This window comes from Vibrio ichthyoenteri ATCC 700023 (assembly GCF_000222605.1).
GTDB lineage: Bacteria > Pseudomonadota > Gammaproteobacteria > Enterobacterales > Vibrionaceae > Vibrio > Vibrio ichthyoenteri.
In genome coordinates this window covers 1-48646 of sequence record NZ_AFWF01000193.1, presented here as the reverse complement: position 1 = coordinate 48646, position 48646 = coordinate 1, and the positions used below count along the sequence as shown (strand labels likewise).

The window sequence follows — 48646 nt, the reverse complement described above, 5'->3', positions numbered from 1 at the left end:
AAGCGAGAAGCGAGAAATTAAAAAGGCTTGGTCCATTTGGAACAAGCCTTTTTTGTCGCTGCTGTCTTTATTTTTGCGTCCTCGATTCAAATCAAAAACGCAGGGATAACGCTTCATTTCAAGAAGAAGACGCGCCGTTTTCGCAAGTAAATCAGCACATCAGACAACGACGTTATCCCATAACACATGCTCAGACTATGAGATTAGCCGCCTACAGCGATGTGCTTCATATCTGTCATATAACCACGTAGCTCTTCGCCAATGTACTCAACTGGGTGGTTACGAATCGCATCATTTACATCGATTAGCTGTTGGTTATCCACTTGGTTTGATGTTTCACCCAAGCCTTTACCAATCACATCGGTATTTACTGATGGCATAAACTTCTCACGCAGTAGCGGCGTTGCAACATTGGCAAATAGGTAGTTACCATATTCTGCCGTATCTGAGATTACTACGTTCATTTCGTATAGACGCTTACGAGCAATCGTATTCGCGATTAGCGGCAATTCGTGCAGTGATTCATAGTAAGCAGACTCATCAATAATCCCTGATGCTGTCATCGCTTCAAATGCTAGCTCAACCCCTGCGCGCACCATCGCAACCATTAGGATACCGTTGTCAAAGTACTCTTGCTCTGAGATTTGAATGTTTGATTCTGGGTAGTTTTCAAACGCTGTTTCACCGGTCTCTGCACGCCAACCTAGTAGGTTAACATCATCGTTTGCCCAGTCAGCCATCATAGTGCGAGAGAACTCACCTTCAATGATGTCATCCATGTGCTTGTTGTACAGTGGACGCATTAGATCTTTCAACTCTTCTGAAAGCTCAAACGCTTTAATTTTTGCTGGGTTTGATAGACGGTCCATCATGTGCGTGATGCCACCAAACTTCAGTGCTTCTGTTACCGTTTCCCAACCAAATTGCAGTAGTTTGCCGGCGTATGCTGGGTCGATACCTTCTGCAACCATCTTCTCGTAACAAACAATTGAGCCAGCTTGCAGCATGCCACATAGGATCGTTTGCTCACCCATTAGGTCCGACTTCACTTCCGCAACGAATGAAGATTCTAGACAACCAGCGCGGTGGCCACCTGTTGCTGCAGCCCAAGCTTTAGCGATGTCCCAACCTTCACCTTTTGGATCATTCTCTGGGTGTACAGCGATAAGCGTTGGAACACCAAAACCACGTTTGTATTCTTCACGAACTTCAGTACCTGGACACTTAGGCGCAACCATAACAACCGTCAGGTCAGAACGAATTTGCATGCCTTCTTCAACAATGTTGAAGCCATGTGAGTAACCTAGCGCTGCACCTTGCTTCATCAACGGCATTACCGTTTCTACAACGTTTGTGTGCTGCTTGTCTGGTGTTAGGTTAACCACTAGGTCTGCTTGTGGGATTAGCGCTTCGTAGCTTGCCACTTCAAAACCATTCTCTTTGGCATTTTTGTAAGACTGACGCTGCTCATCAATCGCTGCTTGGCGAAGTGCATATGCTACATCTAGGCCTGAGTCACGCATGTTAAGACCTTGGTTAAGACCTTGTGCGCCACAACCAACAATGACTACTTTTTTACCCTTCAGAAAATCTGCTTCTGTTGCAAACTCTGAACGGTCCATAAAACGACAACGACCTAATTGGTCTAGTTGCTCACGCAAGTTTAGGGTATTGAAATAGTTAGCCATTGTAGGGCTCTCCTTTAAGAATAATGTCCGTTTGGTCGGTAATTTTGCTTACCGAATAACCTGATACTAAAGCAGACATTAAATTGCTTAAAGTGATATATTCACAATTAGTAATTGCAATTTATGCAACATGGACGTAACTAAAATGAACATTAAGAGTCTGCAGCTTTTCATTCACCTATGTGAAAGTAAGAACTTTGCCAAGACCGCTTCAGCAATGCACATTAGCCCATCAGCTTTAAGCCGTCAGATCCAAAAGCTGGAAGCAGAATCTGGTCAAGCACTGTTCTTGCGCGACAATCGCAGTGTGGAACTGACCCCTTCGGGCAAAAAATTGTTGCCGGTGGCGCTGAACATCCTCGCCGAATGGCAAAACTATCAGGTGCAATTTGTTGACCAAAACCAAGAACTAAAAGGTGAAATACGTCTGTTTTGCTCGGTCACGGCCAGCTACAGTCATCTGCCAGAACTTCTCTCTGAGTTCCGCCTTCAGCACCCTTTTATTGAATTCAAACTCTCAACCGGTGACCCTGCGCAAGCGATCGATAAAGTGCTTAATGATGAAGCGGATATCGCAATTTCAGCCATGCCGAGCCAACTGCCTTCAAGAGTAGCATTTGAGATTATTAGTGAAATTCCTCTATCGGTAATTGCACCATCTGGGATAAGCCTCTTTGCCCAAGAGCTGCAACAACAAAGACCCAATTGGAGTGACATTCCATTTATCGTCCCTGAAGCGGGTACCGCTCGCGAGCGTGCCAATACGTGGTTTAAGGCGATGAAAATCAAACCTAATATTTACGCCCAAGTGTCGGGACATGAAGCGATTGTCAGTATGGTGGCACTAGGGTGTGGTGTGGGCATTGCACCAGATGTGGTGATCAACAATAGTCCAGTAAGAGATAAGATAGAACGCTTAAAAGTGGCTTCAATCGCTCCGTTTGAGCTGGGTGTATGCTGCAAACGTTCGCAATTAGACAACCCGCTCATCAAGGCGTTATGGAAGGTAGCACAAGAGAAATTCATTACGCCTTAAACGACAAAGCCACGCAAATGCGTGGCTTTCAAATCAAGCTAACTCACTAAGGCGATTAGATTACGCGAGAGAATTGTTGCTGACGCGCGCGATCACGTAAGTATTTATCGAAACACATACAGATATTACGAATCAATAAACGACCACGTAATGTAACGCGAATTTCGCTCTCATCCACTTCCACCAGCTCATCATTAATGAAGGTTTGTAGTAGCTCCAAGTCTTGAGCAAAGTAGCGGTTAAACTCGAGTTTGAATTCTTTTTCGATGAAGTCTTTATCGAGCTTAAAGTTACAAATCAACTGCTTAATCACTTCACGACGAATCAAATCGTCATTATCCAATGATACGCCTTTCCACAATGCGTGGCGCTGCTCGTTCACTTGTGCGTAGTACTTTTTCAATTCTTTCTGGTTTTGTGCGTATGCATCACCAATCATTGAAATCGCCGAAACACCAAAACCGACCAAGTCACACTCACCTTGGGTGGTGTAGCCTTGGAAGTTACGATGCAATATGCCTTCTCGCTGAGCCACTGCCAATTCATCTTCTGGCAAGGCAAAGTGATCCATACCAATAAATTGATAGCCTGCACCAGTCAGTGTTGCAATGGTGTCTTGCAGAATATGCATTTTTTCCGACGCTTGCGGCAGGTCTTCATCTTTAATTTTACGCTGGGCTGCAAACAATTGCGGCATGTGCGCGTAGTTAAACACCGATAGACGACCCGGTTGCATTTCCAACACTTGCTTTAAGGTTTCAGCAAAAGAATCTTTGGTCTGTTTTGGTAGCCCGTAGATCAAATCAAGATTAGTTGAGCGGAAGCCGAGCTCTTTGGCGCGCTTAACCATTGCAATAATAAAGTCTTCATCTTGCTCACGGTTAACCAACTTTTGCACTTCTTTATTGAAATCTTGCACGCCAATACTGAGGCGGTTAAAACCTTCACCACGTAAGTGGTCTAGTACATCAAGCTCAATTTCGCGCGGATCAACTTCGATGCTGATTTCTGCGGTAGGCTCGAAATCAAATTCGCCGCGTAAAATCGCCATCACACGACTGATTTGTGCTTTTGATAAAAAGGTTGGTGTACCACCACCAAAGTGCAATTGCGTCACTCGGCGACCTTGCAACAAGCTCGCACGCGTGCGAATTTCAGCCTCTAGTACATCTAAATATTCATCCGCTTTGTGCGCATGTCGCGTAATGACCTTGTTACAACCACAGTAGTAACAAAGCTTGTGACAAAAAGGAATATGGATATAAAGCGAGAGTGGTCGATCAGGGTATGCGGCACACGCCATGTCATAATCTGCCACCGTAAAAGCTTCATGAAACTCTAATGCGGTTGGGTAAGATGTGTAACGCGGCCCAGAGTAGTTGTACTTATCTAGAACGGTTTGATCCCACACAATTTGTTGGCTTGCGACTACTTGCTGCGACATGGTGATATTTCCACTTTGTGACTGAAAGGTCATGGTTATGTGAACGGCCTATTTTGCCATAGCCCTAAAAAGTAGAAACTAAAGCAAACCGTTTTTTGAGTAGCAAAACTCAGAACTGCTAACTCGATCACTCACTACTAAGTGTAAGCGATCGAGGCAATATCGTCTGGTTGAACTACCGTTGGGGCTTAAAGCATTTGAATATTGATTTGATTGTTGAGCGGCTGCACGGTTTCTTGCAGCAGTTTTAATTCATCAACAATCGCATCTTGCAGGCGAGATTCTGCTTTTTGACGGGCCAAATTCTGTTGCATACGCTGTTGTTTTGGCAGCGCTTGGCGATCTTCACCACGCGCCATGTCCTTCACGATATGGTAGAGCTCAGCGGTAGCCGGAAACTTCGTATCGAAATCCACGCGGTTATCACCTTGAACGTAATCCATAATGCAGTAAACGCGAATGCTGATTTCTGACAAATCACATTGTCCTTGAATCCCGGCCAAACAAAGTGTGTTGACGTTTTCAAAGATATTCGCGTTACGTTTTTCAATCGCTAGCTTTTGATGTTTAAGCTGCAATTCCTTTTGCTTCTTCAGTTGGAGAAGAAGGTAACCTGCGTAAGACGCTAAGCCAAGAATAATAATTCCACCGACAAAGGCTAATAAGGTTACGTTCATACTGACTGTTATCCTTTAAATTGATCGAAATCGAACGATTCAAATTCAGACAGTAGATCTTCGTCTGAGCTTGATTTTTTCGTCGCTTTCTTCGCTACTGGTGCTGGCATCTCTTCTTCTTCAACATCGTCAGCGATGTCTTCTTCGTAAAGACCCAATTGCTTCATCAGTACTTCGATGCGATTTAGCTTCTCATCGACATATTTCTGTAGACCCGAACCTAGGTTCTCACCATCTTCGATACGATCCAGTAATACTAGAAGTTGAGCGTCATTTTCCAACATTTCTAGCTCTTTCGCTGCACTAACGCGACGCTCTGCCTTAGTTGGTTTTTTCACTTCAGTGACAATAAGAGGAATTTTCTTCTTGCTGCCTAAGCGAGGATCACGCTGTTGCGCTGATTGCTGTTGCTTATTTTGTTTCGCTTCAGAGTTGCGCGTGCCAGTTTTTAAGCCTTTACGCTTTTTGTCTCTTTTACGTTCACGACCTTCAACATCTGATTGGGTACGGTTACGAACAACGATAACATCAGCAGCAGGGCCGCCTGATCTAGATTTTTTACTACGACTCATTACTGGGTTTTCCTCAGTAAAATTACATCATTTCCTACAAATTCAAGTTCGAGCTTATCCCGCTCTGCCAAGTATTCAAACGTTGCTTGGCTAAAAAAGATCACATGAGTGAGATCATTTTTATAATGCCAATGGGCAAACGCTTCTACATCGATAACCATCTTGGTCATAATACCAAGCCAGCCACCGGGCTTAACTAAATTCAACCATTGCTGCCACACTTGAGCTGGCTCATATAAGTGCTCAATCACTTCTGTAGCAGTCAAGAAGTCATACTGTTGCTCTAACACCGCGCGTTGTGGGTGGTAGTATATATCGTATAACTTCATGGTATGGCCCAGCTCTTCCAACATTATCGAAAGTGTTGGCCCTGGCCCACAACCAAAATCTAACCCGTGAGATTGAGATGCCACACGTTGGCAAATAGGATCAGCCATGCGTGATAAAAAGCGGCGATAACCCAAGTCACTGGGATTGTTTTCGTGCAGATCATAATGCGCTTTTTCAGCTTTAGCATCCAATCGCTGCTCTGGATTAACAAAGACCAGTGCACAGTTCGAACATTCGAGGTACTGGCGGTGTTTGTCTTCAAAGTAGTGATGAGTGTGATTGCTTTGACAAAGCGGACAATGGTGCATCTTTACATCCTCAAACGGGGATGCGAAACATACCAGAAAGTCAGCTTAGAGTGGAGTACTATTGTGCAATTTATCGTCAAATTGGTAAAAAATAGAGATAAAAAAAGCGATAGATGGCCTATCGCTTTCTAAATGCCACAAGGGCAAAACTGAGTCGTACAAAAAGTTGTACTCCAAAATTCCATTTGTTCTTAGTGCTTTCCCTGCCAAAAGGTGTTGTTTGCCATCATCCTGATGAGTTTTGGCTTTCCTTTTCAACATCCTGTTACTGGGCTAATCCTGCGCCTGATCCGTTTCCCTGTCTAAACCGTTAGACGAGTCAACCATCCTTATTTGAGCCGGTATCCTACCGCCCCAATATCCTTATTCATCACCAAGCATTCATTGCTTGCATCCGTGGAGGCCTTCCCAGCCTATCATCCTACTACACGTCCTGTACTGTAAGACTACTTTACGATAACGCTTATTCTGTACAACCCATAAAAGCAAAAAACAGTGCTCAAAAAAAGAGCTCAAATTTAAGCTATTGATTTTATTTTTATTAATTTAGATGGCGGCATTTTTTCTTGCAACGCTATGGTTAATCTCCTACACACCCCAAGGCAAGATCGTCCTTGAGCGAAATAAACGCACGTGATTGCGATCACATCTCTGCGCAGCACTTGCTGTTACCGACGATTCTCTTTTGCTCGGTGTAATAATAGAAATAGGTGACAATAAAAAAGCCGCAACATTGTGCGGCTTTTTTAAGTACTTACGTAGCGATAAGGCATGTGATGGGCTTAGTGTAAGCCACCCATGTAATTCGATAAGGTATCAATATCTTCATCGGTGAGTTTTTTAGCGATATCACGCATCATAGCGTTCATATCATTCTCACGCGTACCATCGCGAAACTTCATCAGCTGAGCTTTAATGTAGTCAGGTTGCTGACCCGAAATCTTTGGAAAACCAGACAACTCAGTACCATTACCACGTGGTCCATGACAAGCGATACAAGCTGTTAGGCCTCGCTCGGCGTCACCTGCGGTGTAAAGGACTTTACCCTGCGCGACCACATTTTCTGGCGTTGAACTATGCGCCAAAGGCAAAGAGGCATAATAAGCAGCCAGATCAGCCATGTCTTGTTCGTTTAAAGGAAGAGCCATACCACTCATCACGGGGTCGTAACGGCCTTGCTTACCACCACTTGTCATACCAAGTTTGAGATCTTTAAGCTGTTTCTCAAGGTACTTTTCATGCTGACCCGCAAGTGACGGATACATTCCAAGTAAACTGTTGCCATCTGCCCCATGGCATGCGACACAAGTTTGAGATTTTTCTTTACCAGCTTCAATACTGCCTTGGGCCCACACGGAGCAGCTGGCTAAAAGGCTCACAATTAGCGCTAATTTCTTCATGACATTCCATTATAATTATCAAGCTTCCAGTACCACTCTGCATTGCCACTCATGCTACAATAAGCGATCTTATGCCGAGTGCGGTTATTTTACACAATTTCACAAAAAAGTAATCAATTGACTACACAAAGTCGAGATGGAGTTAACAGTGAGCGTAAAAATTAATTACCAAAACACCCATTTCATCACAAGTGCACCTGATATTCGTCATTTGCCAGAGGATGAGGGAATCGAAATTGCGTTCGCCGGACGCTCCAACGCGGGTAAATCAAGCTCTTTGAACCGCCTAACCAACCAAAAGAGCTTGGCGAAAACCAGTAAAACACCTGGTCGTACCCAATTGATCAACCTTTTTAAGGTGACCGAAGGTTGTCACATTGTCGATCTACCGGGTTACGGTTTCGCGCAAGTTCCGTTGGAATTAAAGAAGAAATGGCAAAAATCTTTGGGTGAATACCTACAACAACGCCAATGCTTAAAAGGCTTGGTGGTGCTAATGGATATTCGTCACCCAATGAAAGATTTGGACCAGCAGTTGATCTTCTGGGCTGTTGATAGCGGTATTCCAGTACAAGTGCTATTAACCAAAGCGGACAAACTAAAAAGTGGCGCACGTAAAGCACAGCTTTTAAAGATCCAAGAAGAAGCAATTGGTTTTGGTGGCACAGTGAAAGTTGATGCTTTCTCGTCACTAAAAGGAATCGGTGTTGATGTGTTGCGTAACAAATTAGATGAGTGGTTTGCACCTGCATTTGCTCACCTTGTAGAGCAAGATATTGACCAAGACGATCATGCAGATTTCGATGGCGAATAAGCCGTTTGCTATTATTAAAAGCCTCGCCTAGTGCGAGGTTTTTTTATGCCTGGTTATTTATATTCCCACTCTTTTCGTCATCTTATCAGATAAAAAACACCAAAAAATGACCGCCAATTTGGGGGTTATTTCCACTGTAAAACAACGGTTTGAGAATATAAGCTTAATCTTTATTTTTTAACAGAAATAACAATAATGCCATGAAAAAATATTACAAAAATTTTCAACGTGAAAGATATTGTTTCAGAATAGTTTAATAATTGTAAGTTGTTCACGAATGACTGGGAAAATAAAAGAAATGAGCTAGATTTGCAGGTAAGTTATTCTTTATTAGATATTTTTGCTTGGCACAATAAAAAACGCCCCAGCCAAACACTGGCTGGGGCGGCTGAATCAGCCTAATCCAATAACGTGAAACAAAAGGTCTGAAAGATAGAACATCTTACCTCTGTACCCTACGTCGATTAATGTACAACAATTGGTCAGTGATGGAAACTATTTTTGTAAGTTTTTTTCACTTTTGTCTTATTCAGCAACAGAAAAGCATTGTTCTACTGGGCTTTTTTAACATCAAAAAAAAGCCAGCGTTTGTGCGCTGGCTCATGCTATTTAGCTCTAATTGTACAATTTTTGTCTAATGAGCCTGATCCCAGTTATCACCATGACCCGCTTCAGCAATCAACGGCACGGCGAGCGTTGCTGCTGATTCCATCAATTCTTGTACTTTTGTTTCAATTTCGCCTAACGCAGACTCTTGAACTTCAAAAACCAATTCATCGTGCACTTGCATTAACAATTTAACACGACCATCGCCTTCTTTTTCAATCCACTCATCAACCAATAACATCGCTTTTTTAATGATATCAGCCGCTGTGCCCTGCATCGGTGCGTTGATCGCAGCACGTTCAGCCGCTTTGCGACGCATGCCGTTGCGAGATTGAATTTCTGGTAGATGTAAACGACGACCAAAAATGGTTTCAACATAGCCTTGCTCAGAAGCCGCGCTGCGCGTGTCTTCCATATATTGCATCACGCCAGGATAACGCTCGAAATACTTGTTCATGTAATCTTGCGATTCGCCACGAGGAATGCCCAGCTGCTTCGCCAAACCAAACGCACTCATGCCGTAAATCAAGCCAAAGTTAACAGCTTTAGCACGGCGACGCTGCTCTGATGAAACCAGATCAATCGTGGTACCCATGATTTCCGCAGCGGTAGCTGCGTGGATATCTTTACCTTCACGGAATGCTTCAAGCAACGCTTTATCACCCGAAAGGTGCGCCATAATACGCAATTCAATTTGCGAATAGTCGACCGCGAGAATCTTATAACCGTGCGGAGCAATAAAGGCCTGACGAATACGACGTCCTTCTTCATTACGAATTGGGATATTTTGTAAGTTTGGATCGGTCGAAGATAAACGCCCCGTCGCAGTAACGGCTTGATGGTATGACGTATGCACGCGACCGGTTTCTGCATTGATCATTTTTGGCAGCTTATCAGTGTAAGTCGATTTGAGCTTAGCCAAGCCACGATATTCCAAAATCAGCTTTGGTAACGGATAATCCAACGCGAGCTCTTGCAGCACTTCTTCATTGGTTGAAGGCGTACCTGATGGCGTTTTCTTGATTACCGGCAGACCCATTTTTTCAAACAACAATACTTGCAGCTGCTTTGGTGAATTCATATTGAATTCTTGCTCAGCAAGCTCATACGCTTTTTGTTCCAACTCATCCAAACGAACCGCTATTTCTTGCGATTGCGCAGACAGCTTCATGTCATCAATCAATACGCCAGTGCGCTCAATTCGCGATAACACTGGCACCAATGGCATCTCAATTTCATGATAAATCGCGTTAAGCTTTTCGTCTTTTGCCAGGCTTGCATTTAAACGATGATGCAAACGTAACGTTACATCAGCATCTTCAGCGGCATATGGCGATGCTTGTTCAAGATCGATTTGGTCAAAGGTCAGCTGTTTCTTACCTTTACCAGCCACTTGCTCAAATGAGATGCAGCTATGTTGTAAGAAGCGCAACGCCAAGCTATCCATATCATGTTTGCCGCCAACGCTGTTATAAACATAAGATGCCAGCATGGTATCGAACTTAATGCCGCGCATTTCAATATCGTAACGCGCTAACACACTCGCATCATACTTTAGGTTTTGGCCTACTTTCGCTTGGTTATCATCTTCCAACAACGGCTTTAGTTGCTCTAATACCCAAGTACGGTCAAGTTGCTCTGGCGCATCTAAGTAGTCATGGGCCACAGGAACATAAGCAGCGACTCCTTCTTCAGTGGCAAAAGAGACACCGACAAGGTTTGCAACCATGTAATCAAGACTGTCTGTTTCTGTATCGAAGGCAAAAACATCAGCTGCTTTAAGTTTTTCAAGCCAATGATTAAAGCGCTCTTGATCAAGAATGGTCTCGTATTGGCTACGGTCAATACTGATCGCTGAACGGTCAATTTCCACTTGGTTTTCGCTTGCAGCAGGCGCTGATGAAGCCGCTGCGCCACTCTTCTCAATCGCTTCAACCACACCGGTGCCACCTTCAAGTAGCTCATTAAGCCACGACTTGAAAACGAGCTGTCCGTACAGTTTGATCAGTTCATCAGTATTTGGTTGCTCTTTTACTAGCTGTTCAGGTTTGAACTCCATTTCTACATCAAGCTTGATGGTCGCGAGCTGGTAAGAAAGCAATGCATTTTCTTTGTTGTCTTCCAGTTTCTTGGCCATAGTTTTTGAGCCACGGAAGCCCAGCGGCGCGATATCATCAAGATTCTGATACAGCGTTTCCATACTGCCAATACCTTGCAACAAAGCGGTCGCTGTTTTATCACCCACGCCCGGCACACCAGGAATGTTATCCACTTTATCGCCCATCAGCGCGAGGTAATCGATGATCAATTCAGGTGGAATACCAAATTTTTCAATCACACCTTCACGATCAAGCACGACGTTGGTCATGGTATTGATCAAGGTGACGTTTTCATCCACCAGCTGCGCCATATCTTTATCGCCAGTGCTGATAAGTACAGGGATACCCTGTTGTGATGCCTGGTGCGCTAACGTACCAATTACATCATCCGCTTCCACGCCCGAGATCGAGATCAATGGCAGACCCATCGCACGAATAACGTTGTGTAGGGGTTCGATCTGACAGCGAAGATCATCTGGCATCGGCGGGCGATTTGCCTTGTATTCCGGATACATATCGTCACGGAAGGTTTTTCCTTTCGCATCGAAGATCACCGCAATACGATCCGATGCAAACTGACGCATCATGCTACGCAGCATGTTTACCACGCCATAAACCGCATTGGTTGGGATATCACCATTACTCATGGTGCCAGGGTAAGCATGGAATGCACGGTATAGATAGGAAGAACCGTCGATCAGAATTAACGGGTTATCTGGGATACGGGCCATAGTCTTTTAGTTTCCAAAGAAAATGCAAAATAAGATCTGCTTAGAATGCCACGACTGTGGCAGCGATGCCATGCAAAGTCTGTGATGTCTCTTGCGACATTTGTTTAGAATCTCAACAACCTCAGCCACCTTCTGTGGATAACTCTGTTTATAATAATTATCCAATGCTATTTTGCCGACCGATTTTTGTGGTCCAACCAAATAGAAGGCTTTGTTTTTAAAGGTTATATTGTAGGATCGACCCTTTCAATTGAGATCTAAAAACGATCTTCAATTGTGGAAAAGACTGCTGGTGTCCTTTTGTGCAGGGACAAATTGCAGAGATAAAAAAAGCGACATCTTTCGATGTCGCCTAGCAAAAAAGTGTCAAAGCGTTTCATGTGGAACATGCGGCTTTGCCATATAGCTATAAATTACACTGGAAGCAATGTGAGCAATGTCGTGTCAAAAAGAACTTGTGCAAGTTCATTAAATTCTGTGTCGCCATCAAATTCAATTACTTAAAATTAATGACTCAACATCCTTGTGAACAGCCTCATTCCCTAAGACGAGATTGATAATAATGATTCTCATTTACATAGTCAACATCTAAATGAGAAAAAATCTCATTTCTTTTTAGCGTATTTACAATCACTCTATAACATCATTACAGCATTGCTCTTTTTCACTACACATAAAAAAGGCCGGCTTTCGCCGACCTCTTCTTGTTGCGTATCACACAGCAAGGTTATTTACCACGTAGATGCTGTGCCGCTTGTGCATTATCTTCTGCTAACCATTGCGCTACATCTTTAGCAAAGTAAGTCAGAATGCCGTCAGCACCTGCGCGCTTAAAGCATAGTAATGATTCCATAACAGTATCACGTTCACTTAACCAACCATTGAGAATCGCCGCCTTGTGCATCGCGTACTCGCCTGAGACTTGATAAGCAAAGGTTGGTACTTGCAACTCGCTCTTTACACGACGAACAATATCCAAATACGGCATACCCGGTTTAACCATCACCATATCCGCACCTTCATTGATGTCCATTGCCACTTCATACAAGGCTTCATCACTATTTGCCGGATCCATCTGGTAGTTTTTCTTATTACCACCTTTCAAGTTTGATGCAGAACCAACGGCATCACGGAATGGTCCATAGTAGCAAGATGCGTATTTCGCTGAGTACGCCATGATTTGGGTATTGATATGGCCCGCTTCTTCTAACGCTTGGCGAATCGCACCAATACGACCATCCATCATATCTGATGGCGCAACAACATCTGCCCCCGCTTCTGCGTGAGACAAAGCCTGCTTGATCAATACTTGAGTTGTTTCATCATTCAGTACATAACCTTCGTCATCAATGATGCCATCTTGACCATGAGTGGTGAATGGGTCCAAAGCGATATCGGTGATCACCCCCATTTCTGGCACATGCTCTTTTAACGCACGAACCGCACGTTGAACAAGACCTTCAGGATTATATGCCTCTGCAGCACACAAACTTTTCGCATCTTGATTAACGACAGGGAACAGAGCAATCGCTGGCACTCCTAGCTGCGCTAGGTATTGAGCTTCTTCCAATAGCAAATCAATCGATAGGCGTTCAATGCCTGGCATTGACTCGATCGCTTCACGGCGGTCTTTACCCATTAGAACAAACATCGGGTAGATCAGATCGCTCACCGTTAACTGATTTTCTGCCATTAAACGGCGGCTGAAGTCGTGTTTGCGCATACGGCGCATACGGCGACCAGGAAATTGACCTTGAATGGAAATTGACACTCTATTCTCCTTCATCTGGTGAAAGTGCTTACCAAGAATCATATCACTCTCGCCAGCGCGCGCTAGATCCAAGCATGAAAAATGCAAAAAATGACCTTGGCTTCACACTGCCGTATACTTTGCTCAGTTTAGACACAACGAGAAGCACTATGATCGATAGCCATGCCCATATCTATGCCAGCGAATTTGATAATGATCGCGATGAAGTCGTCCAACGAGCTCTTGCACAGGGTATCGATACAATTCTCTTACCTAATATCGATCTAGATTCCATTGAGCCTATGCTCAAAACCGAAGCGACCTATCCTAATGTTTGTCGTTCGATGATGGGGCTTCACCCTTGTTATGTTGATGGCAATGTCGATCAAACCCTCGCAACCATTTATAGCTGGTTCAGCAAACACAACTTTATTGCCGTTGGTGAAATTGGTATCGATCTTTATTGGGATAAAACCTACCGCGCAGAACAAGAGAAAGCCTTCATCACGCAATTAAACTGGGCCAAAGAGATGAGCCTACCGGTCGTGATTCATACCCGAGACTCCATAGAAGAAACTCTTGGCCTACTTAGCAAGCAACAAGATGGTTCGTTAAGTGGTGTATTCCACTGTTTTGGCGGCAGTGTGGAAGAAGCGAAAGCAATTAATGATCTCGGTTTCCACTTAGGTCTGGGTGGCGTATCAACCTTTAAAAATGGCGGGATGGATTTAGTGATCCCTACTTTAGATCTTAATTATGTCATTCTTGAAACCGACTGCCCTTACCTAGCACCGGTGCCACATCGCGGCAAACGTAACGAACCCGCTTACACCCAATTGGTCGCACAGCGTATTGCCGATCTGCGCGAGATAAGCTTGCAGCAAGTGGACGAACTTACTAGCCACAACGCAAAAACGCTGTTTAATCTATAAGGCTTTAGCAGCGAACAACATTTGATTTGCAAATTACAGGCATAAAAAAAGGTTGGCATCGCCAACCTTTTTCATATCGCTATCATTACTCTTCGACTTGCTCTTCTTCGTCATCATCCTTACGGACATAGAAACGCGCAAAGAACAATCCCACCTCAAACAGCAAACACATTGGGATAGCCAATAGCGTTTGTGAAATGATATCTGGCGGTGTCAGTAGCATACCGACTACGAAAGCAATCACGATAATGTAAGGACGCTTCGCTCTTAACTCATCTGGTGAGGTCGCCCCCGTCCAACACAATAAAATGATCGCTACAGGTATTTCAAACGCAATACCAAACGCCATAAACAGCGCAAGAACAAAATCGAGATAACTGGAAATATCGGTCGCAAATTCAACCCCTCCCAGCGATATCGCGGTAAAGAAGCCAAACACCAATGGGAACACCACAAAATACGCAAAGGAAACGCCTGCGTAGAACAGCAGTGAACTGGAAAACATCAACGGCATAATTAAACGACGTTCATGCTTATACAACCCTGGTGCGACAAAAGCCCATACCTGATAAAGGATCAATGGGACGGCAATAAACACCGATGCAATTAAGGTTAATTTTAGTGGAGTAAAGAAAGGGGATGCGACGTCAGTCGCGATCATCGTCGCCCCTTCCGGTAATTTGTCGACAAGTGGTTTTGAAACAAACTCGTAGATATCACCAGAAAAGTAGATTAAACCAAGAAACACCACTAATACCGCAACCAACGCTCGCAAAAGACGATTGCGCAGCTCCAGCAAGTGGCTAATTAAAGGTTGTGTCTGCTCAACAGAAGGCATATCAAACCTCATTCTAGAAGATCAAAAAGGAGCCGCACGTCACATGCAGCTCCTCACTTAAAGGCTACTCGGCTTTCTTATCTGCCGGCGCAATGGCTTGGCTAGTCTGTGGTTTTTCATCACTGACAGCCACTTCAGTCTCCGCGGCCTTTTGAGCGTAGGGACGTTGCACCTCTTGCGCTGCTTTCTTAAGTTCGTCTACTGAAGACTTCAACTCTGGCGATAGATCTTCCATCCCCATTTTTTCAGCTTTACGCAAATTCTCTTGCAGCTCTTGTACCTTAAGCTCGTGAGAGATTTCATCTTTCACACTGTTTGCCATGGTTTTCGCTTGTGAAACAAAACGCGAAACACTGCGAATTGCATGCGGCAAACGCTCTGGGCCCAAAACAACAAGAGCAACGACAGATATTAATACCAGTTCCCAAAAACCGATATCAAACACGTATTATGCCTGCTCTTTGTCTTTCTTAGTTTCAGCAGTCGCTTCAGTCTTCTGCTGCTCTAGATTCTTAGGTTCAAAGTCAGCATCTTTTTTATCTTGAGATGCATCTTCATCGCTCATTGCTTTTTTGAAGCCTTTAACCGCACTACCTAAGTCGCCACCAATGTTACGTAACTTCTTAGTACCAAACAGCAATACAACGATTACAGCAACAATTAGAAGTTGCCAAATACTAATACCACCCATTTCTTTTACCTCGGGTTCTATCAAAAAAATTATTGAGTGAGTCTAACGCCTATCGGCGATAAGCTCGCCAACTAAGCAACCAAAATGTGACCCCAGAGACTGCGCAAAGTGGTGACAATTGCTCATAAGTGCTGTTGACCATAATTGCCGAGCATACGACTAATGTGGCACCAACACCAAATAAAAATTTACCTGTCGCCTGCTGACGCTTCGACATACGGTAGCCTTGATAAAGCTGATCCATGCGCTCATTCAACGCTTTACCTTGGCGTAAGCTGTCATACAACAGCTCAGGCAACTCTGGTAGTTTTTCCGCCCAGAACGGTGCACGATCTTTAACTGCATTGATCAGCGCTTGCGGTCCAACTTGATTCATCATCCACGTTTCAAGGAAAGGCTTCGCGGTCGCCCAGAGATCCAACTGAGGATACAACTGACGCCCTAGCCCTTCTACATAGAGCAAGGTTTTCTGCAGCAATACTAACTGTGGCTGCACTTCCATTTCAAAACGGCGCGCGGTGTTAAACAGATTCAGTAGTACGTGACCAAAAGAAATCTCACACAACGGTTTGGCAAAAATCGGCTCACAAACAATACGAATCGCAAATTCAAATTCATCGATATTGGTTTCACGTGGAACCCAACCCGATTCAACATGTAATTCTGCTACACGACGGTAATCACGATTAAAAAAGGCCAAAAAGTTTTCTGCCAAGTAACGCTTATCATCGCTATTAAGCGTACCAACTATGCCACAATCCAAGCCAATCCAACGTGGATTTTCTGGATGTGCGGGCTCAACAAAAACGTTGCCCGGATGCATGTCTGCATGGAAAAAACTATCGCGAAACACCTGAGTAAAGAATACACTCACACCGCGTTCAGCCAGCAATTTCATATCAGTACCATTGGCGATTAAGCCCTCGATGTCTGATACTTGAATGCCATAAATTCGCTCAGAAACCATCAGTGATTCACTACTGAAATCCGGCATCACCTCGGGAACATAGAGTTCTTCGCTGCCTTCAAAGTTACGGCGCAATTGAATTGCGTTGGCCGCTTCTCTTCTTAAGTCTAGCTCATCAAGCAGAGTCTTCTCATACTCTCGCACAACCTCAACCGGTTTTAAACGACGTGCTTCAGGTTGCGCCTTGGCGACTATACGCGCCATGCGATACATCAGTTTTAGATCTGCATCAATCACAGGGCGAATATCTGGTCGAATGACCTTCAAAACAATCTCTTGCCCGCTCTCTTTTAAACGCGCGGTATGCACCTGTGCAATAGAAGCAGATGCCAATGGCTTGATATCAAACTCAGTAAACCAATTCTCAATCGGTCCACCGAGTGCTTTTTCCATCTGCTCTTTGGCTAATTGACCATCAAAGGGCGCTACTTGGTCTTGCAGCAAAGCCAGTGGGTCTGCGATGTGCGGTGGAAACAAGTCACGGCGCGTCGACATCATCTGGCCAAACTTGATCCATACCGGCCCAAGTTCTTGCAGTGCTAAACGTAAACGTTCGCCTAGGGGCTTTTCAGGATGTTGGTTTTTAATCCAAAACAGTGATTTACGCGCCAGCAGTGGCGCTTTAGTCAACTGATGCTTAGGCAGGAGTTCATCCAAGCCGTATTCAAGCTGAACTTTAACGATACGATAGAGACGACGGAGTTCCGAAGGTGTCATACACGCTCCAGTAACTGATTAAGTTTTGCTTCCACACGGGCAGCTTGGCTTTTTACATCGTCAACCTGATCACAGAAATACGCCACTTCTAACGGCGCAGGCGCCAAGCGCCACTCTTCAGTAATCACTTGTGCCACGTACTCTTGCTGTTTCGTCACCTGTGATCTCACCAATGAGCCAAAGTGACTAGCACCTTTCACCAGTGAATGAGCCGCAACATCACCCACCACGCGCGATAACCACTCTGCGATATCCGGCTTACAATCGGTCATCAGTTGCGAGAATTTTTGCGCCAACTGGATGTCCCCTTCCAGCACCAGCTTATCTTGTTTGATCAGCTTAGTAATATTGGCTTGCTCACGCAATTGAGGCAGAACAGACAAGTTGAGTGATAAATAACAATCAGGTTCACCTTCGTAGTTGGCCAACACATCAATTTGCTGACTAAAAATGAAGGTAATGGTTTTGTTCACTTCTTTAAGGTGAATTTGGATCACTTGTCCTTTTAGGCGCGACAAGCGACGACCCAATTCAGGATCGTCTTTAATCAAAGTATTGAGTGTGGTTTCAATAACGGCAGTAACCAAGGGTTCAAATGGCATAGTGACCTCTAGAACTTATAACCACGGTGTAGCGCAACAATACCACCAGTTAAATTGTAGTAATTGGTTTGCTCAAAGCCCGCTTCATCCATCATGCCCTGTAAGGTGTCTTGATCTGGGTGCATGCGAATTGATTCAGCAAGGTAACGATAGCTATCTGCATCGTTTGCCACCACTTCACCAATTTTTGGCAATAGGTGGAACGAGTAAGCATCATAAATTTTTGATAGTGGCTCAAGGATCGGTTTAGAAAATTCCAACACCAATAAACGGCCACCTGGCTTTAACACGCGGAACATTGAACGCAGTGCTTTATCTTTATCGGTTACGTTACGTAAACAGAAACTGATGGTGATAACATCAAAGTAATCGTCAGGGAATGGCAGTTCTTCTGCGTTAGCTTGTACATAATGAACATTACCAACGATGCCGCTATCACGCAGTTTATCGCGACCAACATTCAGCATTGAGTTGTTAATATCTGCCAATACCACATGACCTTTCTCACCAACAATGCGTGAGAACTTTGCAGTCAAATCACCCGTGCCGCCACCAAGGTCAAGCACACGTTGGCCTGGACGCGCACCACTACAATCAATGGTAAAGCGCTTCCACAAACGATGCACGCCACCGGACATTAAGTCATTCATAATGTCGTATTTCGCCGCTACTGAGTGAAATACTTGAGCAACTTTGGCCACTTTTTCTTCTTTGGCTACGGTGGTAAAACCAAAATGGGTGGTTTCTTGTGTTTCTAACGCTGTATTTGACTGCACGTTGGTATCCGTCATGATTAATCCTCTTCGAACAGCTCGGCATAACTATTTACACGCATTGCTTATACGCATTATGCCGCATCATGACCCAATATGGCTGGGTTTTACGTCGATGCGGCACAGACCTGAGCTGCGGCCGATTAGTTTACTTTATCCTCAGCCGGATGTCTTTCTAACTGCGGTGCATTTTCAGCCAAATATTCATTTTCTGTCACATCCTCAGTTTGTGATAATTGCGTAATATTACTTGAGATTGGACGTTTCACTTCAACCCCTAACTGTTTAAAGCTTTCCGCTTGGCGAATCACGTTTCCGCGCCCCGTCGCGAGCTTATTCATTGCGCCTTGGTAACTTTGATTGGCTTTATCAAGTGCTCCCCCCAACCCTTCCATATCCTCGACAAATAAACGCAATTTGTCATAAAGCTTACTGGCTCGTTCCGCGATGATTTGTGCATTTTGATTTTGACGGTCATTGCGCCATAAGTTATCAATCGTGCGCAGTGCCACCAGCAAGGTGGTTGGGCTGACCAAAATAATATTTTGCTCCATCGCATCTTTAACCAAGCTCGGGTCAGCTTGAATAGCCACCTGGAAAGCAGGCTCGACCGGAATAAACATCAATACATAATCGAGGCTACGAATGCCTTTTAATTGATGGTAATCCTTTTGACTCAACCCTTTAATATGACCACGCAAGGCAAGTAAGTGATCACTTAGTGCTTGAGCTCTATCTCGATCGGTTTCAGCATTGAAGTAACGCTCGTAGGCCACCAGCGCCATTTTCGAGTCAATCACCACTTGTTTTTCTTGGGGTAAGTGAACTATTACATCGGGTTGGTAGCGCTTGCCCGCCTCATTTTGCAGGCTCACCTGCGTTTGATATTCATGCCCCTCACGCAAGCCTGATTCCGCCAATACGCGCGCCAACACCACTTCACCCCAGTTACCTTGTTGTTTGTTATCCCCTTTCAACGCTTGCGTTAAGTTGACCGCTTCACGAGTCATATCCTCATTCAAACGCTGCAAGTTTTTCAGCTCATGCACCAAGGTGTGGCGCTCTTTAGCTTCAAGGTTAAAACTGTCATTCACTTGGCGCTTGAAGCCTTCAAGCTGCTCTTTCAGTGGGCTGAGTAACCCCTCTAAACTTTGTTTGTTTTGTTGATCAACTTTCGCCGTTTTTTCTTCAAATAACTGATTAGCAAGATGTTCAAATTGCTGTTTCAAACGTTCTTCGGCTTGCTCAAGTAGCTGCAGTTTCTCTTGGCTGGCGAGTTGCGCTTGCTGATGACGCGCCTCTTGCTCACGTAATTGTGCTTCGAGCTGTGATTTCTGCTCCCGAACCTGATTCAGATCTTCGGCGTATTGCTGGCGCTCCTGTTTCACCGCATCGAAATAGCGCAACTTCTCCATTACCGCCATCAATTTACCGTGTGATTGTTTTAACTCGTAAGCGGCTTTATCTCGATCTTGATCCAATTCATCCAACTCTTGTTGAGCCTCAACAAGCAATTGTTTCAACTGGGTGATTTGCGAGTTTGCCAACTGCTGATTGGATTGCAATTGCTGTTCAAGTAACTGGCTTTCAAGGCTAAATTTTTGTTTTACCCACCAACCGGCCGCGAGACCGCTCGCCACCGCGCCACCAAGGCCACTCAACAACACGCTTTGGTTCTCAATAATCCATTGCATAATAAGGCGTTAACTCTTTTCTATTACTTAAAAATAATGGTATTTCACCACTGGATAAATGTCCAGTTTGTCGGCTAGATAATCAGCAGATACACTAGGCACCCCGTACACTGTGCAGTTACTTTTCACGGTACGTTTTTACAGACTGTTTTGGCTAATTCGGCTAAATAAAAGGAATATTATGAACGAACGCCGCGCTCTAGGATTCGGCTTATCTGCGGTTTTACTGTGGTCAACGGTTGCGACCGCATTCAAACTTACTTTGGCAGAATTTACCCCAATTCAAATGCTCACCATCGCCAGTATTGTCTCGGCTTTGGTGTTGCTGGTCATTTGCGGCCTACAAGGCAAGCTTGCTTCACTGTCGACCACCTTTTTTTCCAATCCGGGTTATTACCTGTTGCTTGGCCTGATCAACCCATTGGCGTATTACATTATTTTATTTAAAGCCTACGATTTACTGCCCGCCTCTCAAGCCCAAGCGATCAACTACAGTTGGGCCATCACATTGACGTTAATGGCGGCGTTTTTCCTTGGTCAAAAAATCCGAAAACAAGATTGGTTTGCCTGTGTGCTGAGTTATTTGGGTGTGGTGGTTATTGCCACCAAAGGCGATATTTTAGGGCTAAATTTCGAAAGTCCGCTCGGCGTAGCATTGGCTCTCGCCTCGACGTTATTGTGGGCTGGCTATTGGATTCTGAATACCAAAAACAAAGCTGACCCTGTCGTTGGCGTCTTTCTTGGGTTCTTAGTCGCTATCCCATTTGCAATTGGCTTAAGTATTTGGGAGGGCGCCGATTGGAGCCAAATCACGCCGTCTGGTTGGTTGGCGGTGACTTATGTTGGCTTGTTTGAAATGGGGGTGACCTTTGTTTTGTGGCTCAGCGCCTTGAAACTGACACAAAACACCGCGCGCATCAGTAACCTAATTTTTGCTTCGCCGTTTATTTCTCTTATTTTACTCGCCACCATTATTGGCGAAAACATTCACCCAACGACCTTAATCGGCTTGGTGCTGATTATTGCTGGTTTGGTGATTCAGCAGCTGAAATTCAAAGCGAAAGATATTGCGGCAGACGTTCAGTAGATCCAAGGGAACGTCGCGAGCAGATTGAACCAATAAAAAAGGGCGCCTAAGCGCCCTTTTCTCTTTTAGGAAATTGCAAAATTCGGAACAGCTTGCAATAGATTAGTTAAGCGCGCGAACCAATGCTGCGATACCTTCCCAATCTCCTTTGTCCATCATGTCTGTTGGCACCATCCAAGTACCACCACAAGCAACAACCGCTTTAATCGCTAGGTACTCTTCAACGTTCGAAGGGCTCACGCCACCCGTTGGCATAAAGCTTACTGGGTAAACCGCCGTTAACGCTTTCAGCATACCAACGCCGCCTGATGGTTCTGCTGGGAAGAACTTCAGGGTACGCAGTCCCATTTCCATCGCTTGCTCAACCAAACTAGGGTTATTCACTCCTGGTACGATTTGAATGTTGCGTTGCTGACAGTATTTCACTGTCGTTGGGTTGAAACCTGGGCTTACGATGAAGTCCACACCCGCATCCATCGCGATATCAACTTGTTCTGTGGTTAGAACAGTACCTGCACCAATCAATAGCTCAGGGTAAGCATCACGCATAATACGGATAGACTCTGCAGCCGCTTCAGTACGGAAAGTCACTTCTGCACATGGTAGGCCGTTTTCTACCAACACTTTTGCAAGTGGTAGTGCGTGTACAACATCATTGATGGCAATAACAGGAACGATTTTGATTTCGCTCAATCGTTGTTCAAGAGTTTTCATGAATAACCTCTAAAGAATAAAGCTTAGTGTTGCCACGATAATAAACGCGATACCACCAAGTAAAGTTTCCATAACAGTCCAAGTCTTCAGCGTCGTCTTCTCATCCATATCAAGCAGACGAGAAACCAACCAGAAGCCTGAGTCATTGAAGTGAGACAGTACTGTTGCACCACCCGCGATAGCAATCACGATGAAACATAGATCCAGTTCACTTAGACCCGTTGTTGCTGCCACTACTGGCGCAATAAGAGCTGCTGTGGTTGTTAGTGCTACGGTCGCAGAACCTTGAGCAACACGTAAACAAGTAGAGATAACGAATGCTGCAACAATCACAGGCATACCTGTATCAGTCAGAACACCCGCAAGTGCATCACCAATACCGCTCGCACGTAGTACGCCGCCGAACATGCCGCCTGCACCCGTTACTAGAATCACACCACAGATAGGTGCTAATGAATCACCACATAGTTTTTCAAGTTTCGCCATGCCGTAGTCTTTGGCGAAAATAGCTAAACACGCAATCAATGTGATCAGCAGTGCAACTGGCGTCTTACCTAACATACGTAGGAATTCAACCAGCGCGGTTTTGCCATCAATTAGGCCAGCAACCGCCAACGTGTTTAATACCGTATCTAGACAGATAAGCAATACTGGCAGAACCAGAATCGTCATTACTGTGCCAAATTTTGGCAGTTTTGCTTCATCAATAACCGTATCGCTATTGAAAAATGCTTTTGATAGAGGGATATCGAATTTCTTACCTGCGTATAGACCGAACAAGTAAGCACCGAAATACCAAGTTGGGATCGCAACTAGAATACCAACAAACAGTAGCAGACCAATGTTTGCACCAAGGAATTCAGCGGCCGCAACAGGACCTGGGTGTGGCGGAACAAAGCCATGCATTACGGCAAAAGCACCCGCTGAAGGCAGTGCATATTTAATTGGTGAGCCACCAAAACGTGCTGCCACGCTCAGGATAATTGGCATCATGACCACTAGGCCAGCATCAAAGAAAATAGGGAAACCAAATAGAAGTGATGCAACACCCAATGCAAATGGTGCACGCTCTTTACCAAAACGGCCAATCAACGTATCTGCGAGCACTTTCGCGCCACCAGTCACTTCTAGGATTTTACCGATCATCGCACCAAGGCCAACCAGCAGCGCAACCGATGCCAATGTGCCACCGAAGCCGCTCATCATAGTTGGGACAACTTGCTCAGAAGCAACGCCAGTTGCGATTGCAGTCAGTAGGCTCACGATAGTCAGTGAAGCAAATGCATGCACTTTAAATTTAATAATCAGTACTAGTAACGCCGCAATCGCTAGGACTGCAATCGTTAATAAGTAGGTTGGGTCAGAGGCTTGGGTTAGCAGCTCCATAGGTTCACCTTTAAGAATTATAGTTTGTGTTGTGGTTCACATTTATTTACGTTACCGGTAACATGTTACCGATAACACGAATAAGATAAACCCATATTTAAAAGTGAATGCCAAAATTGGGATCACGCGCAAAATTTGTTATAGAGGATTAGTTATGGCTGGCAGCAGTGTCATCGTGATGGGCGTTTGCGCCTGTGGTAAAAGCACAATTGGTGAACAACTAGCGCAGAAGCTAGGTCGTAAATTCATTGATGGTGATGATCTTCATCCACGTGCAAACATTCAAAAAATGGCTTCAGGCCAACCACTGAACGATGACGACCGTAAGCCATGGCTAGAACGTATCCGCGATGCATCATACAGCCTTGAAAGCAAAAATGAGCACGGCATTATCGTTTGCTCAGCATTAAAGAAAAAATACCGCGACCAGATTCGCGAAGGTAACGAGAACGTAACCTTCCTATTCCTCGATGGCAGCAAAGATCTCATCATGGAACGTATGCGTCAGCGTCAAGGCCACTTCATGAAGGAAAATATGGTCAACAGCCAGTTTGAAACCCTTGAGCGTCCAGATAGCGAACCGCAAACCATCGTAGTGAGCATTGATTGCTCTATCGCAGAGATCGTCGATAACGCAGCACAACAACTGGTTGCTCAACAAGAGGCAGTACTATGACTCATTCCGTAATTCTCGAAGTTACCGCACGCTTAGTTGAACGCAGCCGCGAGACCCGCGCCGCTTTCCTTGCACGTACTCAACAACAAGCTGACGCGGGTAAAGGCCGTGTAGGCCTGACCTGCGGCAACCTTGCGCATGCCGTCGCAGCATCTTGCTCGGCTGAGAAAAAGAACATCCTCGACTTTACTCATTCGAACGTCGCGATGATCAGCGCTTACAACGACATGTTGAGCGCACACCAGCCTTACCAGTACTACCCAGAACAAATTAAGAAAGTGTTGGCAGAATACGGTCACACTTCACAAGTTGCCGGTTGCGTACCTGCAATGTGTGATGGCGTGACGCAAGGACAAGCTGGCATGGATATGTCACTGTTCTCACGTGATCTGATTGCCCAATCAACCGCGCTATCACTGAGCCATAATGTGTTTGATGCCACCTTACTATTGGGTATCTGCGACAAAATTGCACCGGGACAATTAATGGGCGCATTGGCTTATGCACATCTTCCGACTGCGTTTGTTCCTGCAGGCCTCATGGCGACCGGTATTAGTAACGAAGAGAAAGTCGACGTTCGCCAAAAATACGCAGCGGGCGAAGTAGGTAAAGATGCGCTACTGGATATGGAATGCCGCGCTTACCACTCACCGGGTACTTGTACATTCTACGGCACCGCAAACACCAACCAGTTGGTATTTGAAGCAATGGGCTTAATGCTGCCAGGTTCAGCGTTTATCCACCCACATTCAGAATTACGCCACGCACTAACCGATCACGCAGCAATCAAGATTGCTTCGATGACAGCAGGTTCATCAAACTTCCGTCCACTGTCTGAAGTGATGACAGAGAAGAGCTTAGTGAACGGCATTATCGCGCTCTTGGCTTCTGGTGGAAGCACCAACCACACCATCCATATGTTAGCGCTTGCTCGCGCGGCGGGTATCCTGCTGACTTGGCAAGACCTTAGCGACCTATCGGAAGTCGTGCCGCTGTTGGCACGTGTTTACCCGAACGGTCCTGCTGATATGAACGCTTTCCAACAAGCTGGCGGCGTACCAGCGCTAATGCGTCGCTTAGACGAATCTGACCTATTACACCGTGATGTGACCCCGGTCTTTGGCGACTTTGAAGGCCAAATGAGCCTACCAAGCCTGAAAGAAGGTAAGCTTGAGTGGACGCCATGTACAGCAAGCTCAGACGCTGAAGTCATTGCTGCGTCTGGTGAAGCATTCCAAAAAACCGGTGGTACTCGCGTACTAAAAGGCAACCTAGGCAACTCGGTTGTTAAAGTGTCAGCGGTAAAAGAAGACCAACGTATCGTTGAAGCACCTGCAATCGTATTCCAGTGCCAGCATGAAGTAGAAGCAGCCTACAAGCGTGGTGAGCTAAACAAAGATTGTATCGTTGTTGTGACTCACAATGGTCCTGCAGCAAACGGTATGCCTGAGCTGCACAAGCTAATGCCGATCTTGGGTAACATCCAAAAAGCGGGCTTTAAAGTGGCATTGGTGACCGATGGCCGTCTATCTGGCGCATCAGGTAAGATACCATCAGCCATTCACCTCTCGCCAGAAGCCCTGCGTGGTGGCGCGATTGGTTTAGTTCGTGATGGCGATATCATTAGCCTAAATTGCCAAACCGGCGAGCTAAATAACCTGACCGATATGACGGGCCGCGAGCCGCTGCAAGTAGATACCGAAGCGGTACAGCAAACTTGGGGTCGTAACTTATTTAGCGTAATGCGTCAAAGTGTGACCAGCGCAGAAGAAGGCGCAAGCTTCATCGTTTAACCGATCTCGAGTGAGTCGATAAACGAAAAAGACAAAGGGCGAAGCGTTTACTCACTTCGCCCTTTTTAATGCCTATTGATTCATGCGAACAACACTCGTTAAACGCTTTCACCTTGAGTAATTTGATAACCCATGTCCACGATGGTCTCTTCTACCACTTCGCCTTTCAAACGTGCGAGCAGTAATTGCGCACTCTTTTCGCCAATTTCAAAACGCGGAGTATCCACGCTGGTCAAGGTTGGGCTGATCGTTTGACCAATATCCAACGCATTGTAACCCACTACGGCCAACTGTTGTGGCACCGGAATTTGGCGACGTTGTGCACTGAGCAAGGTACCAATGGCAATATCATCGTTAGTACAGAAGACACCGTCTAGATTTGGGTACATCTCTAATGCTCGCTCCAACAAGCCATCCGCCAAAGAGAAGCTTGAGTGCTCACCGGTTAGAATATGTTTCGGCTCAAGCCCGGCTTCCTGCATTGCTCGATCATAGCCTTGCATACGCAATTTTGTTCGGGTATCCAAACGGGCACCAAAATACGCAATAGTGGTTTTTCCTGAGTCCAGCATCTGCTTCACCACATGATAGGAAGCATCTTCATGATCAAGTCCCACTGCCATGTCGATGGGATTCGCTGGCAATTCCATGGTTTCCACCACAGGAATGCCAGCATTTTTGATCATTTGTAGTGTTCGAGGAGTATGGTGACTTTCGGTTAAGATCAAACCGTCAACTTGATAAGAAAGCAGTGAAGCAATTTTATGCTCCTCTTCCATCTCATCATAACTAAAGTGAGCTAAGAGCGTCTCATAACCATTGGCTTTCGTTACGGTTTCGATGCCTTGAACAAAAGACGCGAAGATTTGGTTAGAAAGTGATGGCAATAAAATACCGATCGCTTTGCTGGATGATTTTGACAACATCGCTGGTGCACGATTTTCGATATAACCCGTTTGTTCAATCGCCTCAGCGATTTTTACCCGCGTTTTTTCCGCCACAGATTCTGGGCTACGCATGTAGCGCGACACCGTCATTTTGGTAACGCCAACTTTGTCTGCAACGTCCTGTAATGTCGCTCGATTTTTCTTATTATTTTGATTCATAGGGAATTATTGTTAAGTGATGTTACTAGTAACATTATGCCTAAGCGAGCAATATACAACAAGTAGAACAGACCAAAATACCAAGGCTGCGCAAAAAAAAGCTCCCCCATATGGGAGAGCTTAGTTTGATGTTTCTACTTACGCATATTGACCAGCAACAAAGCCCGAGCTCCAACACCACTGGAAGTTGTAACCGCCTAACCAGCCAGTTACGTCCATCACTTCACCAATAAAGAATAAACCTTCAACTTGTTTACACTGCATGGTCTTTGATGAAAGGTGGTCAGTATCAACACCACCAAGCGTAACTTCTGCGGTGCGATAACCTTCTGTGCCATTTGGTGCAATTTGCCAGTTTTCAAGATATTCAGTGATCTGCTTAAGTTCTTTGTCATTAAACTGTTTCAGCGGCTTATCCACCAGCTCTTTACGCTCAACCATCACTTCCACTAAGCGCTTCGGTAGCACTCGCGCCAACGTGTTCTTCAAACTTTGATTCGGGTGCTGTTCACGTGCGACCGTCAACAACTCATCAACATCCGCTTCTGGAACAAGGTTGATTGTTACTTTCTGACCCGCTTTCCAGAATGACGAAATCTGCAATACCGCAGGGCCAGATAGACCTCGGTGAGTAAACAGCAGAGCTTCTTTAAATACGGTGCCATCTTGGGCCGTAATTTCCGCTGGGATTGCAATGCCAGACAAGGCTTCGAAATCTTCCTTCTCTTGCTTATGCAAAGTAAAAGGCACCAAACCAGCCGAGGTTGGGATAATCGGCAAACCAAACTGCTCTGCCACTTTGTAACCATATGGCGTTGCACCCAGTTTTGGCATTGATAGACCACCGGTCGCAATCACCAATGACTGGCACTCAATTGCTGTGGTATTGGCCATCAAACTAAAACCAGAGTCCACTTTCTCAATTTGATGCACATCTTGTTGGTAACGGAACTGAACTTTCGCTTGTTGGCACTCTTCCAGCAACATGTTGACGATCTGCTTGGCAGAATCAACACAGAACAATTGGCCATGATCGCGCTCTTCAAATTCGATGCCGTATTTGCTCACCATCGAGATAAAATCCCAATTGGTATATTGAGACAAAGCAGATTTCACAAAGTGTGGATTGCGGCATAAGTAGTTATTCGCGCTCACATCATAGTTAGTAAAATTACAACGGCCACCACCAGAGATAAGGATTTTACGTCCTGGTTTTTTGGCATGGTCTAATACCAATACTTTGCGACCTCGCTTACCCGCTTCCGCTGCACAGATTAATCCCGCAGCACCGGCACCGATAATGACGACGTCAAATTTTTCACTCATGATGGCTCACTCAAACAGCTTACTTAGGCAATAAAAAAAGGATGTGCTGAGTGCACATCCTTGCAAATCGAGGCGCTATTCTAGCGATTCTTTGACTGCTTGCCAATTCAACGCGACATTGAGTGGTTCGCGCTGGTTGCTTATAGAATAAACGACGCGAATAATGTCACCAATAGCAGTGCTGAGCATAAGATAAACAGCTGCCTGACTCGATCACATTTAGACGTAAACACCGTATCGTGGTGATGGTGATACTCTTTAGTTTTCAGATAACTAAACAGTTTCACTTGTTTGGTCATATTGCCATGGGTGGTAAAGAAACCACCGCCGTCGACTTGTTGATACAGCAAGGGGTGCGCTTCACGCATAATATAAATTAACGAACGCAGCGCAGTGAGATACCTTGCCATATTAACTAATGTGACAAGCATAAGCGCAAATAGAATAGTGTCTCCACTGATCATCTTCTCCTCCCTACATCTTCCAACGAAGCCCAAGAGAAAAAGACAATCAGTGAGAATGTCTTTAGCTAGCGGTTAAGCAGCAGGGGCGTCCATAATGGAAGATGAACCTTCTTTTGCTAAAGCGGCTAGATCTTTGTCGATAAAGAACAAGGCCTTGCCGTCTTCACCCACTAGTTCTAACTTATCTAATATCCCTTTAAATAACTTCTCTTCCTCGTGCTGTTCCGCAACGTACCACTGCAAGAAGTTGAATGTTGAGTAGTCTTGCGAGGTAAACGCTAAGTGAGCGAGCTTATTGATTTTTTGCGTAATCATTTGCTCATGCTCATAGGTTTCACGAAATACTTCGCCTAGACTGCCAAACATATGCTTTGGTGCTTCAATCGAGCCAAGAATTGGCATGCCGCCAGTTTCACTCACGTAAGTGAATAAACGTTGCATGTGCTCCATCTCTTCTACGGCATGTGCCCGTAAAAACTCAGCTGCGCCTTCGAATCCTTTGTCTTCACACCAAGCACTCATTTGTAAGTATAGATTGGATGAGAAGAATTCGAGGTTAATTTGTTCATTCAATTCATCAATCATAGCTTGTGACAGCATTTTCCACTCCTAATCATTCTGTTATCGTAACGACTATAACACGAACAAAAGCGGAACACTTTGTATACTCAATAAGGTTCTGGGATCACTACAGCATAATTATCATTCGACCAGTGCTAACCTTAAATCAAAGACCTACAGGAGATGGCAGCATGAGTTATCAACATATCTTAGTCGCAATAGACCTTTCTGAAGACAGTAAACACTTGGTAGAGAAAGCGGTGTCATTGGCGAAACCATTGAACGCTGAAGTGTCGTTTATTCATATCGATGTCAATTATGCAGAGCTCTATACCGGTTTAATCGACATCAATATGGCTGAGACTCAGCATCAAGCGATTGAAGCATCTCAGCAGCAGTTGCAAAGCCTGGCGGAGCACGCAGGTTACCCGATCAAGCACACCTTAGTCGGCAGCGGTGATTTAAGTAATGAATTGTGTGAAAACATCAGTGAATATCAGATTGATTTGGTGATCTGTGGTCATCACCAAGATTTTTGGAGTAAGTTGCTTTCTTCTACTCGCCAACTGATAAATTGTACTCCGGTCGACTTGTTGGTTGTACCACTGAAGGATTAATCGCATCACTGAATAATCTGGTTTAGACTGGCGGCTGTTATTGATAATGAGTATTGGTTATGGGTTATCTATCAGCCGTCACATTACTTTGGGCGTTTTCTTTTAGCCTGATTGGTGTGTATTTGGCAGGCCAAGTTGACTCTTGGTTCTCTGTATTTATGCGCGTGGCGTTAGCCAGCATCGTTTTTCTACCTTTTATTAAATTCAAGGGTGTTCGCAAATCCCTTATCGCTAAATTAATGGTGGTGGGCGGCTTCCAACTCGGTTTGATGTACTGCTTTTACTATCAATCATTTTTACTTCTTTCCGTACCTGAAGTGCTGCTCTTTACCGTTTTTACCCCTATCTACGTCACATTGATTTATGACATGCTCAAAGGCCGATTCTCGCCTTGGTACTTAGTGACAGCAGGCATCGCTGTTGTGGGCGCCGCTTTTATTAAATTCGCCGGTATTAATGAAAACTTTTTACTGGGTTTTTTAGTTGTCCAAGGCGCCAACCTCTGCTTTGCTATTGGCCAAGTCGGCTACAAATACATTATGGAAACTGAGCAAGTAGAATTGCCACAGCATGCTGTATTTGGCTACTTCTATCTAGGCGCACTGGTGGTGGCGACTATTGCGTTCAGCCTAATGGGCAACCTAGAAAAACTACCGACCACCAGCACGCAGTGGGGTATCTTGATTTACCTGGGCTTAATTGCATCTGGTTTTGGTTATTTTGCTTGGAACAAAGGAGCGACCCTAGTCAACGCAGGCGCTTTGGCTGTAATGAACAATGCGCTCGTGCCAGCCGGTCTGATCGTTAACATCGTGATATGGAATCGAGATGTCGATTTGCTGCGCCTAACCATTGGTGGGGCGATAATTTTGTTGTCACTATGGATTAACGAAACTTGGGTAAAGCGCCAAGTAGAGCGTCGCTATTCATCGCTCTGATAAGTCGTTCGACAAACGATCGTAAATAAAAAGCCGCCTACTAATAAGGCGGGCTTTTTATTACAAAATATCTCAAGGCACCGACCCTTTCACCATTAGTGCACTTGCTGATCAGCTGGCGCGGTTGTCGCGACCAAGGAAGTAAAATTCAAGTTCATCTTGCCAAATTTCGCTTCTAGTTTGTGATGCTTCTTCAGTAACTTTTGCTGTTCCTTAACCACTTTCTCTAGCTTTTTAACGTATTTCTTCTGCTTTTTCGCCTGTTTCTTAGCTTGCTTATACTGTGGCTTCGGCAACATCTCTTGATGATTAAAGTCCATATCATGATCAACCGTTGGCAACGTTATCATCGGTTCTAAAGGCTGTTGATGTAAAGCTTCAGCAAGAACACCACACTGCTGCTGCTCTTCAATCGGCTTTTGTTGGCAAGTTATTGGTGGAATAGCAGCCGGTTTGCATAGCACGCTGCTATCGGACGAAGAGCGTGCACAAGAGCGGCAGAGATACTTCGGGGCTGTGACTAAGCGATGGATATCACCTAAATGTGCGGCAATATCAGTACGATTTAATTTGCATAAACGCTTAGTCATACGAGATCTCACTTAAGAATACGAATAGTTCTTAGTAAGATATACCTTTAGCGCGTTCACTTCGCAAGCACAATTTATCTTGCGGTGGTGGAAAGCACGCTAAGTCATTGATGCTTTTACATACACATCGAAACGATTCTTTTTGGTTTCAATCGCCATACTTGGTTTAACTTGATCAAGCCATTCTGCGTAATCAGGGCGCTTCACCACCACTCGTTTAGTGGCTAAAGCCAATGCGGGTTCTAATAAAGCATCGGCATCATTATCTGCCCCTACGAGGGATTGGAACACGCGCATCTCTTTTTTCACTAGCGCGCTTTTCTTTTTGTTTTCCGGATGAGGGTACATGGGATCAAGATAAACCACATCGGGAGCAACAAAACTCGGATCATTTGTCAGTGACTCTAATGCATTGTGACTTGAGGCATGTAGCAGCGACATTCGCTCTGATACCCACGCACCGATCTCGCTATCTTGCTTTGCACGCGTTAAACCATCATCAAGCAGTGCTGCGACTACGGGATGACGCTCAACCATTTGCACTTTACAGCCCAGTGAGGCCAACACGAACGCATCGCGACCCAGGCCAGCGGTGCCATCTAATATGGTTGGCGTCGCCCCCTTGTTCAGTCCAGCCGCTTTTGCGATTGCTTGCCCTTTACCCCCACCAAACTTACGGCGATGCGCCACAGCGCCAGAAACGAGATCAACAAAGATGGCACCAAGTTTCGGCTCATCTAATTTGCGTAGCTCTAAGCGCTGATCGGTTAGCACTAGTGCAAATTGACTTTGCGCATCATGTTCAAGCCCCCAGCGGGTCGCAAGTTCAGTAAGGCGATCCGTTTGAGTAAGGTCTTCACAAACAATTTGTAATTGCACAGTTGGCTCCAGTAAAGCGCAAAAAGGAGGCGCAGTTTAGCGAATTTTATTCTTGGCTACTACGCTTGCGTAGTGAACTGTTCACGCTCAGCAATCAGCTCATCAACCAGTTCCGCTAACGGTTTGGGTTTTCCGATCGCATAACCTTGAGCATAGTCGACACCCAACTCAATCAGCAGATCGATAATCTGGTTGTTTTCAACAAATTCTGCCACGGTGCGCTTGCCCATTTGTTTCGCAAGATCATTAATCGAGCGTACCATCAAATGATCCATTTCATTACTATCGATATCGCGCACAAACAAACCATCGATCTTGACGATATCGACAGGCAGCTTCTTCAAATAACCAAATGACGATAGGCCAGATCCAAAATCATCCAAGGCAATCAGGCAACCTAGCTGTTTAAGCTGAGCAAAAAACTCTAATGCCTGATTCATGTTACTCATGGCTGCTGTTTCGGTAATTTCGAGACAAATTTTATCGCAAGGCACGGTGCTGCTTTCGAGTTCGTCAATCAAGAAATCAATAAACTCTTGGTTACCCATCGAATGGCCAGAAAGGTTAATCGCACATAACGCTAGGTTATCCAGTGCATTTGGATGTTGAGCAAGCCAAGCAAGGGTTTGTCGTACAACCTGTTTATCAATTAAATGCGCCACGTTATAACGCTCTGAAGCAGGCATGAAAATACCCGGAGAGATATATTCATCATTCGCATCACGAATTCTCACCAGTATTTCAAAATGCATACGGCTATCGCCTTGCTCTAGGTCTAAGATGCGTTGAGCAAACAGTTCAACCCGATCGTTCGCCAATGCTTTGTGTACCATGTTAACGCAAGCCATTTCCATTTCTCGCCGACGTAGATCTTGATCATCTTGGCAATAAAGGCTGAAGCGGTTACGCCCTTCTTCTTTTGCGGCGTGACAAGCGGTGTCGGCCTGTGCATGGACCATTTGTGGCGACGTTGCCGTATGGTCGATCAGGCGAATACCAATCGAACAAGCGAGGTTGAGACTAATATCATCCCAAATAAAGGCTTGCTCAGCCAAGGTAGCGATGATCGATTTAGCGACATTTTTGGCATCACGCTCGGTACAATCTTTCAGCAACACCGCAAATTCATCCCCACCCATACGGGCCAAAATTGCTTTGTATGGCAGTACGTCTTCCAGCATTCCAGCACAAAATTGAATCGCAGCATCACCCGCTTCATGACCGGCGGTATCATTAAGAACTTTAAGCTGATCCATATCGAGATAGAGCATTGCATGGGTGCGAGTGAAGCTCTCCACTTCTCGCAATGCTTTCTCTAACTCAAGCTCAAAATGATTACGGTTATATGTGTCGGTAAGTAAGTCGTGCTGCGCTTGATAAGCCAGTTGATCCGACATTTGACGCAAGGTGGTGACATCTTCCCCCACAATCAGAAGATGACCACTTTCCACCAGCGGGCGTATATTTTCACGAATCCAAAGCGACTGGCCATTTTGGTGGCGATATTCGACTTCCCGTTGCCAAACTCCCTGCATGACTTGTTTTGGCTGCAACAATACTTGGCGTGGAATACTTGCATCGTCATCAACATAAAAGGCTTTTAATCGATGACCAAGAATTTGGTTTTCTTTGTAACCCAGTAGTTGCTCGGCAAAGCGGTTTACCTGTTGAACACGATTTAGCTCATCAAGGGTAATCATCATTACCGGTTGTTGATCGTAATAATGGCTTAAGTTAGCTTCGCGTTCGAACAGGCGCTCTTCCGTTAGTTTTCGGGAGGTAATATCACGCCCTTCTAGCAACACCTGTGCGTCTCTGTGTTCATGTTTAGGTAAAGGCTTTAGCGACAACTCCAACACCATAGAACCTTGTTCTGGATGCCAGATTTCAGCTTCAAACTGACAATTACTATGCTCAGTTTGTTCCTTAAAGTAGAGCTGAATTCTATCAGAGGCCCCCTGCTCCCAATGCCGATGTAGCCAAATGGGTTTCTCTGCCACCATATTCTGATGGTACAACAAGTCTTGTAATTTACTATTACTCGAGATAATACAGCCGTGCTCATCAAGTATGCCGATGTAGTGATAGCTTTGATCGAAAACCATCTCAATCAAGGTTTGGTTATCCAACGCCATTTGCTCACTGCGTTTTAAACGGCTTAGATAATAAATAAGCACTGCGATGACGAAGGCAAGCGTGACAAACAAGCTAATGACAAAACGAAGTTCTTGTTGATAGCGCTCAACAAAGCTTTGCGGTTTATTGAAAAATACCGAGGAAGATTCACCATCAACACCCAATTGCCACTTGATTACCGCTTGGTAATCTAGCTTAATTTCCGGTGAACCCACTTTCACGACTGGTAGCGGGCCATTAGGTTCTGCCAGCAATTTCATTAATTGGCCGGCAGTCTGTTGGCCCTGAATATGACCGCTCTGCATTACTCCCCCAACCGCACCAAAGCCCATATTGAGATTATGAACCATATAGATTGGCGCACCGGTCACTTGATTCAGTTGCTGTAAGTCTTTGTTATCGGAGATCCAACCGTTGTTGTCACGGTAATATACCCAAAACAGCACCGCTGATTGCCTATCAAGATTTTGCACAAATGCCATTAATTCATCGTAAGTATTTGGCACAACCTGCTCAACCGTTTGGTTGTAGTCCGGATATAAGGAGAGAAACTTATCAACTTGCTGGCGTACTGCATCTCCCGTGATGGAGTGATCGCTGATTACGTAGATTTTCTTGGCAAAGGGCTGCAAACGCTCAATCAGACTAAGGTTACTCAATAAGTCGATATCTTCAGTAATTCCCGTCGCTTTTAAACCTTGGTGCATTGCGGGATCGTAGTTGTTGATCCCACCAAAGACGACCGGTGTATTACCCAGTTCAGGTGCTAAGCGCTGCATCAATTGCAACGCGGTGTTATCACTGACCACGATCGCTTTGAATTGTTCTTCTTGAAATTTGGTTTTGTACAAGCTGTAGAGCTGATCTAGATAAGAGCTACTTTGCAGACGTTTAGTGTCCAGATACATCACGCGCGTTGAGATTTGGCTATGTTTAAAAACCTCATCTAAACCTTGTTGAAAAGCATCCGTCCAAAAGAAACCTTGGTGATAAGAGTGTATGATCAGGACATCTTTGTCTTGGGCATTGACGAATGTACTAAGCAATAAGGAGACAAGTATCAGACAAAAACGCACAAGTTAAACTCTTAAGTAGAAGAAATTCGTGCAACAATGGTATCACTATTGATGGTAAATTGTACTCATCTCGACTTAAGTGCTTCAACACAGACAGGATTTTTTATGCAAGTGCATGCTAGCAAACTCGACGACCTTGATAAGGCAATTTTAAAAACACTCATGGCCGATGCTCGAAAGCCGTATGCAGAGATGGCAAAACAGTTTGATGTCAGCCCTGCCACCATACATGTGCGTATCGAAAAAATGAAAGCAGCGAATGTTATTCAAGGAACGGAAGTCATCGTGGATACCAAGAAGCTAGGCTACGATGTATGCTGTTTTATCGGCATCAATCTTAATGCCGCGCGTGACTACCATTCGGCACTGGCTAAGCTCAATGCCCTCGAAGAGGTCGTAGAAGCCTATTACACCACTGGCGCATATAACATCTTCGTCAAACTAATGTGCCGATCGATAGAAGAATTACAATATGTTCTTATTGATAAGCTACAAGCGATCGATGAAGTTCAGTCGACTGAAACCCTGATCTCACTGCAAAACCCTATCAATCGTAACGTTAACCCTTAGCTGTTTCTAAGGAAATACAAATCGCAGATATAAAAAAACCCGCCTTAGCGAGTTCTTCTATGACGCTTCACTAGCGCGATGCAAGGTAATGTTGTAGCTCTTCTACGGAAATACCTTGGTCGGCAATTTGTTTTGCGAGGATATCCACTTGCTCATCTTTACGAGCAGCGATCACTTGCTGAAAATGATAAATAATATCGCGTAAGACTGGCACCGGTACTTGCTTGGCAGCACTCTGAATGCGTTCGCCACTTTGATTACCTAGTTCACCAAGTAATTTACCAAACATAACTTTCTCTGGAGCGGTATCTAGTTGCTCCAATAAGCGAGCCATCTCGTAAGTCGTCAGAGACATGTTATAAAAAAATCCACTAGCTAAAACAGAACGTTAAATATACAACGTTTTATGCATTTCGCCTAGTTATAAGCCTGTTTCAAGCGGCGAAATACCTTTATTTACTGGCGTAAAACGATGTAATAACCTCGACTCGAATTTATCATCACGCATCACTGTCGACCATTGAACTCGTGCAACAGTTAAGCCGTGACTTGGTGCCATGAACGACCAGACTTGGTAAACAAGACCATTAACCAAGGCATGACAATCAGCATCTGAATCGCGATTAGCGTTTGCGGCTCTAAACCCAGACGTTGCACTAACGCAATAACCAAACCAGAACCACTCATTTGGAATAAACCAAGTAACGCTGCCGCCGTACCCGCTTTATCTCCAAACGGTGCTAAAGCTTTACCCGCTGCGGCGCCTAATATCCAAGCAAAACCAACCGATGAAAGGAAGATAGGCAGCATAAAGGCTAATGGACGATCAATAGAGGCCAGCATCAACATAAGCACACCAGAGAGCATCAGAACAATTAAACCAATCATCAAGGTCGCACGAGTGCCCATCTTATCCATACATTTTGGCGCAGTCATACAAGCGATAATATTGATTGCAGCGTTCAAGCCAAACCAAAATGTAAACTCATTCATGTTCAGACCCAGTTTAGCCATCAAGACAACCGGCGCTGATGTTACATAAGCAAGAATAACCGCCATTGCCAGCATACAAAGGCTAGCATGAAAGAGAAAAGTGGGCGTTTGCAAAATACTAATGTAGCGCTGCAGTTTAAAGACTGGCTCTTTACTTGGTGCGAGATTGGTCTCTTTCATACCAATAATCATCATGGCCAATACTGTAATAGCAAAGCCAGCCATGAAGCTAAAATTACTTCGCCAACCAAATTGTTGGGTTAGCCAACTCCCAAGAATTGGGGCTAATGCCGGGATGAAACAAATTGCGCCATTTAGATAACTGATCATTTTGCCACTTTTTTGCGGACCAAATAGATCGCGAACGGTTGCAAAGGCTGCTACAGAAGTCGCACATGCTCCTAAGCCTTGTAGCAAGCGAGCCACCAGCATCCACTCAATGCTTTGAGCACTCCACGCCAATAAAGCACTCACGCCATAGATACCAATGCCACCCAAAGCAACCGTTCGACGTCCTAGCTTGTCTGCAAGTGGGCCGGCAAAAAGCTGACCAATACCCATGGCAAACAAGAACCAACTAATCGTATCTTGTACTTGTGCATGTTCCACGTGAAACGATTCTTGCATTAAAGGAAACGCTGGTAAGTAAATATCAATCGCCAATGGACTGAATAAAACCAACAGTGTAAGCAGAATCATTTGAGATTTAGACGGTGAAATTGAAGCAGAATGTGGCACAAGCAAACCATTAGTGGATGAAATTTCCCGTAGTGTAAGTTAGGCTAGATATGACATCCAATGACATTAAGTCATTGGAGATATTCTAATTAGGAATAGTGATGAATATTGAAAAACTTGCCCGTATTGATCTCAATTTACTGGTCTGTTTAAAGGTTCTGACTGAGGAACTCAACGTAACTCGCAGCGCCAATCGCCTCTGCTTATCTCAGTCAGCGGTCAGTAAAAACCTCGCTAAACTGAGAGTACAATTTGATGATCCCCTGTTCATACGTAATGCTCATGGTCTAACGGCCACACCAAAAACACTATTTCTTAAACCTAAGCTGGATAATTTGATCCATCAGCTTGAGCAATTGACCCAACCGGAACAGTTTTCGCCACAATCGAGTGACTATCGCTTCCAGATAGCCGCAGTAGAGAGCGTCTACCCTTTGATACTGCCGCACTTCTTACCACAAATATTTAAGCAAGCACCCAACGTAACCATCAGTACCCACCCTTGGAACGACCAAACCTTTTCGTTACTGCAGCGAGGCGAGCTTGATTTGGGTATTACAGGCAAAGATATCGACATCAACGACGCGAAGCTCACCATGCTGCCCCCTAATGATATTTGCGAGCAAGAGATCTACCGAGATAACCAAATGTGTTTGCTGCGCAAAGATCACCCTGCATTGATACAACCATGGAATTTAGCTAATTATTTAAAACAACGCCATGTTCAAGTTCGGTGCGACGGTAACGACAGGTGGCTGCTTGACTATCGCCTCGCAGATATGGGGGCAGAGCGCGACATCGCCGTCACCGTTCCTGATTTCAACAGCGCAGCTAGTCTATGTAGCTACACTGACTTTGTTTTTACTGCACCGAGTCATTTTGTTCACCTCGCCGCGAGTCAGAATAACTTAACCGTTCAACCTTTGCCGCTCGAATTTCCTCCAATGGCATACACTCTGTTTTGGCATCGAGACCGAGAAAATGACCCCGCTTTGTCGTGGTTACGTTCATTGATTACTGAGAAAACGAATTCGCTAAGATAATGAATCGCGTGCTTAAAACACTATTTCCTACTTGGTTATTTTTAGATGAGCCAGCTAAAGTTTGCAGCGCTGCAGCAAAAATAGTAGCTTATTCTTGATTATTGCTACGCTTGCGCGAGCACTCTATATTGAAGGATTAACGACCATGCCAACAAACACTGAACAGCGTTTGAGCGCCATTAGACAATGGCTTGTTCAGCACGATATCGACGCACTTTTAGTGCCTCATGAAGATGAATACTTAGGTGAATATGTACCTGCTCATAATGAACGCCTACATTGGCTAACGGGCTTTACTGGTTCAGCGGGCGTGGCGGTCATCACCCAACAAAAAGCCGCTATTTTCGTAGATGGTCGTTATACCGTGCAAGTCACCAAACAAGTGCCTTCATCATTATTTGAATATCGTCATCTCATCAATGAACCTGCTTTAGAGTGGATTACCGAGCACGTGAGCGCGGGCAAGAAGATAGCAATCGATCCACGCATGCATTCTGGCTCATGGTTGGAAGCCGCCCAAACCAAGTTATCTAAACAGCATCAAATGATTATTCTAGATAGCAACCCTATCGATGAGCTTTGGCATGATCGTCCAAGCGCTATTGTTTCTGATGTTCACCTGATGGCAACCGAAACAGTGGGTCAATCAAGTGAGAGTAAGCGCCAACAAATTGGTGCTATGGTTGCTAAACAAGATGGCGATAGCGTCGTTATCACCGCTTTGGACTCTATCTGCTGGTTATTAAACTTACGTGGACTAGATGTATCACGCCTACCAGTACTGCTCTCTCACGCCATCTTACATAGTGATGGCCAGGTTGAATTTTTCCTCAATCCTAAGCGCTTACCATCGGGGTTTGCAGAGCATGTTGGTGCCGGTGTCACTGTGTATCACCCTGAGCATCTGCAAGCTCGTTTAGAAGCATTAAGTGAGCATAAGGTCCTGCTTGACGCCAATACCAGCAATGCTTGGTTCAAATTAGTACTGCAAAACTGTGGCGCGAAAGTGATGGCCTCAGCCGATCCATGCTTAATGCCCAAAGCAGCTAAGAACGCGACGGAAATTGCAGGCATGAAAGCTTGTCATGTACGTGATGGCGTCGCGATGGTGACATTCCTATCTTGGCTTGATAACGAAGTGGCTCAAGGTAATTTACATAACGAGGCACAGCTAGCTGACAAACTTGAAGCCATTCGCCGTCTTGACCCGACTCTAGTGGACTTAAGCTTTGATACTATTTCTGCCGCTGGTGGTAATGCAGCAATGTGCCACTACAATCATGAGAACCAACCGACACCAGGGCAATTAACACTCAATAGCCTCTACTTGGTCGATTCCGGTGGTCAGTACTTAGATGGCACAACCGACATTACTCGCACCATCGCGATAGGCCAACCAAGCAAGGAAATGATTAAGCAATTCACTCTGGCTTTAAAAGGTCATATTGGTCTGGCACGCGCGCGCTTCCCGCAAGGTACACGTGGCTTCCAATTAGATACTCTCGCTCGTCAACATCTCTGGGCTGAAGGCTACGACTATGACCACGGTACTGGCCATGGTGTTGGCCACTTCTTGAGTGTGCATGAAGGCCCAGCGAGCATTTCAAAACGTTTGATTGATGTGCCGCTAGTGGAAGGTATGGTGCTGTCAAATGAGCCGGGTTATTACCGCGCTGAGCAGTTTGGTATTCGTATTGAAAATTTAGAATTGGTGGTTGAGTTACCTACGCAAGGTGATTTTCCGGTGCTAACGTTTGAATCGCTAACTCGCTGCCCAATTGATGCTCGCAATATCGACATCAATCTACTTACCCGCCCTGAACTTGCTTGGCTTAATGACTACCATACTAAGGTATGGGACGACTTAAATACGTTGGTTGATGGGGAAGTCCAAACATGGCTACGTAACGCGACCTTACCTCTCAGTCACTAAGTACTCAGCCACCAAATACTCAACCAACACTCACGACTGATTAAGTTCCTGTAATTAAAACAGGCTTCCATTTGGAAGCCTGTTTTATGTTTCACGTGAAACATCGTAACCCAAAGCAATTGCTCGAACGTTCAACCAGAATAGGCGCAATGCCAATCGCGCCAAACCGGGTCAAACCCCTTACTGCGAATCATCGCTTCAACGTGACTGGCGCTACGTTCATCACTTATCTCAAATTGTTCTAGTTCACTATCTTCGAGTGCATAACCGCCCGGCTGAGTCTTCGACGCTGCCGACATTGCAGTAATACCAAGTGGCAACACATTGTCGCGAAACACTTCACTTTCTCGCGTTGAAAGAGACAACTCGACCTCTGGGTTAAATAAGCGATAAGCACAAATTAACTGTACCAATTGTTTATCAGACATCACAGATTTAGGTTGTAAGCCACCTTCACAAGGACGTAGTCGTGGGAACGAAATGGAATAACGCGTTTTCCAATAGCGTCGCTCTAAATAATCAAGATGAGCGGCCACATAAAAACAGTCGGTGCGCCATTCTTCCAAACCTATCAAAGCACCAATCCCTATTTTATCAATCCCTGCTTTGGCAAGACGATCGGGGGTCTCTAAGCGAAATTCAAAATTGGTCTTATTGCCACGCAAGTGATGCTCTGCGTAAGTTTTTGGATGATATGTTTCCTGATAAACCATCACCGCATCAAGCCCAAGCGTCTTCAATTCAGCATAGTCGTGCTGCTCAAGCGGCTGCACTTCCATCGCTAAGTAGTTAAAGCTTGGCTTGATCACTGGTAACATCTGGCGAAAATAGTTCATACCGACTTTGGTTTCATGCTCACCGGTCACCAGTAAAACACTATCAAACTTCATCGCTTTGATTGCGGCCACTTCAGCTTCAATTTCTGGCTCGGTCAAGGTCCGGCGCTTAATACGATTCTCCATAGAAAAACCGCAATAACTACAAGCGTTCGCGCAGAGATTGGAAAGATACAAGGGAATATACAATGACATCGTATTACCAAAACGCTTACGAGTAAGAGCGAAGGACTGTTGTGCCATCTGCTCCAAGTAAGGTTCCGCAGCCGGAGAAATCAGTGCTTTAAAATCTTCTAAATCGCGCTTTGACTTAGCTAATGCTATTTCGACATCCTGAGCCGTTTTCGCATATATAGAGAGCGATATATCATCCCAGTTTAATTGGTTAAACCTTTCGACAAAACTCATACCGCCAACCTAGTTATCCAAAAATGAAGTTAAAGGGCTGGATGCAACGGCATGAGAGACTCTACCCGCCAATCCAGATTCATACGCAATACGGCCCGATTCTACAGCCAAGCGAAATGCATTGGCCATCGCAACCGGATTACTTGCAGCAGCGATAGCCGTATTCACTAGTACAGCATCCGCCCCCATTTCCATTGCTCTGGCCGCGTGAGAAGGCGCACCAATACCCGCATCAACCACGACCGGAACTGAAGCTTGATCGATTATAATCTCGAGAAAATCCTGAGATGCGATACCTTTGTTAGAACCTATCGGAGCGCCTAAAGGCATCACGGCAGCACAACCTACCTCTTCGAGCCGCTTACACAGCACCGGATCTGCATGACAATAAGGAAGCACAATAAAACCATCTTTGACCAACTGCTCTGCCGCTGCGAGCGTTTCAATCGGATCTGGCATAAGGTATTTAGGGTCGGGATGAATTTCCAATTTCAACCAATTAGTACCCAGCGCTTCACGGGCAAGGTGTGCCGCAAAAACCGCATCGCGAGCATTTTTCGCCCCAGAGGTATTAGGTAATAAGTTCACACCAGCTTTAACTAACGGCTGCAAGATGTCATCTTGCTTATCATGAATATCGACTCGCTTTAGGGCCATCGTCGCGAGTTCAGATTGCGACGCAATAATGGCATCAGCCATTAGTAAACTATTGGCAAACTTGCCGGTACCGGTAAATAAGCGAGATTGGAAAGTTTTATCCGCAATCTTTAACATCGTTAGCCTCCTGCAATGGCTTGAAACAGCGATATCTCATCGCCTTCACATAGCAAAGTGCTGGCCCAAACACTGCGCGGCACAACTTGATTATTAATAGCAAAGACACATCCTTGATGTGGCAGCTCAAACTGACTAATAACTTGTTCTAAATTCGCACCAAACGGTATCTGGTGCGAAGTATGATTAACATGGATAGTAATCGTGTCCATTATTCAACCTTGGTTAAATCAGTCATCGACGTGCATACCTGGCAATGGTTATCAGGCACGACGTTAATGGTTTGCCATTGCATCGTTTGACCATCAAACAAATGCAGTGTGTTTGCCTCTAGCATAAACTGCCCGCTCGATAGTTTTTGAATCGCCGCTAGCGCTTGGTAATTGCCGAGAATGCCTACCACTGGGCCAATAATCCCTTGCTCACTGCATTTTGCACTCTGGCTCATTTCATCAAATGGGATCAAACATCGGTAGCATGGCGAGCCTGGTTGATAATCAAAGAGACTAAACTGACCTTGCCAACCAATTGCTGCTGCTGAAATCAACGCGGTTTTTTGACGATAACAAAGACGATTCACCTGCTGTCGAGTCACTAGGTTGTCACTACAATCCAGCACTACATCGGCCAGCATAATCTCCAGATTTAATTGCTCATCTGACAAACGATACTCCAACGCTCTTACATCAATCATTGGATTCAACTGCCGAAGTTGATTGCTCAGCGCCTGAGCTTTATTGAGCTTAAGATCACTTTGTCGATAGGCAACTTGTCGTTGTAAGTTACTTTCTTCAACGACATCATCATCAACAATGACCAGCCTACCAATACCTGCGGCCGCCAAATAGAGTGTTGCAGCTGACCCTAGCCCACCACAGCCGATAACCAAAACATGAGCATCAAGTAATGACTCTTGCCCATGTTCACCCAACTCAGGTAGGCAAATTTGTCTTTGATAACGAACAAATAGCTGATCAGATAGCATAGCCTGCCCCTCGCTTCGCGACACTCGACGATTCTCGCGGCTGCATTATCTGCGCAAAACCTAGCATAGTACGCTTCGGTTCCGCCGCTAATGTGATAGCCCGCACCACGGCCAAACTGGATACCCCACAACACCAAACCGCAGGTGCGGTCTCAAGATCAATGCCTCCAATCGCCACGGTTGGATAACCCAATTCATGGTGAAATGGTATGGTATCAATTAGGCGCTGATAGAGAGCTAAACGAACTAACCCCTGCGGTTTCGAAGGCATCTGTTTCGTTGTTGTCGGGAATATATGGCCAAGCGCGATATAACTCGGCTGCAACTGACTGATCCTAAGTAACTCAAAATAACCATGCGTTGATAAACCAAGGCGAATGCCTGCTTGGTTAATTAAAGATAGATTAGCTTGTTCAATATCCTCTTGACCAAGATGTACTCCATAGGCGCCATGCTTAATTGCCAACTGCCAATAGTCATTGATATACACATGGCCGTTGTATTGCTTACCTAACGCAATGGCACGCGACACTTGCGCTTCCAGATCCACTTGAGAAGCATCTTTAATTCGTAACTGCAGCGTTCTAACGCCGAGTTTCAATAACCTTTCAATCCATTCGACACTATCGACTACTGGATAGAGCCCCATTTGTGTTTTATCAAGATAAGCAAAGGGCTGCATTTTGCACTGAGTAGACCAATCAACCTGAATACCAAGTCGTGGATCATCTAATACTGGACGAGGATAGTGCCTATACTCCGATGCCCATGTTTCACGTGAAACATTCATCATTGCGCGCGCCACTGTAAGGCTGTCTTCAATTGGGAAACCTAAACTAAGCAAGGTCACAACCCAAGAGAGATGGCGTTGCTGCTGATTAGCATCAAGAAATTGAGGTGAGTAAGACAGCGCACGAACTTCATCAGCTAAGGGGTGATACCATACGTCCAAACAATTGTGACTATCGACTAACCCTACAGCGATCAAACTGCGCTGACTGGGAGCTGCAACCTCAGAGGACTGCGGGGTATAGCTTAAGTAAAAATCACTTACCCCACTCGCCGAACCAATCAAATCAGCCCCAATAACCAACTCTATATCCGCGAGCTTTATTTCGAATTGTGACGCTGAGCTAACGCCCAACGTCACCTCTTCGACCGCAAAACCATTTTGCTTTGCTACCAATAATGCTTGCTGAATATGCGCCGTTAGTTCTATCGAAGATGATGGAACCAATATTTCGACCATGATTATTCTGCCTCAGACGTCACCGCAGGATGATAAAGCTCAGAACCTGTCGCCCTAAACTCAGCTGATTTCTGCTTCATACCTTCAAGAGGGTCATCAAGCATCTTAATTGAGATAGCCTGATCGGCGGCAACCTGCTCGGTATCTTTAGCGTATTCACGAACTTCTTGTGAAATTTTCATTGAGCAAAATTTAGGACCGCACATAGAACAGAAGTGAGCCACCTTGCCGGATTCTTGTGGCAAGGTTTCATCATGGTAAGTACGTGCCGTTTCTGGGTCCAAAGACAAGTTAAACTGATCTTCCCAACGGAACTCAAAACGAGCTTTCGATAAGGCATTATCGCGAATTTGCGCGCCAGGGTGACCTTTGGCCAAATCCGCTGCATGAGCTGCTAACTTATAAGTAATCAGCCCTGTTTTAACATCTTCTTTGTTTGGGAGACCTAAATGCTCTTTGGGTGTGACATAACAGAGCATTGCACAACCGTACCAGCCGATCATTGCAGCACCAATCCCCGAAGTAATGTGATCATAACCAGGAGCGATATCTGTAGTCAGTGGCCCCAAAGTATAGAATGGCGCTTCATGACAATGCTTTAGCTGCTCATCCATATTTTCCTTAATCATATGCATCGGTACATGACCAGGACCTTCAATGATCACCTGAACATCATATTCCCATGCGATTTTGGTTAGCTCACCCAATGTACGTAATTCGGCAAATTGCGCTTCATCATTAGCATCAGCGATCGACCCAGGACGCAAGCCATCCCCTAAAGAAAGAGCGACATCGTACTTGGCACAGATTTCACAGATTTCACGAAAGTGAGTATAAAGGAAGCTTTCCTGATGATGAGCAAGGCACCATTTGGCAATGATAGATCCACCACGAGAGACGATACCAGTTACACGCTTGGCGGTCATTGGAACGTAACGCAACAGCAAGCCAGCATGGATAGTGAAGTAATCTACTCCTTGCTCAGCTTGTTCAATTAGCGTGTCACGCATCACTTCCCAGTTAAGATCTTCAGCTACGCCATTCACTTTTTCTAACGCCTGATACATTGGAACTGTGCCTATTGGCACCGGACTATTACGCAAAATCCACTCGCGCGTCTCATGAATATTTCGCCCAGTAGAAAGGTCCATGACAGTATCGCCGCCCCAACGCGTAGACCAAACGAGCTTTTCAACTTCTTCTTCAATCGATGAGCTAACCGATGAGTTACCGATATTGGCATTCACCTTCACTAAAAAGTTACGGCCAATAATCATCGGTTCAGATTCTGGGTGGTTGATATTGGATGGGATAATTGCACGCCCTTCTGCGACTTCCTTACGCACAAATTCAGCGGTAATATCTTTAGGCAAGTTAGCCCCAAAATTTTGCCCAGGGTGCTGCTGAGTAAGCATTTCATCATGGTATCGAGCGCGGCCCATATTCTCACGTAGAGCAATATATTCCATTTCAGGCGTGATGATACCCTTACGAGCATAATGTAATTGAGTAACGCACTGACCTTGTTTGGCATGACGAATTCTTGGTAAATTGCCATAACGGAGATCATTTAGTGTTTCATCGTCTAAACGCTCTTTCGCGTATACCGAGCTAACATCATCGAGAATAAGAGTGTCATTACGCTCTTCAATCCATGTTTCTCTAAGTTTCGGTAAGCCGCTATACAGATCAATCACATGTTCTGGATCGGTATAAACACCAGAGGTGTCATATACACGCATCGGTTCATTGGGCTCGAAAATTGGAGCTTCTTTTGTGCCACCAATCAAACTATCAGCTAAAGTGATTTCACGCATAGGTACGCGCACATCAGGGCGTGAGCCCTCTATATAAACTTTACGGGAATTTGGGTACGGTTGTACCGAGAGAGTATCAATAAACTGTTTAGCTTCCAGTCTTGCTTGTTTGCGAGTCGACATAGCATTTTTCCTTGCTCATTTTTTATAAAACGTATGGGATAAAAATGCTTGGCGGAACGATATGACAAGAGGAATCGAGTGAGCCTAAGAAATAGAGCAACACTGATAATGAGATGATTTCACAGAATGTAGCAGAACATTAGGTGTAACGATCTTCTCTTGTTCCCTACGCAGGTCTTAGCCTGATCAGGTTCTACGGATCCCGAATAAACGGTCTCAGCCAAATGGCTCTCCGACAAGTGAAGCAATTATAAGCAATTTGGGGACTGAAACCAAGTCAACCACATCGCAATTGATAACTAAATATTAACTTTCATTAAAAGTTGAAAACCAATCCATGCAGCCGAAATACTTAAAACGACATTCAGCAACACGTTAAGACCCATCTTCAGGAAAGCACCTTGTTGCATTAACAGAACGTTATCCATCGAAAAAGTAGAGAAGGTTGTCAAAGCGCCAAGAAAGCCAAGTCCGATAATTTGACGCCATGGTTCAATCGCTAGCACTTCACTTTCGAATGCCGCAATAAGCAATCCCATGATAAACGAACCAACAACGTTGACCGTCAGTGTCCCATAAGGAAATCCACGGCCAAGCAATAAAACACATAGTTCGGAGATCAAATAGCGTGAACATGCACCAAACGCACCACCCAGTGCAATAAAACCTAAAATGGAAAGCTGTCCCATAAATCCCCCAATATTTTCAATGGCTATATTCTAGCCATTTCCTATCGATATAGACACTAAGACAAAAATAAATTCCAATATATTGAGACTAATGATGTGACCAGATTTTAAACGTTACAGGAGTCACTTTAGCCAACATACCTGTCACAATGAATCAGATTTCAGTTCAACGACTATAAAGACCGAGCTTTTGGATCGAATATTCAGCACAGTCTCTTATAGCGCACATATGCCCCTCTTAGGCCCGAAAGCATTCTACCTTGCATGGTGAAGAGTAATTGATAAAAACAGCCTTACAAAGCTGTACAAGTTCAATTAAAACAAGAGTAGAAGCCATATAGCAGAGTTGAAGAGATTCAAGTCCCAACATACGCAGTTTTGTAATTCGCGGGACCCGCTGTTCTGCTAGTTTGGCGATAACCCATAACGTACAGATGTAAAAAAGCCCCAGCATTTCTGCTGAGGCTTAG

General features: G+C 45.0%; 45 protein-coding genes and 1 riboswitch. Of the genes, 11 read left to right on the top strand and 34 right to left on the bottom strand.

Going from position 1 to position 48646, the window contains the following annotated elements; all coding sequences use genetic code 11:
- Positions 1-203 precede the first annotated feature (203 nt).
- On the bottom strand, positions 204-1688 hold the full coding sequence (ilvC, locus tag RH85_RS13640) for a ketol-acid reductoisomerase (protein ID WP_006713242.1): 1485 nt from the start codon (positions 1686-1688) through the stop codon (positions 204-206).
- 145 nt (positions 1689-1833) lie between these two features.
- Here ilvC and ilvY point away from each other — a divergent pair, with 145 nt between their 5' ends.
- A complete protein-coding gene (gene ilvY, locus RH85_RS13635) occupies positions 1834-2724 on the top strand; it encodes an HTH-type transcriptional activator IlvY (RefSeq protein WP_006713239.1) in 891 nt (296 codons plus the stop codon).
- A 55-nt stretch (positions 2725-2779) separates the two neighbouring features.
- On the opposite strand, the gene hemN is transcribed toward ilvY, so the two are convergent.
- The 5 genes from hemN to RH85_RS13605 form a co-directional block, all read right to left on the bottom strand.
- Positions 2780-4168 carry an oxygen-independent coproporphyrinogen III oxidase gene (gene hemN / locus RH85_RS13630; RefSeq protein WP_006713237.1) on the bottom strand — a complete coding sequence of 463 codons (1389 nt, stop codon included), beginning with the start codon at positions 4166-4168 and terminating at the stop codon, positions 2780-2782.
- A 188-nt stretch (positions 4169-4356) separates the two neighbouring features.
- Positions 4357-4845 carry a DUF2489 domain-containing protein gene (locus RH85_RS13625; protein WP_006713234.1) on the bottom strand — a complete coding sequence of 163 codons (489 nt, stop codon included), beginning with the start codon at positions 4843-4845 and terminating at the stop codon, positions 4357-4359.
- Positions 4846-4853: 8 nt separating this feature from the next.
- Complete coding sequence (gene yihI / locus RH85_RS13620; protein WP_006713232.1) at positions 4854-5417, bottom strand: Der GTPase-activating protein YihI; 564 nt, start codon at positions 5415-5417, stop codon at positions 4854-4856.
- Complete coding sequence (locus tag RH85_RS13615) at positions 5417-6055, bottom strand: class I SAM-dependent methyltransferase (protein ID WP_006713229.1); 639 nt, start codon at positions 6053-6055, stop codon at positions 5417-5419. The genes yihI and RH85_RS13615 overlap by 1 nt, the downstream gene beginning before the upstream one ends.
- Positions 6056-6837: 782 nt before the next feature.
- On the bottom strand, positions 6838-7455 hold the full coding sequence (locus RH85_RS13605) for a c-type cytochrome (RefSeq protein ID WP_006713225.1): 618 nt from the start codon (positions 7453-7455) through the stop codon (positions 6838-6840).
- A gap of 148 nt (positions 7456-7603) precedes the next feature.
- Here RH85_RS13605 and yihA point away from each other — a divergent pair, with 148 nt between their 5' ends.
- The gene (gene yihA, locus RH85_RS13600; protein WP_005595553.1) at positions 7604-8269 is read left to right on the top strand and encodes a ribosome biogenesis GTP-binding protein YihA/YsxC; all 666 of its coding nucleotides are present in this window, start codon (positions 7604-7606) and stop codon (positions 8267-8269) included.
- 393 nt (positions 8270-8662) lie between these two features.
- On the opposite strand, the gene spfP is transcribed toward yihA, so the two are convergent.
- From spfP to hemB, 3 genes are all read right to left on the bottom strand, one after another.
- Positions 8663-8710 (bottom strand): small protein SpfP, encoded by a 48-nt coding sequence (gene spfP, locus RH85_RS23810; protein ID WP_438356636.1) that lies wholly within the window; start codon positions 8708-8710, stop codon positions 8663-8665.
- 193 nt (positions 8711-8903) lie between these two features.
- On the bottom strand, positions 8904-11705 hold the full coding sequence (polA, locus tag RH85_RS13595) for a DNA polymerase I (RefSeq protein WP_006713214.1): 2802 nt from the start codon (positions 11703-11705) through the stop codon (positions 8904-8906).
- Between the two features lie 727 nt (positions 11706-12432).
- Positions 12433-13476 (bottom strand): porphobilinogen synthase, encoded by a 1044-nt coding sequence (hemB, locus tag RH85_RS13590; RefSeq protein WP_006713212.1) that lies wholly within the window; start codon positions 13474-13476, stop codon positions 12433-12435.
- Between the two features lie 149 nt (positions 13477-13625).
- Between hemB and RH85_RS13585 the strand changes: the two genes are divergently transcribed.
- A complete protein-coding gene (locus RH85_RS13585; RefSeq protein ID WP_006713210.1) occupies positions 13626-14387 on the top strand; it encodes a TatD family hydrolase in 762 nt (253 codons plus the stop codon).
- 85 nt (positions 14388-14472) lie between these two features.
- Here RH85_RS13585 and tatC read toward each other — a convergent pair whose 3' ends face one another.
- From tatC to rmuC, 7 genes are all read right to left on the bottom strand, one after another.
- Complete coding sequence (tatC, locus tag RH85_RS13580) at positions 14473-15225, bottom strand: twin-arginine translocase subunit TatC (RefSeq protein ID WP_006713208.1); 753 nt, start codon at positions 15223-15225, stop codon at positions 14473-14475.
- 64 nt (positions 15226-15289) lie between these two features.
- Complete coding sequence (tatB, locus tag RH85_RS13575) at positions 15290-15670, bottom strand: Sec-independent protein translocase protein TatB (protein WP_006713206.1); 381 nt, start codon at positions 15668-15670, stop codon at positions 15290-15292.
- Between the two features lie 3 nt (positions 15671-15673).
- Positions 15674-15916 carry a Sec-independent protein translocase subunit TatA gene (tatA, locus tag RH85_RS13570; protein ID WP_005599997.1) on the bottom strand — a complete coding sequence of 81 codons (243 nt, stop codon included), beginning with the start codon at positions 15914-15916 and terminating at the stop codon, positions 15674-15676.
- Positions 15917-15965: 49 nt separating this feature from the next.
- Entirely contained in the window at positions 15966-17600 is a 1635-nt protein-coding gene (gene ubiB, locus RH85_RS13565) for a ubiquinone biosynthesis regulatory protein kinase UbiB (protein WP_006713203.1), read from the bottom strand.
- Positions 17597-18202 (bottom strand): ubiquinone biosynthesis accessory factor UbiJ, encoded by a 606-nt coding sequence (locus RH85_RS13560; protein WP_006713202.1) that lies wholly within the window; start codon positions 18200-18202, stop codon positions 17597-17599. The genes ubiB and RH85_RS13560 overlap by 4 nt, the downstream gene beginning before the upstream one ends.
- Positions 18203-18210: 8 nt before the next feature.
- Positions 18211-18993 carry a bifunctional demethylmenaquinone methyltransferase/2-methoxy-6-polyprenyl-1,4-benzoquinol methylase UbiE gene (gene ubiE, locus RH85_RS13555; RefSeq protein ID WP_005599991.1) on the bottom strand — a complete coding sequence of 261 codons (783 nt, stop codon included), beginning with the start codon at positions 18991-18993 and terminating at the stop codon, positions 18211-18213.
- Between the two features lie 125 nt (positions 18994-19118).
- Positions 19119-20669 (bottom strand): DNA recombination protein RmuC, encoded by a 1551-nt coding sequence (gene rmuC, locus RH85_RS13550; protein WP_006713194.1) that lies wholly within the window; start codon positions 20667-20669, stop codon positions 19119-19121.
- A 181-nt stretch (positions 20670-20850) separates the two neighbouring features.
- On the opposite strand from rmuC, the gene RH85_RS13545 reads away from it, so the two are divergent.
- Positions 20851-21756 carry a DMT family transporter gene (locus RH85_RS13545; RefSeq protein WP_006713192.1) on the top strand — a complete coding sequence of 302 codons (906 nt, stop codon included), beginning with the start codon at positions 20851-20853 and terminating at the stop codon, positions 21754-21756.
- A gap of 102 nt (positions 21757-21858) precedes the next feature.
- On the opposite strand, the gene RH85_RS13540 is transcribed toward RH85_RS13545, so the two are convergent.
- Positions 21859-22470, bottom strand: a complete 612-nt coding sequence (locus tag RH85_RS13540) for a bifunctional 4-hydroxy-2-oxoglutarate aldolase/2-dehydro-3-deoxy-phosphogluconate aldolase (RefSeq protein ID WP_006713190.1) — start codon at positions 22468-22470, stop codon at positions 21859-21861.
- 9 nt (positions 22471-22479) lie between these two features.
- A complete protein-coding gene (locus tag RH85_RS13535) occupies positions 22480-23856 on the bottom strand; it encodes a GntP family permease (protein WP_006713189.1) in 1377 nt (458 codons plus the stop codon).
- A gap of 154 nt (positions 23857-24010) precedes the next feature.
- On the opposite strand from RH85_RS13535, the gene RH85_RS13530 reads away from it, so the two are divergent.
- Together RH85_RS13530 and edd are read left to right on the top strand one after the other, a co-directional pair.
- A complete protein-coding gene (locus RH85_RS13530) occupies positions 24011-24532 on the top strand; it encodes a gluconokinase (protein WP_006713187.1) in 522 nt (173 codons plus the stop codon).
- The gene (gene edd / locus RH85_RS13525) at positions 24529-26325 is read left to right on the top strand and encodes a phosphogluconate dehydratase (RefSeq protein WP_006713185.1); all 1797 of its coding nucleotides are present in this window, start codon (positions 24529-24531) and stop codon (positions 26323-26325) included. The genes RH85_RS13530 and edd overlap by 4 nt, the downstream gene beginning before the upstream one ends.
- A 98-nt stretch (positions 26326-26423) precedes the next feature.
- Here the strand turns inward: edd and RH85_RS13520 are convergent, their stop codons facing one another.
- The 4 genes from RH85_RS13520 to ftnA all read right to left on the bottom strand — a co-directional run bounded on the left by RH85_RS13520 (position 26424) and on the right by ftnA (position 29821).
- The gene (locus tag RH85_RS13520; RefSeq protein WP_006713183.1) at positions 26424-27431 is read right to left on the bottom strand and encodes a LacI family DNA-binding transcriptional regulator; all 1008 of its coding nucleotides are present in this window, start codon (positions 27429-27431) and stop codon (positions 26424-26426) included.
- Positions 27432-27569: 138 nt separating this feature from the next.
- Positions 27570-28757 (bottom strand): BaiN/RdsA family NAD(P)/FAD-dependent oxidoreductase, encoded by a 1188-nt coding sequence (locus tag RH85_RS13515; RefSeq protein WP_006713180.1) that lies wholly within the window; start codon positions 28755-28757, stop codon positions 27570-27572.
- A gap of 140 nt (positions 28758-28897) precedes the next feature.
- Positions 28898-29221, bottom strand: a complete 324-nt coding sequence (gene uspB / locus RH85_RS13510) for a universal stress protein UspB (RefSeq protein WP_005599976.1) — start codon at positions 29219-29221, stop codon at positions 28898-28900.
- A gap of 72 nt (positions 29222-29293) precedes the next feature.
- The gene (gene ftnA / locus RH85_RS13505; RefSeq protein WP_006713177.1) at positions 29294-29821 is read right to left on the bottom strand and encodes a non-heme ferritin; all 528 of its coding nucleotides are present in this window, start codon (positions 29819-29821) and stop codon (positions 29294-29296) included.
- Positions 29822-29973: 152 nt separating this feature from the next.
- Between ftnA and uspA the strand changes: the two genes are divergently transcribed.
- The gene (gene uspA / locus RH85_RS13500) at positions 29974-30399 is read left to right on the top strand and encodes a universal stress protein UspA (RefSeq protein WP_006713175.1); all 426 of its coding nucleotides are present in this window, start codon (positions 29974-29976) and stop codon (positions 30397-30399) included.
- Positions 30400-30458: 59 nt separating this feature from the next.
- Positions 30459-31337, top strand: a complete 879-nt coding sequence (locus RH85_RS13495) for a carboxylate/amino acid/amine transporter (RefSeq protein WP_006713172.1) — start codon at positions 30459-30461, stop codon at positions 31335-31337.
- A gap of 95 nt (positions 31338-31432) precedes the next feature.
- Here RH85_RS13495 and RH85_RS13490 read toward each other — a convergent pair whose 3' ends face one another.
- The 3 genes from RH85_RS13490 to RH85_RS13480 form a co-directional block, all read right to left on the bottom strand.
- Positions 31433-31927 carry a hypothetical protein gene (locus RH85_RS13490; protein ID WP_006713169.1) on the bottom strand — a complete coding sequence of 165 codons (495 nt, stop codon included), beginning with the start codon at positions 31925-31927 and terminating at the stop codon, positions 31433-31435.
- Positions 31928-32026: 99 nt separating this feature from the next.
- Positions 32027-32806, bottom strand: coding sequence for a class I SAM-dependent methyltransferase (locus RH85_RS13485; protein WP_006713167.1), 780 nt, complete (start codon positions 32804-32806; stop codon positions 32027-32029).
- A gap of 59 nt (positions 32807-32865) precedes the next feature.
- Positions 32866-36018 (bottom strand): EAL domain-containing protein, encoded by a 3153-nt coding sequence (locus RH85_RS13480; protein WP_006713166.1) that lies wholly within the window; start codon positions 36016-36018, stop codon positions 32866-32868.
- Between the two features lie 105 nt (positions 36019-36123).
- Here RH85_RS13480 and asnC point away from each other — a divergent pair, with 105 nt between their 5' ends.
- Positions 36124-36588, top strand: coding sequence for a transcriptional regulator AsnC (asnC, locus tag RH85_RS13475; RefSeq protein ID WP_006713163.1), 465 nt, complete (start codon positions 36124-36126; stop codon positions 36586-36588).
- A 70-nt stretch (positions 36589-36658) separates the two neighbouring features.
- Here the strand turns inward: asnC and tsrA are convergent, their stop codons facing one another.
- Both tsrA and RH85_RS13465 read right to left on the bottom strand, forming a co-directional pair.
- Positions 36659-36943: an H-NS-like global regulator TsrA gene (gene tsrA / locus RH85_RS13470; RefSeq protein WP_005599967.1), complete on the bottom strand. Its 285-nt coding sequence runs from the start codon at positions 36941-36943 to the stop codon at positions 36659-36661.
- Between the two features lie 182 nt (positions 36944-37125).
- Positions 37126-38280 carry a multidrug effflux MFS transporter gene (locus tag RH85_RS13465; protein ID WP_050799199.1) on the bottom strand — a complete coding sequence of 385 codons (1155 nt, stop codon included), beginning with the start codon at positions 38278-38280 and terminating at the stop codon, positions 37126-37128.
- A 140-nt stretch (positions 38281-38420) separates the two neighbouring features.
- Between RH85_RS13465 and RH85_RS13460 the strand changes: the two genes are divergently transcribed.
- On the top strand, positions 38421-39362 hold the full coding sequence (locus tag RH85_RS13460; RefSeq protein WP_006713159.1) for a LysR family transcriptional regulator: 942 nt from the start codon (positions 38421-38423) through the stop codon (positions 39360-39362).
- Positions 39363-39507: 145 nt separating this feature from the next.
- The gene (locus RH85_RS13455) at positions 39508-41295 is read left to right on the top strand and encodes an aminopeptidase P family protein (RefSeq protein ID WP_006713157.1); all 1788 of its coding nucleotides are present in this window, start codon (positions 39508-39510) and stop codon (positions 41293-41295) included.
- 131 nt (positions 41296-41426) lie between these two features.
- Here the strand turns inward: RH85_RS13455 and thiH are convergent, their stop codons facing one another.
- The 7 genes from thiH to crcB all read right to left on the bottom strand — a co-directional run bounded on the left by thiH (position 41427) and on the right by crcB (position 48176).
- Positions 41427-42539, bottom strand: a complete 1113-nt coding sequence (gene thiH / locus RH85_RS13450; protein WP_006713155.1) for a 2-iminoacetate synthase ThiH — start codon at positions 42537-42539, stop codon at positions 41427-41429.
- Positions 42540-42548: 9 nt separating this feature from the next.
- Positions 42549-43313, bottom strand: coding sequence for a thiazole synthase (locus tag RH85_RS13445; RefSeq protein ID WP_006713152.1), 765 nt, complete (start codon positions 43311-43313; stop codon positions 42549-42551).
- 2 nt (positions 43314-43315) lie between these two features.
- Positions 43316-43525, bottom strand: a complete 210-nt coding sequence (thiS, locus tag RH85_RS13440) for a sulfur carrier protein ThiS (RefSeq protein WP_006713151.1) — start codon at positions 43523-43525, stop codon at positions 43316-43318.
- Positions 43525-44298, bottom strand: a complete 774-nt coding sequence (locus RH85_RS13435) for a HesA/MoeB/ThiF family protein (protein ID WP_006713150.1) — start codon at positions 44296-44298, stop codon at positions 43525-43527. Before RH85_RS13435 ends, thiS begins: the two co-directional genes overlap by 1 nt.
- Positions 44288-45547: a thiamine phosphate synthase gene (locus RH85_RS13430; RefSeq protein ID WP_006713149.1), complete on the bottom strand. Its 1260-nt coding sequence runs from the start codon at positions 45545-45547 to the stop codon at positions 44288-44290. Before RH85_RS13430 ends, RH85_RS13435 begins: the two co-directional genes overlap by 11 nt.
- Positions 45548-45549: 2 nt before the next feature.
- Complete coding sequence (gene thiC / locus RH85_RS13425) at positions 45550-47487, bottom strand: phosphomethylpyrimidine synthase ThiC (protein WP_006713148.1); 1938 nt, start codon at positions 47485-47487, stop codon at positions 45550-45552.
- A 146-nt stretch (positions 47488-47633) separates the two neighbouring features.
- A riboswitch (TPP riboswitch) is annotated at positions 47634-47732 on the bottom strand.
- Positions 47733-47786: 54 nt separating this feature from the next.
- A complete protein-coding gene (gene crcB / locus RH85_RS13420; protein WP_006713147.1) occupies positions 47787-48176 on the bottom strand; it encodes a fluoride efflux transporter CrcB in 390 nt (129 codons plus the stop codon).
- Positions 48177-48646: the final 470 nt, after the last annotated feature.

Coding starts and splice junctions, on each gene's coding strand:
- RH85_RS13545 (WP_006713192.1), top strand. CDS start 20,851: ATGAACGAACGCCGCGCTCTAGGATTCGGCTTATCTGCGGTTTTACTG.
- RH85_RS13435 (WP_006713150.1), bottom strand. CDS start 44,298: ATGCTATCTGATCAGCTATTTGTTCGTTATCAAAGACAAATTTGCCTA.
- RH85_RS13490 (WP_006713169.1), bottom strand. CDS start 31,927: ATGACTAAGCGTTTATGCAAATTAAATCGTACTGATATTGCCGCACAT.
- ilvY (WP_006713239.1), top strand. CDS start 1,834: ATGAACATTAAGAGTCTGCAGCTTTTCATTCACCTATGTGAAAGTAAG.
- thiC (WP_006713148.1), bottom strand. CDS start 47,487: ATGTCGACTCGCAAACAAGCAAGACTGGAAGCTAAACAGTTTATTGAT.
- RH85_RS13430 (WP_006713149.1), bottom strand. CDS start 45,547: ATGGTCGAAATATTGGTTCCATCATCTTCGATAGAACTAACGGCGCAT.
- polA (WP_006713214.1), bottom strand. CDS start 11,705: ATGGCCCGTATCCCAGATAACCCGTTAATTCTGATCGACGGTTCTTCC.
- RH85_RS13495 (WP_006713172.1), top strand. CDS start 30,459: ATGGGTTATCTATCAGCCGTCACATTACTTTGGGCGTTTTCTTTTAGC.
- ilvC (WP_006713242.1), bottom strand. CDS start 1,688: ATGGCTAACTATTTCAATACCCTAAACTTGCGTGAGCAACTAGACCAA.
- RH85_RS13615 (WP_006713229.1), bottom strand. CDS start 6,055: ATGCACCATTGTCCGCTTTGTCAAAGCAATCACACTCATCACTACTTT.
- thiS (WP_006713151.1), bottom strand. CDS start 43,525: ATGGACACGATTACTATCCATGTTAATCATACTTCGCACCAGATACCG.
- crcB (WP_006713147.1), bottom strand. CDS start 48,176: ATGGGACAGCTTTCCATTTTAGGTTTTATTGCACTGGGTGGTGCGTTT.
- yihI (WP_006713232.1), bottom strand. CDS start 5,417: ATGAGTCGTAGTAAAAAATCTAGATCAGGCGGCCCTGCTGCTGATGTT.
- tsrA (WP_005599967.1), bottom strand. CDS start 36,943: ATGTCTCTGACGACTTACGAGATGGCTCGCTTATTGGAGCAACTAGAT.
- ftnA (WP_006713177.1), bottom strand. CDS start 29,821: ATGCTGTCACAAGCTATGATTGATGAATTGAATGAACAAATTAACCTC.
- tatC (WP_006713208.1), bottom strand. CDS start 15,225: ATGCCTTCTGTTGAGCAGACACAACCTTTAATTAGCCACTTGCTGGAG.
- asnC (WP_006713163.1), top strand. CDS start 36,124: ATGCAAGTGCATGCTAGCAAACTCGACGACCTTGATAAGGCAATTTTA.
- RH85_RS13540 (WP_006713190.1), bottom strand. CDS start 22,470: ATGAAAACTCTTGAACAACGATTGAGCGAAATCAAAATCGTTCCTGTT.
- rmuC (WP_006713194.1), bottom strand. CDS start 20,669: ATGCAATGGATTATTGAGAACCAAAGCGTGTTGTTGAGTGGCCTTGGT.
- RH85_RS13625 (WP_006713234.1), bottom strand. CDS start 4,845: ATGAACGTAACCTTATTAGCCTTTGTCGGTGGAATTATTATTCTTGGC.
- RH85_RS13445 (WP_006713152.1), bottom strand. CDS start 43,313: ATGTTAAAGATTGCGGATAAAACTTTCCAATCTCGCTTATTTACCGGT.
- RH85_RS13535 (WP_006713189.1), bottom strand. CDS start 23,856: ATGGAGCTGCTAACCCAAGCCTCTGACCCAACCTACTTATTAACGATT.
- RH85_RS13605 (WP_006713225.1), bottom strand. CDS start 7,455: ATGAAGAAATTAGCGCTAATTGTGAGCCTTTTAGCCAGCTGCTCCGTG.
- uspB (WP_005599976.1), bottom strand. CDS start 29,221: ATGATCAGTGGAGACACTATTCTATTTGCGCTTATGCTTGTCACATTA.
- hemN (WP_006713237.1), bottom strand. CDS start 4,168: ATGTCGCAGCAAGTAGTCGCAAGCCAACAAATTGTGTGGGATCAAACC.
- RH85_RS13455 (WP_006713157.1), top strand. CDS start 39,508: ATGCCAACAAACACTGAACAGCGTTTGAGCGCCATTAGACAATGGCTT.
- edd (WP_006713185.1), top strand. CDS start 24,529: ATGACTCATTCCGTAATTCTCGAAGTTACCGCACGCTTAGTTGAACGC.
- RH85_RS13515 (WP_006713180.1), bottom strand. CDS start 28,757: ATGAGTGAAAAATTTGACGTCGTCATTATCGGTGCCGGTGCTGCGGGA.
- RH85_RS13530 (WP_006713187.1), top strand. CDS start 24,011: ATGGCTGGCAGCAGTGTCATCGTGATGGGCGTTTGCGCCTGTGGTAAA.
- ubiE (WP_005599991.1), bottom strand. CDS start 18,993: ATGACGGATACCAACGTGCAGTCAAATACAGCGTTAGAAACACAAGAA.
- thiH (WP_006713155.1), bottom strand. CDS start 42,539: ATGAGTTTTGTCGAAAGGTTTAACCAATTAAACTGGGATGATATATCG.
- RH85_RS13465 (WP_050799199.1), bottom strand. CDS start 38,280: ATGATTCTGCTTACACTGTTGGTTTTATTCAGTCCATTGGCGATTGAT.
- tatA (WP_005599997.1), bottom strand. CDS start 15,916: ATGGGTGGTATTAGTATTTGGCAACTTCTAATTGTTGCTGTAATCGTT.
- ubiB (WP_006713203.1), bottom strand. CDS start 17,600: ATGACACCTTCGGAACTCCGTCGTCTCTATCGTATCGTTAAAGTTCAG.
- RH85_RS13585 (WP_006713210.1), top strand. CDS start 13,626: ATGATCGATAGCCATGCCCATATCTATGCCAGCGAATTTGATAATGAT.
- RH85_RS13560 (WP_006713202.1), bottom strand. CDS start 18,202: ATGCCATTTGAACCCTTGGTTACTGCCGTTATTGAAACCACACTCAAT.
- uspA (WP_006713175.1), top strand. CDS start 29,974: ATGAGTTATCAACATATCTTAGTCGCAATAGACCTTTCTGAAGACAGT.
- RH85_RS13460 (WP_006713159.1), top strand. CDS start 38,421: ATGAATATTGAAAAACTTGCCCGTATTGATCTCAATTTACTGGTCTGT.
- RH85_RS13520 (WP_006713183.1), bottom strand. CDS start 27,431: ATGAATCAAAATAATAAGAAAAATCGAGCGACATTACAGGACGTTGCA.